Origin of the sequence: Streptomyces sp. NPDC013457 (assembly GCF_043089925.1) — a bacterium.
In the GTDB taxonomy this organism is placed as follows: Bacteria; Actinomycetota; Actinomycetes; order Streptomycetales; family Streptomycetaceae; genus Streptomyces.
This window is the reverse complement of record NZ_JBICBL010000008.1, coordinates 1-44,239: the sequence shown is the minus strand read 5'-3', so window position 1 is coordinate 44,239 and position 44,239 is coordinate 1. Positions and strand designations below refer to the sequence as shown.

At 73.2% G+C, this 44,239-nt stretch carries 31 protein-coding genes, 2 tRNA genes, 1 pseudogene and 1 riboswitch; of the genes and pseudogenes, 25 read left to right on the top strand and 9 right to left on the bottom strand.

All coding sequences use genetic code 11. The features are described from left to right. The 12 genes and pseudogenes from ACF1G2_RS21910 to ACF1G2_RS21855 all read left to right on the top strand — a co-directional run. Positions 1-325 (top strand): annotated as a pseudogene (locus ACF1G2_RS21910) (RNA helicase); the annotation flags it as partial. Positions 326-675: 350 nt separating this feature from the next. Further along, complete coding sequence (locus tag ACF1G2_RS21905) at positions 676-3,735, top strand: FG-GAP-like repeat-containing protein (protein ID WP_391799881.1); 3,060 nt, start codon at positions 676-678, stop codon at positions 3,733-3,735. Between the two features lie 115 nt (positions 3,736-3,850). After that, a tRNA-Lys gene (locus tag ACF1G2_RS21900) sits at positions 3,851-3,923 on the top strand. A gap of 709 nt (positions 3,924-4,632) precedes the next feature. Next, positions 4,633-6,003 carry a nitroreductase family protein gene (locus ACF1G2_RS21895; RefSeq protein WP_391799880.1) on the top strand — a complete coding sequence of 457 codons (1,371 nt, stop codon included), beginning with the start codon at positions 4,633-4,635 and terminating at the stop codon, positions 6,001-6,003. A 4-nt stretch (positions 6,004-6,007) separates the two neighbouring features. Next, the gene (locus ACF1G2_RS21890) at positions 6,008-7,465 is read left to right on the top strand and encodes a class I adenylate-forming enzyme family protein (RefSeq protein ID WP_391799879.1); all 1,458 of its coding nucleotides are present in this window, start codon (positions 6,008-6,010) and stop codon (positions 7,463-7,465) included. Positions 7,466-7,493: 28 nt separating this feature from the next. Next, a complete protein-coding gene (locus tag ACF1G2_RS21885) occupies positions 7,494-7,757 on the top strand; it encodes a phosphopantetheine-binding protein (protein WP_391799878.1) in 264 nt (87 codons plus the stop codon). Continuing rightward, the gene (locus tag ACF1G2_RS21880) at positions 7,750-8,466 is read left to right on the top strand and encodes a dihydrodipicolinate reductase C-terminal domain-containing protein (protein ID WP_391799877.1); all 717 of its coding nucleotides are present in this window, start codon (positions 7,750-7,752) and stop codon (positions 8,464-8,466) included. Before ACF1G2_RS21885 ends, ACF1G2_RS21880 begins: the two co-directional genes overlap by 8 nt. Further along, positions 8,463-9,212: a class II aldolase/adducin family protein gene (locus tag ACF1G2_RS21875; RefSeq protein ID WP_391799876.1), complete on the top strand. Its 750-nt coding sequence runs from the start codon at positions 8,463-8,465 to the stop codon at positions 9,210-9,212. Before ACF1G2_RS21880 ends, ACF1G2_RS21875 begins: the two co-directional genes overlap by 4 nt. A gap of 102 nt (positions 9,213-9,314) precedes the next feature. Next, positions 9,315-10,454, top strand: a complete 1,140-nt coding sequence (locus ACF1G2_RS21870; protein WP_391799875.1) for an acyl-CoA dehydrogenase family protein — start codon at positions 9,315-9,317, stop codon at positions 10,452-10,454. A 108-nt stretch (positions 10,455-10,562) separates the two neighbouring features. After that, a complete protein-coding gene (locus ACF1G2_RS21865; RefSeq protein WP_391799874.1) occupies positions 10,563-12,011 on the top strand; it encodes a condensation domain-containing protein in 1,449 nt (482 codons plus the stop codon). Next, complete coding sequence (locus ACF1G2_RS21860; RefSeq protein WP_391799873.1) at positions 12,008-13,063, top strand: polysaccharide deacetylase family protein; 1,056 nt, start codon at positions 12,008-12,010, stop codon at positions 13,061-13,063. Before ACF1G2_RS21865 ends, ACF1G2_RS21860 begins: the two co-directional genes overlap by 4 nt. A gap of 105 nt (positions 13,064-13,168) precedes the next feature. Beyond that, a complete protein-coding gene (locus ACF1G2_RS21855; RefSeq protein ID WP_391799872.1) occupies positions 13,169-14,458 on the top strand; it encodes an MFS transporter in 1,290 nt (429 codons plus the stop codon). A 31-nt stretch (positions 14,459-14,489) separates the two neighbouring features. On the opposite strand, the gene ACF1G2_RS21850 is transcribed toward ACF1G2_RS21855, so the two are convergent. Further along, the gene (locus ACF1G2_RS21850) at positions 14,490-15,158 is read right to left on the bottom strand and encodes a 4'-phosphopantetheinyl transferase (RefSeq protein ID WP_391799871.1); all 669 of its coding nucleotides are present in this window, start codon (positions 15,156-15,158) and stop codon (positions 14,490-14,492) included. A 49-nt stretch (positions 15,159-15,207) separates the two neighbouring features. Further along, positions 15,208-16,098, bottom strand: a complete 891-nt coding sequence (gene sigJ / locus ACF1G2_RS21845; RefSeq protein WP_391799870.1) for an RNA polymerase sigma factor SigJ — start codon at positions 16,096-16,098, stop codon at positions 15,208-15,210. A gap of 199 nt (positions 16,099-16,297) precedes the next feature. Here sigJ and ACF1G2_RS21840 point away from each other — a divergent pair, with 199 nt between their 5' ends. From ACF1G2_RS21840 to ACF1G2_RS21805, 8 genes are all read left to right on the top strand, one after another. After that, positions 16,298-16,777 carry a rhodanese-like domain-containing protein gene (locus ACF1G2_RS21840; RefSeq protein ID WP_391799869.1) on the top strand — a complete coding sequence of 160 codons (480 nt, stop codon included), beginning with the start codon at positions 16,298-16,300 and terminating at the stop codon, positions 16,775-16,777. Between the two features lie 73 nt (positions 16,778-16,850). Further along, positions 16,851-16,924: transfer RNA gene (locus tag ACF1G2_RS21835), tRNA-Met, on the top strand. 115 nt (positions 16,925-17,039) lie between these two features. Next, positions 17,040-17,780, top strand: coding sequence for a MerR family transcriptional regulator (locus tag ACF1G2_RS21830; RefSeq protein WP_391799868.1), 741 nt, complete (start codon positions 17,040-17,042; stop codon positions 17,778-17,780). Between the two features lie 105 nt (positions 17,781-17,885). Continuing rightward, the gene (locus tag ACF1G2_RS21825) at positions 17,886-18,287 is read left to right on the top strand and encodes a hypothetical protein (protein WP_391799867.1); all 402 of its coding nucleotides are present in this window, start codon (positions 17,886-17,888) and stop codon (positions 18,285-18,287) included. Positions 18,288-18,348: 61 nt separating this feature from the next. Beyond that, on the top strand, positions 18,349-19,425 hold the full coding sequence (locus ACF1G2_RS21820) for a PLP-dependent cysteine synthase family protein (protein ID WP_391799866.1): 1,077 nt from the start codon (positions 18,349-18,351) through the stop codon (positions 19,423-19,425). Then, positions 19,422-20,666 carry an MFS transporter gene (locus tag ACF1G2_RS21815; protein ID WP_391799865.1) on the top strand — a complete coding sequence of 415 codons (1,245 nt, stop codon included), beginning with the start codon at positions 19,422-19,424 and terminating at the stop codon, positions 20,664-20,666. The genes ACF1G2_RS21820 and ACF1G2_RS21815 overlap by 4 nt, the downstream gene beginning before the upstream one ends. A gap of 288 nt (positions 20,667-20,954) precedes the next feature. Beyond that, positions 20,955-22,070, top strand: a complete 1,116-nt coding sequence (locus tag ACF1G2_RS21810) for a PP2C family protein-serine/threonine phosphatase (protein WP_391800208.1) — start codon at positions 20,955-20,957, stop codon at positions 22,068-22,070. Between the two features lie 212 nt (positions 22,071-22,282). Further along, a riboswitch (cyclic di-AMP (ydaO/yuaA leader) is annotated at positions 22,283-22,430 on the top strand. An 11-nt stretch (positions 22,431-22,441) separates the two neighbouring features. Further along, positions 22,442-23,527, top strand: coding sequence for a M23 family metallopeptidase (locus ACF1G2_RS21805; protein ID WP_391799864.1), 1,086 nt, complete (start codon positions 22,442-22,444; stop codon positions 23,525-23,527). Between the two features lie 323 nt (positions 23,528-23,850). Here the strand turns inward: ACF1G2_RS21805 and ACF1G2_RS21800 are convergent, their stop codons facing one another. The 4 genes from ACF1G2_RS21800 to ACF1G2_RS21785 all read right to left on the bottom strand — a co-directional run bounded on the left by ACF1G2_RS21800 (position 23,851) and on the right by ACF1G2_RS21785 (position 28,828). Beyond that, a complete protein-coding gene (locus ACF1G2_RS21800) occupies positions 23,851-25,167 on the bottom strand; it encodes a PrsW family intramembrane metalloprotease (protein WP_391799863.1) in 1,317 nt (438 codons plus the stop codon). 123 nt (positions 25,168-25,290) lie between these two features. Further along, on the bottom strand, positions 25,291-26,073 hold the full coding sequence (trmB, locus tag ACF1G2_RS21795) for a tRNA (guanosine(46)-N7)-methyltransferase TrmB (protein WP_391799862.1): 783 nt from the start codon (positions 26,071-26,073) through the stop codon (positions 25,291-25,293). A 43-nt stretch (positions 26,074-26,116) separates the two neighbouring features. Beyond that, entirely contained in the window at positions 26,117-27,313 is a 1,197-nt protein-coding gene (gene lhgO, locus ACF1G2_RS21790; protein ID WP_391799861.1) for an L-2-hydroxyglutarate oxidase, read from the bottom strand. Between the two features lie 69 nt (positions 27,314-27,382). Next, complete coding sequence (locus ACF1G2_RS21785; RefSeq protein WP_391799860.1) at positions 27,383-28,828, bottom strand: MFS transporter; 1,446 nt, start codon at positions 28,826-28,828, stop codon at positions 27,383-27,385. Between the two features lie 590 nt (positions 28,829-29,418). Here ACF1G2_RS21785 and ACF1G2_RS21780 point away from each other — a divergent pair. Continuing rightward, on the top strand, positions 29,419-31,545 hold the full coding sequence (locus tag ACF1G2_RS21780; RefSeq protein WP_391799859.1) for an asparagine synthase-related protein: 2,127 nt from the start codon (positions 29,419-29,421) through the stop codon (positions 31,543-31,545). Between the two features lie 82 nt (positions 31,546-31,627). After that, positions 31,628-35,233 carry a BTAD domain-containing putative transcriptional regulator gene (locus ACF1G2_RS21775; RefSeq protein WP_391799858.1) on the top strand — a complete coding sequence of 1,202 codons (3,606 nt, stop codon included), beginning with the start codon at positions 31,628-31,630 and terminating at the stop codon, positions 35,231-35,233. 25 nt (positions 35,234-35,258) lie between these two features. Here ACF1G2_RS21775 and ACF1G2_RS21770 read toward each other — a convergent pair whose 3' ends face one another. Both ACF1G2_RS21770 and ACF1G2_RS21765 read right to left on the bottom strand, forming a co-directional pair. Next, on the bottom strand, positions 35,259-37,277 hold the full coding sequence (locus ACF1G2_RS21770; RefSeq protein WP_391799857.1) for a sigma-70 family RNA polymerase sigma factor: 2,019 nt from the start codon (positions 37,275-37,277) through the stop codon (positions 35,259-35,261). 236 nt (positions 37,278-37,513) lie between these two features. Next, the gene (locus ACF1G2_RS21765; RefSeq protein WP_391800207.1) at positions 37,514-38,323 is read right to left on the bottom strand and encodes a TetR/AcrR family transcriptional regulator; all 810 of its coding nucleotides are present in this window, start codon (positions 38,321-38,323) and stop codon (positions 37,514-37,516) included. Between the two features lie 357 nt (positions 38,324-38,680). Between ACF1G2_RS21765 and ACF1G2_RS21760 the strand changes: the two genes are divergently transcribed. Together ACF1G2_RS21760 and ACF1G2_RS21755 are read left to right on the top strand one after the other, a co-directional pair. Further along, the gene (locus ACF1G2_RS21760; RefSeq protein ID WP_391799856.1) at positions 38,681-40,045 is read left to right on the top strand and encodes an NAD(P)/FAD-dependent oxidoreductase; all 1,365 of its coding nucleotides are present in this window, start codon (positions 38,681-38,683) and stop codon (positions 40,043-40,045) included. Between the two features lie 105 nt (positions 40,046-40,150). After that, positions 40,151-41,776 carry a SpoIIE family protein phosphatase gene (locus tag ACF1G2_RS21755; RefSeq protein WP_391799855.1) on the top strand — a complete coding sequence of 542 codons (1,626 nt, stop codon included), beginning with the start codon at positions 40,151-40,153 and terminating at the stop codon, positions 41,774-41,776. A 13-nt stretch (positions 41,777-41,789) separates the two neighbouring features. Here the strand turns inward: ACF1G2_RS21755 and ACF1G2_RS21750 are convergent, their stop codons facing one another. After that, complete coding sequence (locus ACF1G2_RS21750; protein ID WP_391800206.1) at positions 41,790-43,067, bottom strand: MFS transporter; 1,278 nt, start codon at positions 43,065-43,067, stop codon at positions 41,790-41,792. Between the two features lie 150 nt (positions 43,068-43,217). Between ACF1G2_RS21750 and ACF1G2_RS21745 the strand changes: the two genes are divergently transcribed. After that, entirely contained in the window at positions 43,218-43,784 is a 567-nt protein-coding gene (locus ACF1G2_RS21745; protein ID WP_361759205.1) for a MarR family transcriptional regulator, read from the top strand. Positions 43,785-44,239: the final 455 nt, after the last annotated feature.

The following is a 44,239-nucleotide window of genomic DNA, read 5'->3' as shown; positions in this document are numbered from 1 at the left end:
CTTCCGCCGTGACGACCGTCCCTCGGGCGGCTTCAACCGTGACGACCGTCCCTCGGGCGGCTTCCGCCGGGACAACGACCGTCGTGACGACCGTGGCGGCTTCCGCCGCGACGACCGCCCCTCGGGCGGCCACCGTGGCAGCGACCGTCCGTTCAACCGCGACCGTCGTGACGACCGCCCGTCGGGCGGCTTCCGCTCGGGCGGCGACCGCCCGTTCGGCCGCCGTGACGACCACCGCGGCGGCGGCGACCACCGCGGCACCGGCTCGACGGGCGGCTCCTTCGGCCGCCGCGACGACAAGCCGCGCTGGAAGCGCAACGGCTGACCTGGCGTAGCTCGCTGAGAGAGACGCCGAGCAGGGCCCGTACGACACTTCGGTGACGTACGGGCCCTGTTTCTTTGAACGGGTTCGAACGTGCCTGCCGGCGCCCGCGAGCACGGCGACCAACGGCTGTTAGGATCCGCTCACCTGAGTGGGGGGCACCGGGCAGAAGGACAGGCAGGGGGGCCTCCGTCCGATCGCGGATTCGGCCGCGGGATCCCGAACTCGCCCTCGTCGCGCACCACGTCCGTCCGGTCGTCGTCCGCGCACGCTGTCCGCCGCATGCCGCCGTGCGCCCCCCTCCTCCGTTGCATGAGAGCCGGAAGCGGCTGACGTTTCCGATGAGGAGAAGCGTGTACGACAAGAGACCCCTGGGCGGCTTCGTCGCCGTCGCGGTCGCGTTGGGAGCGGCGTTCGCCGTCGGCCCGGAGTTCCCCACCGCACAGGCGCAGTCGCCCGCCACGGTGGTCATCCCCGGGGTGACCACCGAGGTGCCCGTCCACAGCGACGTGGTGAACGCCGGGCCTCACGGATATCTGCGCGTCGAGGAAGGGCGGGGCGCGATCTGGCGTTCGTACGGCGGCGCCGGTGAGGTCGAGGTCGACCCGACGAGCACGGTCGGCCCGTCGCACGGATGGCGCACCGGGGCGTCGGACGTGATCGCGCACCACGTGGAGTCTACGGACACCGTCTCACTGCGCGACATGGTCACGGGACGAACCGCGACCGTGAAGCTGCCGGCCGGGCACAGTTTCATGAAGGCGTTCGGCTGGAACGTGCTGACCCGGAGCGGGCCCGTGGCCGAGACCCGCCTCCATGTGCTGGACGTCCAGGACGGGCAGCTGCGTGACCGCCCTGTCGAGGGGCTGCCCGAGGGCAACGGCGGGGTCGGCGTCGGAGTCGGCGACGCCGAGGGCGCGGTGCTCGGTTGGAGGGGCGCGTATTACTGGCTGGACGTGACGCGGCAGCGGGTGTCCCCCATCGGCGTCGACACGTCGTCGATCGTCGGCGATATGTTCCTGACGCCGGACCGACTGCTGGTCGGCGGGTACGGCAAGGTGACCGTGTTCCGGCGGGGCGACCTGACGAAGCCCGAGCGCGTGCTGCCGCTCGAGGGTGACCTGGAGACCCGGGTGCTGGGCATGGTCGGCCAGGAGCTGATCGTCGCCCGGCACGACCCGGCGCTCGGAGCGCGTGCCCTGGACCTGCCCAACTGGCGTGTGGACGCCGAGCCGCTGGACGGCGGACCTGTCCGCACCGTCCTGGCCCGGTCGATGGACCCCGCGATGGCGACCCCGGACGGCGGTCTGCTGGTCCACGGCGGTTCGACCGTCTCCGAGTGGGGCGTCCAGCTGATCCGGGCGGACGGCGGGGGACGGGCCTTCGCCACGCGCGACACCCGCGTGGCGACCCGGACCGTGCCGAACACGGTGAACCAGCTGTCGTACCACCAGGGCCGGCTCACCAGCCTGGAGAGCGTCGCCGCGGTCGGCCGTACGGGCATGTACACACGCACGGCCGAGCCCGGGGGCGACACGTTCGTCCACGGCGCGCGCGAGGACCGGGGCTGGCTGCCGACCCTGCCCCCGGGGTGCAACCTCGGCTGCCCGGAGGTCGACGAGACCGGCGACGGCCGCATCGTCTACGGCGGCCCTCTGGGCAGTGGACCGAGCCCGGGCGTCCTGCCGATCCATCGGCTGGCCGAGGGTGAGCGGCTGCCCGGCACCCCGATCGACGTCGGCACCGGCTCGCAGGGCGTGATCGGAAGCTGGGGCCGCTGGACCGCTGCTTACGCGATGCTTCCCGGCGGCTCGCCGGAGACCCGGATCGTGGACACCGACACTGGTCGGGTGGTCCGGAAACTCCCCGTCCAGGCGTTGTCCCTCTCGGGTACGACGCTGTGGGCCAGGGGCGAGGGACACGGCTCGATCGTCGGCTACGACGTCCGGACAGGCGCCCGCGTCGACGAGGCGTACCTCTCGGGCTGCTTCGTCGAGGGTGCCGAGTCGGTCGGCCGCTGGTTGCACTGGATCTGTTCCGGAGCACGGGACGACGAGGGCGTGCTGGACCTGGAGACAGACGCCATCACCCCCCTCGGGATCGGCTACGGGAGGCGTGCCAAGCTCGGCGACGGACTCATCGCGTACCCGCAGGACGACAAGCTCAAGGTGAAGGACCTGCGCAACGGCGGCACGGTCCACGAGATCGACGCCGATCTGGACGCCGGCGACGCGGCGTGGGACGTCGACCCGGCGACGAACTCGATCGCCTGGGCCGGGGCGAAGGGCGCGCTCCACCTCGCGGGCAGTGGTGTCGCCACGTCCGGCATCACGGTGGCGGATGCCGTGACGGCCGCTGCCGCGAACGTCAGGAACGACTCCTGGAAACCGCGTTGGTGGCTCACCGAACCCGCTGCCTCCTGGACGCTCACTCTGCGGAGCCACACGACCGGAGCCGTGGTGCGCACGCTCTCGGGAGGCAAGGCGCGCGGCTACGTGAGCACATCGTGGGACGGCAAGGACGCGGCCGGGAAGCCGGTCGCGAACGGCGCGTACGCGTGGACGCTGTCGGCGAAGCCGGCCGACGGCCGGGCCGTCGAGGCGAAGGCCACGGGCACGGTCGGGGTGAGCGGTGCCGCGGCGGTGCGCCGGGACCTCATGGGCGACGACGGGTTCGGCGATCTGCTGGCGATGGACACGACCGGTCTGGTGTCGCTGTACAAGGGCACCGGCACGGGCGGCGTGTCGTCGCGGATGGCGGGTACCGGCGGGAAGTTCGCCTCGTCGTCAGCGCTCGTGCCCTTCGGCGATGTCAACGGCGACCGCTGCAACGACGTGCTGGTTCGCGTCGGTGACCAGTTGCGGGCGTACCGGCCGGGTTGCGGCGCGGTCGTGTCGGCGTCGTCGCCGTACACGGTGATCGGTTCGGGCTGGGGCCAGTACGACGTGCTGACGTCGTCCGGTGACGTGAACGGTGACGGCCGGACGGATCTGATCGCTCGCCAGGCGTCCACCGGCGACGTGTACTTCTACGCCGGGACGGCCGACCACCGGCTCGGTTCCCGGGTGAAGATCGGTACGAACTGGAAGCTGTACGGGAAGATCACGGGCGCCGGTGACCTGAACGGTGACGGGCGGGGCGATCTGCTCGGCCTGGACGCGTCGGGGGTGCTGTGGCGCTACTACGGCACCGCTTCGGGTGGCGTGACCGCGCGGGTGAAGGTCGGCGGCGGCTGGGGCGCGTACACCTCCCTCGTCGGCGTCGGTGATCTGACCGGCGACGGGCGGGGGGATCTCGTCGCCCGTGACACGTCCGGGAAGCTGTGGCGCTACAGCAACCAGGGCAACGGCCAGTACGCGGCGCGTGTCCTGATCGGCACGGGCGGCTGGTCCGCCTTCAAGGCCCTGTACTGACCCACCCCGTGGGGCCCGCCCGCCGTCCCGGGCGGGCCACGCGGAGACGGGGCCGTGTCGGATACCCGATCGGCTCCGGCGATCGATGCGGCTATGCTCGGGTGTGTTGTGCCGAGGGCCGTTAGCTCAATTGGCAGAGCAGCGGACTTTTAATCCGTTGGTTGTGGGTTCGAGTCCCACACGGCCTACGTACGACAGGGGAGGGGAGACCCTCCGGCCTGCAGGAAGCGCCCCGCCCGGTCTCGACCGGGCGGGGCGCTTCGTCGTGTGCGGGGGCGGCCGGGTCGGCAGCGCGGCACCCGAAGGTGTCGGACGACCCCCGCGGCGGTGTCCGCGGGGTGTGCCGGAGCTGAAGACCGGTGTCCGATCTATCGTCTTCCCCCGGGGCGCCCTGACATATTCAACAGCCTTGCTTTTCTAATGGTCTTGACCAATACCGAGCGGCTTGGCAGGCTGGAATGGCCGTAACCGATCATGCGTTCTCGTCCGCGAGGCGTTCCATCGGATACGTGTCATATTCCGAGACAGGGGGCCGGATGGGAAAGCGCTCGCCGCGGTCGGCGCAGCAGTGTGGGTGCCAGTAGGTCGCAGCACCCTTCTCGCGATCCGAGAACGCATCAGTGCCTGGTCGGAGGCGCTTCAAGTCCTGCAGGGGTTCCGTGGGGGATCTTTGCGCACCCATGAGCCGGTGCGCCCCTGCATTTCTTCGTCATGCATGAGTTCCGCATGAATTCGTTGCGGGCTGTGCTGCCTTGCCATGCATTTTTCCGTGGGCTGTCAGAGAATAGGAGGCTTGCGTCAGACGTGCAAGGAAAACAGATCTCACACAAAGCCGTCTCCGTCGCATACGCACCCGAGCCCGAATCGCCGGGCCGTATCAATGATCTATGGGCGCGGGTGGCCCTGCCGGCGGCCGCGCCCGAGCCGGCCGCCGAGCCCGTGGTGGCACCCGGTCTGCGCCTTGCCCTGTCGCTGCTGGAGGAGGGCGTGCTGACCAGTCGCGCCAACCGCTCCTGCGGCTCGTACGTGGCGCGGGCGGTCCCGTCGGCCGGAGCGGTGTACCCGTACGAGTTCGCCGTCCTCGTCCTGGAGGACGGTGTGCCGACCGCCTTCCGGATCGACACCGACCGCCGTACCTGCGCCCGGCTGGCCGTCGGCGCGCGCGTCACCACCGCGCTGGACGCCTCCCTGCTTGCCGTTCCGGAGAACGGCGGCGCGCTGGTGGTCACGCTCACCCGGCCCTGGCTCTCGATGCGCAAGTACGGTGACCGCGGCTACCTGTACACCCAGCTCGACGCGGGGCACGCGGCCGGGAACCTCTTACTCGCCGCTGCCGGCCGGGGTGCCACGGGGGCGCTTCGGCTGCGCTTCCCGAGGGAGTCCCTCTCGGAGTTGCTGGAGGCGGGAGAGAACTGCCGCGAGATCCACTCCGCGACCCTGGTGCCCGCCGGCCCGGCGGGCGAGGCATGGACCCGCTGGACCGTGCACGACCAGACCGACCGGGAGCTGCGCGGCGCCACCTGGCGGTCGTGGCTGGAGACCACCTGCTGGGACTCCGTCGCCGCATGGCCCGAACACTCCGGCTCCCCGAGCCTCCACTCCGTACCCGCACCGCTCACCCGGATCCGCACCGACCGGCAACCGTCCGACGGACAGCACGGCTTGGGTGACCCGTCCGGATGGCCGGAACTGATCGCGACCCGCTCCTCCAGCAAGGCGTTCACGGGCGAACCCGTCGCCGCCGACGCCGTCTGGCAGGCCGTCTCCGCACTCTCGACGCCGCTGGCGACCGACCTCCCCGAGGTCTCCCCGCTCTCCGCGACCCTGGTCCTGCGGTCCACCACGGACCCCGAGCGGGACGCCGTGTACCGGCTGCGGACCGGTGAGCGGCGACCGGAACGGCTCCCGTCCACCGACGAGGTGGCCCGTGCCTGCATGCAGCAGCGCGCCCTCGCCGGAGCCTCCGCCGTCCTCCTGCTCCATGTGCCGCGCACCTCGCTCGCCGGGGCCGACTCGGCCGCCGGTGCCGAGAACCTGCGGGAACTCGGCTTTCGCTGTGGCGCCTTGGGACAGCTCCTCTACCTCGGCGCGAACGGCGCGAAGCTCGGGGTGACCGCGATCGGCGGCTTCGACACACCGCTCTGGCGCACGCTGGCCGGTCTGCCGGAGGACGACGAGATCCTGTACGCCCTGCTGCTCGGCTGCCCGGACGACTCGGGCATCAAGTTCGACCGGCTTGCCATGGCGCACGCCCAGAACGAGCGGTGAGCCGATGACCGACGTACTTCCCGGCCTCTTCACCGACGTCCTGGCCCGCCACGGCGAGCGGGTCGCGGTCACCGACGCCGACGGATCGCTCGGATACGCCGAACTCGCCGACCGGGCCCGTGCCGCCGCGGACCGGCTCGCCAGGTACGAGGGGCCGGGCGACGCGCCTGGCGAGCGGCTGCGCGTGGGGCTCTACGCCACCAACTCCGTCGACTACGTGGTCGGTCTTCTCGCCACGCTGTTCGCCGGAGGCGTGCCCTTCCTGGCCGACGCCGCCTTCGGCCCGTACGACCTCCAGCGGATCGCCGAGGACTGCGGCCTCGATCTGCTGGTCCACGCCCCGGGCGCCGACGTCTCCGCCGTCGTGACGGAGAGCGTCGACGTCGACGGTGCGTTCGGCGGCCTCGCGGTCGGCCGGGTGCGCCGGTCCGACGCTTCCCGGGCCCGGCCCCGGCTCCTCGACGACACCGAGGTGTGCCGTTTCACGTCCGGCTCCACCGGGCGGCCCAACTGCATCGAGTTCTCCGGCGCGGCCGTGTCCGCCGCGGCGGCCAACTGGGTGAAGGGCACCGGCCTTTCGGCCGACGACCGGATCGCCTGCTTCGCCGCGCTCTCCAACGGTCTGGCGTTCAACACGTCCCTGCTTGCGGCCTTCATGCCGGGGGCCTCGCTGCACCTGTCGACGGGTCTGCCGACCGCCTCCCGGGTCGTACGGCTCCTGGAGAGCACCGGGGCGACGCGACTGGTGGCGTTCCCGGCCCTGTACGAGTCGATCGTGCGCCGCGCCCCCGAGGAGGGCTTCGGGGCCGTCCGTACCGCGATCTCCTCCGGAGCCCCGCTGCGCGAGACCGTACGCCAGGAGTTCACGCGGCTCACCGGCGTACCGATCCACAACTACTACGGCGTCGCCGAGACCGGTCCGCTGACCTACGCCCCCGACGGGGCGGGCAGCGGGCTCGGGGTGCCGCTGCCGGGTGTGCGGCTGCTCGCGGAGGAGCAGGGCATCCGGGTCAGGAGCGAGTCGATGGGCTCGCGGTACCTCAACGCTCCCGGCGTGTTCGAGGAGCGTGTCGACGCCGAGGGGTACTACCGCACCGGCGACCAGGGCCATCTGCTGGACGGCGCGCTGCACCTGACCGGACGGACGAGCCGGATGGTCAACGTGGGCGGGCGCAAGATCGACCCGATCGAGGTCGCCGACGTGCTGCGTACGGCCGCCGGAGTGCTGGACGCGGTCGCCTTCGAGGCCGAGAACCAGCACGGTGAGCCGACCCTGGCGGCCGTCGTCGCCGTCGAAACCGGTGTGACCGCCCAGTCCCTGCGCACCCACTGCGCGGCGACGCTCCCCTCGTTCAAGGTGCCCGGAATCCTCCGGCTGGTGGACCGCATTCCGGCGAACTCGATCGGCAAGCCGTCCGTCGAGCGCCTGCGGCGCCTGCTCGCCGAGCCCCAGAGCAACTGAATCCCTCTTCGAGACACAGGAACTCCCCATGGACAGCACCGCGCTCCGTACCAAGATCATCGACCTGGCCGTCGCCGCCGGGGACGGCAGCGTCTCCGCCGCCGAACTCGCCGCCGCGAACTACTCGCTGCGCGACGTCGGCTACTCCTCGCTCTCGTACATGCGCCTGATCGACAGCATCGAGAACGAGGTCGGTGTCTATCTGGACCCGGAGGCCGACATCGAGCACTACGAGAGCATCGACTCCGTCACGGCCCTGGTGGTCGCGAGCGGGGTGGGCGCCGATGCCTGACGCGGCGGTGAGCGGCGGGCCCACGATCGGGATCGTCGGCCTCGGGCGGCTCGGCTCGGCCCTGCGGGCGGTCTGCGAGGCCGACGGCACGAGGGTCTCCCTCACCGCCTCCCGCCGCGGCGGCTGGTCGGCCGAGGCGGTGCCCGACGTGCTCGTCGACGCCAGCGCCCCCGAGGCGCACGCCGACGTGCTGGATTTCTGCGCCGGCCATCGCGTACCGCTCGTCGCCTGCGTCTCCAACCTCACGGACACCCAGTGGAAGGCGCTGGAGGAGCTGGCGGACATGGTGCCGGTGGTCCGGGCCACCAACCTCTCCTTCGCCCACTACCTCCAGGTCCGCATCGCCGAGTTCACCGCCGGCCTCGCCACGGGCCGCTTCGCCACGACCACCACCATCCGGGAGCGGCACCCGCTCGGCAAGGCGCACCGTCCGAGCGCCACCGCGCTGGCGCTCGCGGACACCTGGGCCGGGGCGAGCGGCCGGGCGGTGGCCGACATCGCCGACGAGCGGGCCGGACTGCCCGTCGGCGAACACGAGTTGACCCACACCTGGGAAGGCGAGGCGCTGCACGTCCGGCACCACGTCGGCAGCTGGACCGTGCCGGCCCGGGGCGCGCTGGCCGCCGCCGACTGGGCGCGCGCCGCGACTCCCGGCCTGGTCACCATGCGCAACGTCTACGACGACCTGACAGCGAGGAACACGACATGACCACCGATGAACCGCGGCCGCTGAACCCGGCCGAGAGCCGGCTCGTCCTCCAGGTGGCGATCGGCGCCCGGATGCTGTCCCTCGACGGGCACGACGACTTCAACCAGGGCCAGATCTCCGCCCGGATACCGGGCCGGGACGAGTTCTTCATCAAGGGCGCGCTGGTCGGCTTCGACGAGGCCGCCCCGGCGGACGTGGTCCGCTGCTCGGTGGACCACACCCTGCCCGCGCCGCCGCTGGCGCCGCCGGAGCTGCCGCTGCACCAGGCCATCTACCGAGCCCGCCCGGACGTCAACGGCATCGTCCACAGCCACGCGCCGTACACCCTGCTGTTCGGTGCGACGGATCTGCCGATGCGGCCTGTCTCGCACGACGGCGCCTACTTCCGCGACCGGATCGGCCTCTTCACCGAGACCAGCAACACGGTCCTGGACATCGAGACCGGTGAGCACATCGCGAAGGACCTCGACGACCACCCGGCGGTCCTGCTGCGCAACCACGGCGGAGTGATCGTCGGCAAGAGCGTGCGGCACGCTTCCGTCTTCGCGCAGGTGCTGGAGCGGGCCTGCCGCCTCCAGCTGACCGCCGAGAGCACCGGCGTCCCGTACACGTGGTCCACCGAGCAGGACGTGGCCGCCAAGCAGGACTTCATCTATGCCGACCTCTCCGTCCGCTCGTACTGGGACTACGCCGTCCGCCGGGTCGGCCGGCACTGGCCGGAGACCCTCGACTGGGGCCGTCACTGACCGCCTGCCGTCACCGTCCCGCCCGCCGTCACCGTCCCGCAAGCCGTCACCGACCCGCCCGGCGACGTCGCTCACCACACCCGACATCACGGAGGTCGTCCGATGAAGGTCCAGCGCATCCTGCCCACGGAGGAGGCGGCCGATCTGCTCGGCCTGGTCAGGGAGATCGCCGCCGCCGAACTCGCGCCCAACGTGGCGGAGTTCGAGGCCGCCCACGAGTTCCCCCGGGAGATCGTGCGCACCCTGGGCAAGGCCGGGCTGCTGAGCCTGCCGTACCCCGAGGAGTACGGCGGCGGGGGACAGCCGTACGAGGTCTACCTCCAGGCGCTGGAGGAGATCGCGTACCACTGGTTCGGAGTGGCCGAGGCGGTCAACGTGCACAACCTCGCCTGCTTCGGCACCGCCACCTACGGCACCGAGGCCCAGCGCGAGGAGCTGCTGCCGGACATGCTGAGCGGCGAACTGCTCGGCGCGTACTGCCTGTCGGAGGCGGAGGCCGGTTCGGACGCGGCCTCGCTCACCACCCGTGCGGTACGGGAGGACGACACGTACCGCGTCACCGGCACCAAGGCCTGGGTCACCCACGCCGGTCACGCGGACTTCTACAACGTGTTCAGCCGCACCGGCGGTCCGGGGGCCCGGGGGCTGTCCTGCCTGGTGGTCCCCGGGGACACGCCGGGCATGGTCGTGCACGAGCCGGAGCGGAAGCTCGGCGTCTGGTCCAACCCCACGGCCCAGGTCGGCTTCGAGGGCGTGCGGGTCCCGGCCGGGCGCCTGATCGGACGTGAGGGCAAGGGCTTCCTGATCGCCATGGGCGCGCTGGACTGCGGGCGCCTCGGCATCGCGGCCTGCGCGGTCGGCATCGCCCAGGCCGCCGCCGACTACGCCGTGCGGTACGCGAAGGAGCGGCGCCAGTTCGGGCAGCGGATCGCCTCCTTCCAGGGCGTCGGCTTCCTGCTGGCCGACATGGCCACCCAGATCGCGGCGGCCCGCGCGCTGACCCTGGCGGCCGCCCGCCTCAAGGACGCGGGGCTGCCGTATTCGCTGGAGGCGGCCAAGGCCAAGCTCTTCGCCACCGACATGGCGATGAAGGTGACCACGGACGCGGTGCAGGTGCTCGGCGGCGCCGGCTACGTCTCCGACCATCCCGTGGAGCGCTGGATGCGCGAGGCCAAGCTGCTGCAGATCGTCGAGGGCACCAACCAGATCCAACGCATGGTCATTTCGCAGGGCCTGGACTAGCGGCTCCGGCGCAGGGCAGGCCGGGCCGATGCCGGCAGGCGGCAGGCGTCGTACGAGGCGACCGATACGAGTCAACCGAAGGGAAGGTCGGGAAACACGGTGACCACGGTGACCACAGGCAGCACCCGCGGTACGGGCGGTACGAGCGGCACTGGCGGTACGGGCGGCAGGAACGGCACGGGCCGTACGGCGCAGGAGCGGACCATCAGGCTGGAGTCCGCGCGCGCCGGTACCGGCCCGGCCACCTGGGGGCAGCGGGCGATCTGGGGTGTCGTCACCCGGCTCGGCGACGACGCCCCCCGGTACAACCTGCGGCTCGACCTGCCGCTCACCCCGCCCCGCCCCGCCGCCCGCGTACTCGCGGACCTCACGGAGCTGCTCCGGATGCACGACAGCCTGCGCACCAGGCTCCTGCCGGACGGGGTGGACGGTCTGGACCAGGTCGTGGACGGCTCCGGCGAGCTTCCGGTCGAGGTCAGGGAGTGCGCGCAGGCGGATGCCCCCGCGGCCGGTGAGGCCCTGATGGAGGAGCTGGCGGGGCGCGCCTTCGACCACGCGCGGGAGTGGCCCTTCCGGGTCGGTCTCGTGGAGTGCGAGGGCCTGGTCCACCGGCTGGTCCTCGCGGCCTCGCACACCGCGATGGACCTCTGGGGCGAGGGCCGGATGCTCCGTGACCTGGCGCTGATCGAGGAGGGGGAGTCCGCCGAGGCCCTGCTCCTGGCCCGCCCCGCGCTCCAGCCCCTGGAGGCGGCGGAGATCCAGGCCTCGCCGCTCGGCCGGCGCCGGGACGAGGGTGCCCGGCGCTACTGGTGCGAGCGGCTCACCGCCGGCCCGAAGCGGATCTTCCTGAACCCGGCGGATCCGGATCGGGCGGCGACCGATCCGGGCCGCATGTTCCCCAACGCGCTGCTGCGGTCGCCCGCCCTCGCGGTCGCCGTCGAGCGGGTGGCCGGGAAGCTGGGGGTGAGCGACGCCGCGGTGCTGCTCGGCGCGGCCTCCCACCAGCTCGCCCGTATGTCGGGGAGCAGCGACGTGCTGTTCCAGGTGGTGGTGAGCAACCGCTTCCAGCCGGCCGCCGCCGAGTCCGTCAGCACGATGGCGCAGGAGGCGGTCTTCCTCCTCACGGACGCGGACAAGGACTTCGAGGACGCGGTACGGCGGACCCGGTCCGTCTCGTTCAGCGCGTTCCGTCACGCCGGGTACGACAAGTGGGCGCTGGACCGGGAGGTGGCGCGGCTGGTCGAGCGGGGCGAGGCGGCCGACCACTCCTGCTGGTGGAACGACACCCGGGACCCGGCCGACGGGCCGTTCGACACCGTCGAGCGGCCGGACGCCCCGCTGGGCGAGCTGGCCGGCCGGACCGAGTTCAGCTGGCCCACGGAGTTCCTGCCGCGGGTGAACGTGTCGGTGGCGGTGGACGTGCTGACGGCCCCCGGCGCCCTGGAGCTCTGCATGACGGCCGACCCGGCGGTGCTCTCCCGTGAGGGGATGGAGCGCTTCCTGCGCGGGGTCGAGGAATCGGTGATCGCCGAGGCGACCGCTCTGGGGGACGAATGAGCAAGCGTTACGCGGGAATCGCCTGGACCGGCGCGGGCTACGAGGTCGAGGTCCTCGACACGGCCGGGCGCAGGGTGACGGAGCCGAGCAGCTGGGGCGCCGACCAGGTGGCCGCACTCGTCGAGCGGCTCCGGGAGCTGGGCGAGGAGCAGCCGCTGGCCGCGGTGTTCGAGAGCACCAACGGGCTGCTCGACGGACCGATGACGGCGGCCGGCCTGGAGGTCTACCGCGCCGATCCGTGGCTGCTGCCGCCCCGGCCGGGGTTCGGCTCCGTCCCGGCCGCGCGGCTGGCGGAGCAGGCGCGGAGCGAGCCGGACGCGCTGGCCAGGGTGACGGCCGAAGGGGGAAGCCTGTCCGGCCGTGCCGACGAGTACTTCGAGGGCGTACGGCGCAGCGAGCCGATCCAGGCCGGGCTGACGGCCGCGGGGCGCTGCATCGAGCACGGCAGCCGGGACACGCCGAGGGTGGCGCTCACCTTCGACGACGGCCCGGATCCGGTGCACACCCGCCGGATCCTGGAGATCCTGGACCGCTACGGCGTCCGGGCCACGTTCTTCTGCGTCGGCCACCATGTCGCGGCGCTGCCCGACGAGGTGCGCCGCATCGCCGCGGCCGGGCACGAGATCGGCAACCACTCCTGGTCGCACCCTTTCCTGCCCGACCTGACACCGGTTCAGCTGCACGAGCAGATCGACCGGACGACGGAGGCGGTGGCGCGGCTGACCGGCGAGGCCCCGACGCTCTTCCGGCCGCCGTACGGCGCGCTGACCCCCGAGGTGCTGGCCGCCCTGGCGGACCATCCCACCACCATGACGATGTGGGACGTCGACTCCCGCGACTGGTCGCGGCCGGGGCCCGAGCAGATCGCCGAGACCGTCCTCGGTGCCGCGGGGCCGGGCTCGGTGGTGCTCATGCACGAGGGCGCCGGCGACCGGGGCCAGACCGTTCGGGCGCTGCCCTCGATCATCGAGGGCCTGCTCGGACGCGGCCTGGAGCCGGTCACCGTGGGGGAGTTGCGCCCTGCCTCCGTCCCGGCCGAGTCCGGCCGCTGACCACATCGCCCCCCGCCCGTCCGTTCGCCGCACGCCTGGGCGCCCCGCCCGCCCCGAACCGTACGACCGCAAGCCCACCCTCACCGCTGGAGTAGTGAAGAAGACATGAACGATCACTCGGCAGACCCCTCTGCGGCGGTCACGGCCGCACCGGTCGAGGACCGGCCCGCCGAGGCGCCGTCGGCGGCGGCCGGGGAACCGGCGATCTGGACCCGTAACTTCCAGTACTACTTCACCGCCCGGAGCGCGGGCCTGCTCGGCTGGGCCATGCTGCCGGTCGCGGTCTCGGCCGGACTGCTCAGCGCCGGGTACGGCCTGAGCACCGCCGGGTACGCGATGGCCTTCCTGGTGGGCCCGTTCGCGGGGCTCGTGCTGTTCGGCGGGGTGCTCGCCGACCGGTTCACCGCCCGCCGGATGATGATCATGGCCGACCTGGCCAACCTCACCGCCCATGTGCTGCTCGCCTTCCTCTTCATCCGGGGCATCGACCAGCTCTGGCACCTGTACGGGGTGCTGATGGTGGTCGGTACCGCCAACGCGATGTTCCAGCCGGGTGCCTCCTCGACCGTCCCGCTGGTGGCCCGGGACGTACAGGGCGCCAACGGGGCGCTGCGCATATCCGAGGCGTTCACGGCGCTGGGCGGCCCGGCGCTGGCCGGTGTGCTCGTCGGTGTCGGCGCCACCGGCTGGGTGATGGTGATCTCCGCCGTCGCCTACGGCATCAGCGCGGTCTGCCTGTTCGCGCTCCGGCTCGGGGCGGTGCCCGCCCCGCCGGCCGGCGAGAGCCTGGTGCGCAACCTGGTGGTCGGCTGGTACGAGTTCCGCTCCCGGAGCTGGCTCTGGGGCGTGATCGTGATCTGGATGTTCTTCGCGATGCTCTCCTGGGGGCCACAGCTGACGCTCGCCGCCGGTGTGATCGTGCCCACGCACGGTGCCACCGCGTTCGGCCTGCTCAACTGCGCGTTCGGCGCGGGCACGGTGGCCGGCGGGGTGCTGGCGATGCGCTACAAGCCCGCACGGCCGCTGGCCGCGGGCGCGGTGGCGCTGCTGGCCTTCCCGCTCTACCCGCTCGGCATCGTCCTCGACTGGCCGGTCTGGCTGCTTGCCGTCGCCCAGGTCGTGGTCGGCGTCGGCATCACCTTCTGGGGTGTCATGTGGGCCACCAGCGTGCAGACCCAGGTGCCGGGCGAGGTCCTCAACCGCGTCCACGCCTACGAGGTCGCGGGCTCCGTCGGCATGTTCCCCATCGGCAGCGCGCTGGCCGGTCCCGCGGTCGGTGCGGTCGGCACGGACAAGGTGCTCCTGGTGGGCGTCCTGGTCGCGCTCCTCACCGCCGTCGCCCTGCTGTCGGCCCGGCCCATCCGGACCCTGGGCCGGGTCCCGGACCGCGTCTGACCGGCCCTTCCACCCCGTCTGACCGGGCCTCCTAGGAGGCGGCCGCCCGGCGGACGGTGACGGCGGAGAAGACCAGGCCGCCGTGGACGTACCAGCGCCCGGCCATCCGGGTGAGCGGATGCCCCGCCTCCGCCGGTCCCGGCCGGCGGAGCGCGGCGGTGAAGACGTCGGACGCGGGATCGAAGTCCAGTTCCGTCTCCTGGAAGCCGAGCGTGCCGCCGGCCAGCGGATACCAGGCCTTGTAGACGGCCTCCTTGGCGCTGAAGAGCAGGGTGTCCCAGTGCACTTCGGGGTACGCGGCCGTGAGTTCCGCCAACCGGGGCACCTCGGCGGGGTGGGCGATCTTGGCGAGCACGCCCCGGGGGAGCGGGGCGTGCCGCTCGGCGTCGATGCCGAGCGAGGCGTGCCGGTCGTCGAGGCTCAGCGCGGCGGCCCGGTACCCGAGGCAGTGGGTCATGCTCCCCACCACCCCCGAGGGCCACAGCGGCTCGTGCCGGGCACCGGACAGGACGGCGACGGCCGGCAGCCCCAGATCCGCCATCGCGCGCCGGGCCAGGTGCCGCACGGTGGTGTACTCGCGACGGCGTTCGTCGACGGCGTTGCGGACCGCCGCCTCCTCCCCCGGGAACAGCCGGGCATCCGGGAGATCGCCGAAGGCCTCGGCGACGGCGACCCCCTCCGGCATGAGCGCAGCGATCATGCACCCAGCCTAGGGGCCGTCCCGGGGATCAGGCCGCCTCCGCGGGGGTTCAGTCCTCCAGGGCCGGCACGCCCAGGGCCGCCATGCGGTCCGGGTCCGCGATGATCTGGATCTGCACGATGCGCTCGTCCACGACCGTGAAGGCCATGAGCCCGAACAGCCGGCCGTCCGTGTACGAGACGATGCCCGGCGCGCCGTTGACCAGCACCTTGCGGTAGTCGCGGCGGAAGCGGGCGTACGTGAGCGCCTGGCTGACGACCGCCTCGGCGCCACGGACCAGGCCGGAGACCGCCGCGAGCGCCCTGCCGCCGTCCACCCGCAGGACCACGTCCGGGTCGAGGACCGCGAGCAGCCCCTCGAAGTCACCGCCGTGCGAGGCCGCCATGAAGGCGTCGACGACCTGCCGCTGCCGGGCGATGTCGGGCGCCGGGGCCGGGGCGGCGCCCTGGACGCGGCGGCGGGCGCGGCTCGCGAGCTGGCGGGTCGCGGCCGGGGTGCGGTCCACGATCGGGGCGATCTCGTCGAACGAGACGGCGAACATGTCGTGCAGGACGAAGGCGAGCCGTTCGGCCGGACCCAGCGTCTCCAGGACCACGAGCAGCGCCAGCCCCACCGAGTCGGCGAGCAGCGCCTCCTCCTCGGGGTCGCGGGTGGTGCCCTCCGCGCCCCGGACCAGCGGATCGGGGACGAAGTACTCCAGCGGGTCCTCCCGGCGGGAGGCGCGCGAGCGCAGCATGTCGAGGCAGACCCGTCCGACGACCGTCGTCAGCCAGCCGCTCAGGTTCCGCACGTCGTCGACGTCGGAGCGGCTGAGCTTGATCCATGCTTCCTGGACGGCGTCCTCGGCCTCGCTCAGCGACCCCAGCATCCGGTACGCGACCGCCTTCAGGTGCGTGCGGTCGGCCTGGAAGCGCTCGGCCAGGAGGTCCTTCTCGTCCATCGGTGTCTCCCTCGTTGATGACCGTCATCGGGATGACGGACGGCACCGGCGAAACGTGACGGGTCCGAGCCCTCGAACCGTCCGTTGCGTGAGATCCCCTGTCGTCCCTTGCCGAACGCCCGGAAATCCCCGGCCGATCGGCCTCAGTGCCGGGGATCGCCACTTCAGTGTCGTGATCTTCGACCGTAGATTTTCACGCATGACGACAACCGCGCAGGTCAACGCCGTACTTCGTACCCCGCCCGCCTCCGCCGCGGCCGCGGCCGCGTACTTCTCCGCCGGCCTCGCCTTCCACGCCGACGTCTCCGACGTCGCGGGCGCCCTCGCCGCCGACGGCGACCCGGGCTTCGTGGTCCTCGACTCCCGCTCCACCGCCTCCTGGGACCAGGGCCACGTCCCCGGCGCGGTCCACCTGCCGACCGCGCTCATCCCCGAGCAGGCCGAGCAGCTGCTCGACCGGTCGGTGCCGGTGGTCACGTACTGCTGGGGTCCCGGCTGCAACGGCGCCACGCGCGCCGCGCTCGCCCTGGCGCAGCTGGGCTACCAGGTGAAGGAGATGCTCGGCGGCTTCGAGTACTGGGTTCGCGAGGGCTTCCCCTACGAGACGTGGGAGGGCCCCGGCAGGAAGGACGCGGACCCGCTGACGGCCCCGGTCGACGCAGAGGACTGCGGCTGCTGAGAGCGCCGCAGGGGAGGCCGCCGGAAACCGATTAGGGGATCGGCGCCCCATGCCGTAAGGTCATATTCACCGACGCGGGGTGGAGCAGCTCGGTAGCTCGCTGGGCTCATAACCCAGAGGTCGCAGGTTCAAATCCTGTCCCCGCTACTCAGTAGCAACGAAGGCCCGGATCCAGTCACTGGATCCGGGCCTTCGTCGTGTCCCGGGCGGTGCGCGAGCCGGGCTTGACCTTTACGCGACGTCAAGATTTAGCGTCTTCCCCATGGAGTGGTCGATCCAGGAGATCGCCAGGAAGGCCGGCACCACCAGCCGCACTCTCCGGCACTACGGAGAGCGCGGACTGCTGGAACCGAGCCGGATCGGCGCCAACGGTTACCGGTACTACGACCAGGCGGCGCTCGTGCGGCTGCAGCGCATCCTGCTGCTGCGCGAGCTCGGGCTCTCGCTGCCCGCGATCGCCGAGGTCCTGGAGGGTCAGCGGGACACGCCCGCCGCCCTGCGCACCCACCTGCTGCTGCTCGAACAGGAGCGGGAACGGATCGGGCGGCAGATCGAGGCGGTGCGGACCACTCTCCGGAAGACGGAGAAAGGAGAGGAACTCATGGCGGAAGAAGTGTTCGACGGATTCGATCACACGCAGTACGAGGCGGAGGTCACCGAGCGCTGGGGTCGCGACGCGTACGAGAAGGGCGACCGCTGGTGGCGCTCCCTCGGCGCCGAGGAGAAGCAGGCGTTCATGGACGAGCAGGCCGGCATCGCCCGTGACTTCGGGAAGGCGGCCCGGGACGGCCTCGCCGCCGACAGCGACGAGGTCCAGGCGATCGCGCGGCGCCACGTCGCGTGGCTGTCGACGACCACGACGCCGACGAAGGAGTACGTGATCGGCCTCGGCCAGATGTACGTCGACGATCCGCGCTTCGGCCGGAACTACGACAAGCACGGCGAGGGCACCGTCCTCCTCGTCCGCGACGCGATGACGGTCTACGCGGAGCGCAACCTCTAGGAGCGCACGCGCCCGAGGGGCCCGACCGCCCGAAGTAAACGGTGTCCGAAAGCGGGCACGCCTCTTTGCGGCCGCGCGCTGCCGCAACGTAACGTCACGCGCACCATGCGTGAGGACGTGACAGCGATCGACGTACGACGGCGGGCGCCCGCCGTCCTCGTCCTGTTCGCTCTTCTCGCCCTGCTCATGAGCGTCTGCCACGGCTCGCACGGACATCACCTGCTCACCGCCCCCGCCGCCATGGCCGCCCTCGCCGACCCCGACCCCGCCCTCGCCGACGAACTGCCGCACGGCTGCGGACGGTCCGGCGAGACGTGGTCCTTCGATGTCCATCTGCCCGCCCAGACGGTGCCGCAGCCCGCGGCGCCCGACGCCGGCGGAGCCGTACTCCTCGCAGCCGACGAGGCCTTCCCCGCCGATCCGCACGCGCACCGCGCCCGCGACCGGGCGGGGCCCGGCCCCGAACCGGGCCGGCTGCTGACCGCCCTCGGAGTGAACCGGAACTGAGCCGGTCGTACGACACGACCAGGCTCCCTTTCGGCGTACCCACTTCGAGGACGTACTTCTGATGACCGATCTGCTGCCCGGCACCCCGCTGTCCGGCACACCCCTGCCCGGCACACCCCTGCCCGGCGCCTCCCTCTCCGTCGCCGCCCAGACCGTCGGCAACACACCCGTGCTGTGGATGGACGACGGCTACTGGGCCAAGCTCGAAGGCTTCAACTTCGGCGGCATCAAGGACCGCGCCGCTCTCCATATGCTCGGACAGGCCCGCCGCCGCGGAGAGCTGCGGCCCGGCGCGCCCGTCGTCGAGTCGACCTCCGGCACCCTCGGCCTCGGCCTCGCGCTCGCCGGGGTGCTCCACGGCCACCCCGTCCACGTCGTCACCGACCCCGGTCTCGAACCGATCGTCGAGCGGATGCTCGTCGCCCACGGCGCCACGGTCCACGTCGTGCCGGAGCCGAGCCCGCGCGGCGGGTGGCAGCAGGCCCGGATGGACCGGGTGACGGAGCTGCTGGCCGGCCTCGACGGGGCCTGGTGGCCCGATCAGTACGGCAACCCCGACAACCCCGAGGCGTACGGCGGGCTCGCGGCCGAACTCTCCGCGCAGCTCGACCGGATCGACGTCCTGGTCTGCGCGGTCGGGACCGGCGGGCACTCCGCCGGGATCTCCCGCGCCCTGCGGGCCACGTCCAGCCCCGCCCTGGAACTGGTCGGCGTCGACAGCGTCCACTCCACCGTCTTCGGCCTCCCGGCCGGCGAGCGGCTGATGCGCGGGCTCGGCTCCTCCATCCACCCCGGCAACGTCGACCACGCCGCTTTCGACGAGATCCACTGGGTCGGCCCGGCGGACGCGGTCCGCACCGCCCGGCGCCTGGCCTCGCGTCAGTTCGCCACGGGCGGCTGGAGCGTGGGCGCGGTCGCGCTCGTCGCCGGGTGGCTGGCCCGCACCCGGCCGCGCGGCACGAGGATCGCGGCCGTCTTCCCGGACGGGCCGCAGCGGTACTTCGACACGGTCTTCAGCGACGAGTACTGCGCGGCCCACGGGCTGCTCGACGCGCCGCCGCGCGAGGAGCCGGCGGTGTACGAGGCCGGTGCCCGGGTCGACGTCTGGACGCGCCGGGTCCTGGAGCGGGTCCGATGAGCGCCCAGGTCGCGGCCCCCGCCAAGGGCGGGATCTGGCGGCGGAGCCGTACCTTCGAACCGGCGGTACGGCTGCTCTTCCTCAACCAGCTGACCATCAACCTCGGCTTCTACATGCTGATGCCGTACCTCGCCGCCCATCTCGCGGACGGGCTGGGGATGGCGGCCTGGGCCGTGGGACTCGTCCTCGGTGTCCGGAACCTCTCCCAGCAGGGCATGTTCCTGGCCGGCGGGGCGCTCGCCGACCGCCTCGGGTTCAAGCCGCTGATCGTCGCGGGCTGCGCGCTGCGGACGGCGGGGTTCGGGGCGCTCGCGTTCGCCCAGTCGCTGCCGGTGCTGATCGTCGCCTCGGTGGCGACGGGCCTGGCGGGGGCGCTGTTCAACCCGGCCGTGCGGGCGTACCTCGCGGCGGAGGCGGGGGAGCGGCGCGTGGAGGCGTTCGCCCTCTTCAACACGTACTACCAGGCGGGCATCCTGCTCGGGCCGCTCGTGGGGGTGGCGCTGACGGGGGTGTCGTTCCGGCTGACGTGCGTGGTGGCGGCGGTGCTGTTCGCCGTGCTGACACTGGTGCAGCTGCGGCACCTGCCCGTCCGCGGGAAGGCGGCGGCGGAGACGGGAACCGCCGAGGGGGAGGCGGCGGCCGAGGAGCGGGGTCAGTTCCGCACGGTGCTGACCAACCGCACCTTCTGGCTCTTCTCACTGGCGATGACCGGCTCGTACGTCCTGTCCTTCCAGGTCTATCTGGCGCTGCCGCTCGCGGCGGACGGCACGGCGGCGACGACCGCGCTCTTCGTCGTCTCCGCGCTCGTGGCGCTCGCCGGTCAGCTGCGGATCACGGCCTGGTGCGGGCGGCGGCTGAGCCGTGAGCGGTGTCTGGTCCTCGGCCTGGTGCTGATGGGGGCCGCGTTCCTGCTGCCGCCCTTCGTGCCCGGGCTCGGGGGCCTGCTGCTGTGCGCGGCGGTGCTCGCGGCGGCGAACGCGGTGCTGTACCCGTACGAGATGGACACGGTCGTCGCGCTCTCGGGCGGACGGTGGGTGGCCACGCACTACGGGCTCTACAACACCGTCTGCGGGGTCGGGATCACGCTCGGGAACCTGGGGACGGGCGCACTGCTCGACGTGACCGGGTGGTCGCTGACGCCCTGGCTGGTGCTGTGCGGGGTCGGGCTGGCGTGCGCGGGCGCGGTGGGGGCGCTCGGACGGGGCGGGCGGCTGGGCGCGGGCGCGGGGGTGGGGAGTTGAGGTAACCCACTTGGGCGAGCGGAGCTCGCCGCACGGCGCGGCGCCCGGCACCCTGGGGAGGGCGCGGTACCGTCCGTCGCCGTGTACGGACCGGGCAGGAGACCACAGGTGGGGCAGGGGCAGGGGAACGGGACCGACGGAAAAGGGACCGGCCGCGGGCAGGGAACCGGGAACGGAACCGCGCACGGGAAAGGGACCGGACACGGGACGGGAGGCGGGAACGGGACGGGAGGCGGGAACGGACACGGGAACGGGAACGCGAGCGGGAACGGGAACGGGCGGCCTGGGCTGCGGGCCGAGCGGACCCGCCGGTTCCTCCGCGCACTGCCCCCGCTGCTGATCCTCGGCGGTGTCGTCTTCGACCTCTCCACCCCGCCCGCCTATACGGCCGCGCCGATGTTCTCGGCCGCGCCGCTGCTCGCCGCCCCGTTCTTCTCCATGCTCACGACGCTGCTCACGGGCATCACCGCGGTCATCGCCAGCATCGGGCTGCACATCTACAACGGCACCGCCGGCGAGGTCCCCTCCCTCACGGAGACGCTGACCGTCGTCACCGTCTCCGCCCTCGCCCTGCTGGTGAACCGGGTCGTGCTGCGCAGCGGTGAGCGGCTGGCCTCGGCGCGCGTGATCGCGGAGACCGCGCAGAAGGCCGTCCTGCCGACGCCCGCCGACCGGATCGGCGGGCTCCAGGTCGCCGCCCGGTACGAGGCGGCGCAGGCGGACGCGTTCATCGGCGGCGACCTCTTCGCCGTCCAGGACACGCCGTACGGGGTACGGCTCGTGGTCGGTGACGTCCGGGGCAAGGGGCTCGACGCCGTCGAGGCGGTCGCCGTCGTGATCGGGGCCTTCCGGGAGGCGGCCGAGCAGGAGGCCACCCTGGAAGGGGTCGCCCAGCGGCTGGAGCGGGCGCTGGCCCGGGAGGGCACGCGCCGGTCCAGCCTCGACGCCTTCGAGGGGTTCACCACCGCCGTCCTCGCCGAGATCCCGCGTGGCGACGGGCGCGTACGGATGGTGAACCGCGGCCACCCCGAGCCGCTGCTGCTGTACGCGGACGGCGGCCTGGCCCACCTCGAACCGACGGAGCCCGCGCTGCCGCTCGGCATGGGCGAACTGGCCGCCTGGCCGGACCGGGCCGACGAGGCCCCCTATCCGCCGGGTGCCACGCTGCTCCTCTACACCGACGGGCTCTCCGAGGCGCGCGACGCCTCGGGGGCCTTCTATGATCCGGCCGAGCGGCTGGCCGGGCGGATCTTCCCGGGGCCGGACGAGCTGCTCGACGCGCTGGTCGACGACGTCCGCCGGTACACGGGCGGCGGCTCCACGGACGACATGGCGCTGCTCGCGGTGAGCCGTCCCGCGGCGGGACAGCCGGAGCGGCGCAGGACGATGCCCGTGGTGCCGTGACCATCCGTAGTGGCGAGGTACCACTGCGATAACAATTGACGAACCGTCAGTTCACGGGGTCCGGCAATGGTCCGTACTGAAGCGGGATCAAATCGGTCTGTACCAGCTTAATCTCGCTAATGATCAACGGGAACAGCTTGGAATCCGGCCCTCGTGTCTATTAACGTTCGATAACGCAGCGCGGTCGTCCCAGCCGTCGCCAGAGACGGCACCGTGCGCACGCGCCGAATCCTGAAAGGGAACCGGGGAACCACTACTTGGGGTGAATCGGGCACCGTCGCACCCGTGCGACACCGTCCGTAGGAGACCTTCCTGCTCCGAACCCGTCAGCTAACCCGGTAGGCGAGAAGGAAGGAAAGGAGTACGCCTCCGTGGCGTCCAACACCCCTGCTCCCGAGGGTCTTTCTGACGGGTTCAACGCGTTCGGCGCCCCGGGCGCCGCCGGGACGGACGACGACACGACCACGTGGGGGGAGTGGAACCCCACCGAGGACTCCCTTCGCCAGCAGGCCCGTTCGGGCGGCCGTCACCGTGTCGTGAAGCAGCGCTCCGGCTTCGCCCGCTCCTCCACCGTCCTCGGCGTCGGTGTCATCGCGGCCGTCGGCGCGGGTGGCATGGCGACCGCCAAGGACAGGCCGCCGGTCTCGATATCCCTCCCCGACCTCAACCTGCCGGACGCCTCCGAGCTGCCCGGTGTCGGCGAGCTCATCTCGGGCGAGGACGGCACGGACTCCGGGACGAACAACCCGCAGCCGCTCACGGCCACCCTCGCCCTCCCGGCCGACAGCGCCGAGAAGGCCGCCGGCTCGCCCGCCGCCTCGACGGCGGACGCCGGTGAGGCGCTGCGCGCCCGCATCATGCAGCAGGCCGAGCAGCAGCAGGCCTCCGCCGACGCCGACAAGAAGGCCGCGGCGGAGAAGGCGGCGGCCGAGAAGGCGGCGGCCGAGGCGGCGGCGAAGGCCGACGCGGCGGAGAAGGCCGCGGCGGAGGAGAAGCGGAAGGCCGAGGCGGCCGCCGCCGCGAAGGCCGAGGCGGAGCGGCTGGCCAAGCTCGCCGCGAGCTACGCGCTGCCCACGTCGTCGTACACCCTCACCTCCACGTACGGCCAGTCCGGCTCCATGTGGTCCTCCGGCTACCACACCGGTCTCGACTTCGCGGCGCCCACCGGTACCCCGGTCAAGGCGGTGCACGGCGGCACGATCAAGTCGGCGGGCTGGTCCGGCTCGTACGGCTACCGGATCGTCCTGGAGCTGGAGGACGGTACGGAGGTCTGGTACGCGCACCTGTCCTCGATGACGGTCAGCGCCGGCCAGACCGTGGGCACCGGCGACACCATCGGCCGCGTCGGCGCGACCGGCAACGTGACCGGCCCGCACCTGCACCTGGAGGTCCACACCCCGGGCGGCGCGGGCGTCGACCCGGCGGCCTGGCTGGCGGGCAAGGGCATCTCCGTCTGACCCCGGACGTCCCCACGGCTCCGGCGGTCCTGGCGACGTCCCCCCGACGCCAGGGCTGCCGGGACCCCCGGGCCCCCCGGGCCCCTGGCCCCCCGGCCCCCCGGGCCCCTGGCCCCCCGGGCCCCTGGCCCCCCGGGCCCCTGGCCCCCCGGCCCCGGGCCCCCTGGACCCCGGCCCCTGGCACCTCCGGGCCCCTGGACCTCCGGCCCCTCCGGGCCCCTGGACCCCCGGCCCGTCGCCGCAGGGTCCGTCCCCGTGTGCTCGTCGCCGGATCCTTCTGAGAGGTCGGCGCCGCTTCCGTCCGGTACTCGGCGCCGCCCGCCCTAGCTCCGGTACGGGTTGTAGCCGCTGTAGTCGAGGTACTGCGGCGGGGCCCACACCCGGCCCGTCGCCCGCGCCGCGTAGGTCAGGGCGGGGGAGGCGACCGCCTTGCGCTGCCAGAGGTGGTGGAGCAGCTCCTGCTCGCGCGCGCTGAACTCCGGCCCCGCCGCGCCGCGCTGGGCGCGATGGCGCAGGAAGGCGAGGGTCGTCGCGAACGCCTCGTACTCCCCGACGACCGCCGCGGCCGGCTTGCCGTACGTACGGCGGGCGAAGTCGCGGGCCACGGAGCGGGCCCGCATCGAGGAGAGCGCGAGCGGTTCGGCGGGCGAGAGCCACCCGGCCGCCGCGTACGCCGGGAGCTGCCCGGATATCGTGCGCAGCTCGCGCTGCCTGCTCCATATCGCCAGCCAGGTGAGCAGGGCGAGCGTGGGCACCATGAACATGCCGTAGACCAGGATGAAGCCCAGCGGCCCGAGGATCGTCGCGGAGCCGTTCCACAGGGCGTGCATGCCCATGGCGAGGACAAGGCCCGCGAGCGGCAGCAGGATCCGGCGCAGCCGCAGGAACCTGCGCCGGGAGGTGGCGAGGGCGGCGAAGGCGAAGCCGAGGCCGGTGAAGACGGTGAAGAGCGGATGCGCGAACGGCGACATCACGACCCGTACGAAGAACGTGCCCGCGGTCGTGGCGCCGAGGCCGCCGGAGCCGATGTCCTGGTCCTCGCCGAAGGCGTTGCCGAGATAGAGGATGTTCTCGGTGAAGGCGAAGCCGGTGGCGGTGAAGCCGGCGACCACCACGCCGTCGACGAGGCCGGTGAAGTGCCGTCTGCGGAAGAGGAAGATCAGCAGGATCGCCGCCGCCTTGGCGCTCTCCTCGACGACCGGCGCGACGACCGTGGCGCCGAGGGACTCGGCGGAGGCGGGGTCGGCGGTGGCGGTCGCGATCCAGCGGACCGCGAAGGAGTTGGCGAGGATCGCGACGAGCGTCGCGGCGAAGGCTCCCCAGACGAAGGCGAAGATCAGGTTGCGCCATGGGCCCGGTTCGACCCGGTCCAGCCAGCGGAACGCGGCCAGCAGCAGCGGAACGGGCAGGACGGCCAGCGCGAGCCCGACGAGGAAGCCCTCCGTCCCGGTCTGCTCCCGCACGATGGCCAGGATCACCAGCGCGCAGAGCGCGAGCACGGTGATCACGGCGACCGCCCGGACCACCCTGCTGCGCCAGAAGGCGCGACGGGGCCTGTAGCGCCACTGGGCGCGGTCCGGGACGGCCGGGAAGTCCGGCTCTTCGGTGTCCCGAGTGGGGACGGGGACGCGGTTCGACACGTCAGCGACCCTAACCAGCGGGACCGACACTCGCGACGGGGTTCTCCGTCTTCGGCCGCTTCCTGTGGAAAAGCGCCGCTCCTTCCCGTGGAGGAGCGGCACTCCTGCCTGTGGAAAGAGGCCCTACGTCCTGCGGAACAGCAGGTCGTGCACGACGTGGCCCTTGTCCAGGCCCTGCCCCTCGAAGCGGGTGAGGGGGCGGAAGGCCGGGCGGGGCGCGTAGCCGCCGTCCGGCTGGGTGTTCTCGAAGTCGGGGTGGGCGGAGAGCACCTCGAGCATCTGCTCGGCGTACTCCTCCCAGTCCGTCGCGCAGTGCAGGACGGCGCCGGGCTTCATCCGCGTCGCGAGCAGCGTGAGGAACTCGGGCTGGATCAGCCGCCGCTTGTGGTGGCGCTTCTTGGGCCAGGGGTCCGGGAAGTAGACGCGGCAGCCGTCGAGCGCGTCGGCGCCGAGCATCTCGCGGAGCAGGATGATCGCGTCGCCGTTGGCGACCCGGACGTTCTCCATGCCGCCCCGGTCGGCGAGACCGAGGAGGTTGCCCTGGCCGGGGGTGTGGACGTCCACGGCGAGGATGCCGGTGCCGGGGTCGGCGGCGGCCATCTTCGCCGTCGCCTCGCCCATGCCGAAGCCGATCTCCAGGACGACGGGCAGGCCCCCGAACATGTCGTCCAGGTCCAGGGTCCGCTTGCCGTCGATGTCGAGACCCCAGTCGGGCCAGCGCTTCAGCAGCGCCTCGGCCTGACCGGCGGTGACGCGGCTGCGGCGGGGCTGGAAGCTGCGGATCCGCCGCTCGTGGTGGGACCCGGCGGGATCGGGCAGCGGCCCTTCCCCGGCGGCGAACCTCTGACTGCCCCGCTGGAAGACGACGGGCTCGGTACGGGTGGCGGTTTCACGGGTCTCAGACACAATGCGCCCAATTCTACGGGGCGCGGTCCGGAAGGCCGTCCGGCTACAGCAGTGCCAGGGCCCGGCGGGCCACCTCGCGGCCGATCGGCAGGGACGCCGTCGCCGCGGGCGACGGCGCGTTCAGGACGTGGACCGTCCGCGGCGCCTCGCGGATCAGGAAGTCGTCCACCAGCGTCCCGTCCCGCAGCACCGCCTGCGCCCGCACGCCCGCCGGAGCACGGCGCAGATCCGTTTCCTCCACCGAGGGGAGAAGCCGGCGCACCGCCTCCGTGAAGGCCCGCTTCGACAGCGACCGGCGCAGCTCACCCGCTCCGTACCGCCAGTGGTCCCGCGCGATCTGCCACGACCCGGGCCACGCCAGCGTCCCCGCCAGGTCACCGGGGCGTACGACCGACCAGTCGTATCCCTCCCTGGCGAGCGCCGGCACCGCGTTCGGCCCCACGTGCACACCGCCGTCGACACCGCGGGTGAGATGCACCCCGAGGAAGGGGAAGGCCGGGTCGGGGACCGGATAGACCAGGCCCCGGATCAGGGAGGGGTCCGCCAGCTCGTAGTACTCGCCCCGGAAGGGCACGATCCGCATGCCCGGCTCGTCGCCGGCGAGCAGCGCCACCCGGTCGCAGTGCAGCCCCGCGCAGTTCACCATCACCCGGCCGCGCACGACCGTCCCGGCCGCCGTGCGGACGGCGACGCCCCAGGGCCGCCGGTCGACGGCGGTGACCTCGGAGCCGTACAGGATCCGGGCGCCGGAGGCCTCGGCGAGCTGGGCCGCCACCGCCCCGTAGTCACAGATGCCGGTCGTGCCGACATGGATCGCGGCGAGGCCCCGCACGCTCGGTTCGTACGCGGTGATCTGTGCCGGGCCCAGCTCCCGCACCGGGATGCCGTTCTCCCGGCCGCGCTGCACGAGCGCGTGGAGGCGGGGCAGCTCGTCCCGCCCGGTGGCGACGATCAGCTTTCCGGTGACCTCGTGGGGCAGGCCGTACTCCGCGCAGAACTTGACCATCTCGGCCGCGCCCGCGACGGCGAACCGCGCCTTCAAAGAGCCCGGCCGGTAGTAGATCCCGCTGTGGATCACTCCGCTGTTCCGCCCGGTCTGGTGGCGGGCCGGGCCGTGCTCCTTCTCCAGGACCGTGACGCGGGTGCCCGGCGCGGCGCGGGTCAGGGCGTACGCCGTCGACAGACCGACGATCCCGCCGCCGATCACGAGCACGTCGCAGTCGACGTCGTGCGTGGACACCTGCACCACCTCCCACCCCGATAGTGCACTGGCCCACTGACAAAGCCGCTAAACCCCGTGGGACACGCCTCACGCCGGGGCCATCAGGAGGGGCCGGGCCCGCTCCCGCAGTTCCATGACCCTCGGCTCGTCCCCGTACGGCTCGAGGCGGTGCAGTAGATCCCGTACGTACTCGGTGGTGCGGGCGGACGAGATGCGGCCCGCCACCTCCACCGCGCGCGTGCCCGCCGCGCAGGCCGCGTCCAGATTGCCCGACTCCAGCTCCGCGACGGCCGAGACCACGAGCCGCAGCCCGTGCGAGCGGACGAACTCCTCCGTCGGCCGGGACAGCGCCTGCTCCGTGAAGCGGCGGACCTCACGCGGCGCCTTCAGGTCCCGGTAGCACTCGGCGGCGTCCGCGCAGAACCGGTCGTACGAGTAGAAGCCCAGCCACGACGGATCGGCGTCGCCCTCCCGTGAGCGCTCCAGCCAGCCCTCGGCCGCCTTGAGCGCGGCCGCGGCGGCCGTCCCGTCGTTGGCCTTCGCGTGGGCCCGGGCCTCGACCAGCCGGAAGAAGGACATGGTGCGGGCGGTGGCGAGCCCGCGATTGCGCTCCAGGGCGGCCTGGGCGAGGTCCACGCCCTCGTCGGCGAATCCCCGATAGGTGGCCTGGAGCGACATGGAGGCGAGGACGTAGCCGCCCAAGGGCACGTCGGCGGCGGCGCGGGCGAGGCGCAGCGCCTGGATGTAGTAGCGCTGGGCGGCCTCCTGCTGGCCGGTGTCGAAGGCCATCCAGCCGGCCAGCCGGGTCAGCTCGGAGGTCGCCCCGAACAGGGCCCGGCCGACCTCGTCCGAGTACGAGCCGAGCAGCAGTGGCGCCGCGTCGACGCGTAAGCACTCGGGGACCATCGAGGAACGCCAGTCCCCGCCGCCGTACTTGGAGTCCCAGCGGCGCGCGTCCTCGGCCGCCTCGCGGAGCTTGGCGACGTCGCTGTGGCCCACGCGCGCGTGGGCGCCGGCCTCGGGCCCCTCGGCCGCCGGCCCTTCGACGGGCCCGACCATCCGCTCCACGGAGGAGTCGGCGGGCGTGATGAGCCAGCGGGAGGCCGGCGTCGCGTAGGCGCTCACCGCGAACGAGCCGGCCAGGGACTGCCAGATGCCGCCTCCGCCGGCCCGGCGGCCGGCGAGATCGAGTCGGTACAGCTCGGTCGCCGAGCGGACCGCCTCTCCGACGTCACGCGGGAAGGCGAGACCCACCTCGGGCGCGGGATCGGCGTCCGCGAGCCCGATCTCGTGCAGCGGCACGGGACGGCCGAGCTTCTGGCCGATCGCGGCGGCGATCAGATGCGGCGCCGCCCCCTGCGGCACCATGCCCTTCGACACCCACCGGGCCACCGACGTCTTGTCGTAGCGAAGCGTCAGACCGCGCTGCGCGCCGAGGTCGTTGACCCGCCGGGCGAGGCCGGCGTTGCTGATTCCCGCGAGGGCGAGAACCGTGCCGAGCTTTTCGTTCGGCCCGCGTTGCTCCCTGGACATGACGCCACCCCTCGACCCCAGACGGCCGCCACGACGCCGGGCATAGGCGTGCGGCATTCGTAAACACAGCGTAGTTCGCCGCATCCCTACCGTTAAGGGGCGGAGTTCCGTATGGCGGGATTGTTGTGGGAACAGACGGATGGCCGACAGATGGCGTAGTGGCGTCGGCCAGGTCCGGTACCCGGCGGCGGTCGCGGGGGCGCTCGCGGAGCGCCTCGGGGCGCGTGCCCCGGTCGTGTGGCCGTGCGCCCGGCCGTGCGCTCTCGCCCGGTCGGGTGGGGGAGCGCTTCCATGAGTCCTGCGTGGGTCGGCCCACTCGGCTGTGGACCGGTGGGCTGGGGGATACCGTCGCCCCATTCCCCGCGGGCGGCGGACGGCTCCGGGAGGCGAAGAGCGCCTCCCGGACTGCCGGAGATCCGCGGCGCCGCCTCCGCGCCATCGAGAATGGCCGAATGACGACGGTCGGTGAATCGGTCACAACTGGCTCATGCCAGGGGCGCATTCACGTTTGCGCGCGCGACCCCGGAGCCCCCTCCACGCGCGGTTGTCGTGGCAGCATGTTCCTCCACTGAACCGACGTGGAGGCGCCGATGCGATGGCTGGTGGGCTGGAGCAGTGTCGCCGCGAGCTTCGGACCGACGGGCACGGCCGGCGCCGTGGGCGGCCTGACCGCCGAGGGGCGCACCGTGCACCCGGTGGGCGCACAACTGCTCTGGGGTGACCCCGATCCGCTCTGGGCGGTCGGCGACTGGCGCCCCGACGAGGTCCGCGTGATCGGCATCGACGCGCACACCCGCCTCGCCGTACTGGGGTGTTGCGCCGCGAGCGACGAGGAGCTGAGAGTCGGGCTGCTCACCGCGCGCGGGGGCGCGCTGCGCCATCTCACCTCCTGGGCCGGCAGCTACACGGCCGTGGTCCAGGTCGGCCGCCGGATCACCGTGACCGGCGATCTGGCGGGCGCACGGCCGGTGTTCCACACCCCGTGGGCGGGCGGCACGGCGTACGCGACGGCCGCCCTGCCGCTCGCGGACCTCATCGAGGCCCAGCTCGACATCGGACACCTGGCGGCCCTGCTCGCCTGCCCGGAGACCCCCGAGGCGCTGCGCGACTCCACTCCGTACGAAGGGGTGAAGCGGGTGCCGCCCGGGCACGCCCTGATCCTGCGCGAGGGTTCACGCGAGATCACCGGGTACGAAGCGGTGGCCTCGCTCGCCGTCGCCGCGGCGGAGATCGAGCCGCGCCGGGCGGTGGAGGGAGTACGGGACGCGCTGATCGACGCCGTACGGGCCCGGCTCACCGCGCCCCGGCACGCACCGGAGTCGCCCCTTCCGGACCCGGGGCCCGTGCCCGGCATGGGACCGGCCGAGCGGCGGGCGGCCCGGGGCGGCGGCCCGGCACCCGGCATCGGGGCGGACCTGTCGGGCGGCAGCGCCTCGGGAACGCTCGCGCTGCTCGCGGCCGGTCTGCCGGGTGTGCCCGGGACGATCCTCGGGCACGGCACGGGCGCGGGCGAGCGGCTGCTCGCCGTCACCTTCAACGACCTCACCGCGCCGGGAGGGCCGGACCGGGAGGACGAACTGGAACGGGCCCGGACCATCGCGTCCAACCCGCGGCTGCACCACGTGGTCGTGGCGGCGGGCGAGGAGGCGCTGCCGTACGCGGAGCTGGACGGGCCGCTGACCGACGAGCCCGGCCCCTCTCTGGTCGTCGCCGACCGCCACCGGCGGCGGCTCGCGGGCGGCAGCGCCGACCACTTCACGGGCCTGGGAGCCCGGCAGGTCCTGGACGCGCACCCGGCGCGCCTCGCCGACCTGCTGATGGACCGGCGGCGCAGATCGCTGCTCCGCCCGGTCACGGCGCTCGCCAAGGCCACGGGCCCGTCCGCGGGTTCGCTGCTCGTCCCGCTGACCATGTACCGCGCGGCGCGCCGGCTCGCCCGCACCCCGTACCGCGCCGGCATCGAGGAGGCCGCGACACGGCTCCTGGAGGCGAACCGGCCCGGACCGGGCTCCTTCGTCGGCCCGGTGGAGGCGTCCCTGTCCGCGCTGACCTGGTCGCGTCCGGGCCCGGCGGCGCGATGGCTGACGGGAGAGGCGCTGGCCGAAGTATCGGTTCGCCTGACCCGGGCGGCGACCCTGCCGACGTCGGTGCAGCGACCGGGAGAGGCACGCGCGCGTGCGGCGCTCGCCCGGGCGGCGGCCGACCACCGGGTCCTGGAACAGGCGGCCGAGATCCGCGGCCAGCGGCTGCACGCCCCGTTCCTCGACAACCAGGTCGTACGGGCCTCCCGCGACCTCCCCGAATCGCTCCGGGTCCAGCCCGGCGCCCGGGCGTCGGTCCTGCGCACGGTCCTCGCGGGCGCGGGCGTCCACGACCTCCCGCCCGGCTGGGGCACTCCGAACCCGGCGGTCCCCGCCGCGGCCACCCGCGCGGGCCTGCGCGCCGCGCTCCCGCACCTGATGGCCCTCTTCGACGCCCCGCTCCTCGCCGACGCGGGCCTGATCGAGGCCCGCGTGGTCCGCAAGGCCCTCCACGCGGCCGCCGACGGCGACCCGGTCCCGCTGGACGGCCTCGCCGACCTGGTCTCCACCGAACTCTGGCTCCACCGCCTCCTCGCCCGCCGCGGCACCTGCTGGACGGGCACGGCGGCCCCCCGCCGCCGCCAGGCCGTGGTCGGACCACTGGTCCCGGAGAGCAGGCGATCCCTGCCGGCGTGAGCGGGCGGGGCACGGGACTCCTCGCGCCGCGCCCGGAGAAACCCCGAGGCGCACCGCACCGCCCCCGGGGACAATGGCGCGCGTGCGGTATCTGATCCTCGGCTCCACCCTCGCGCTCGACGCCCACGGAACGCCCCTCCCCCTGGGCGGAGCCCGGCTGCGCGCCCTGCTCGCTGCGCTCGCGTCACGGGCCGGGCGTGCCGCCACCGTCCCCGAGCTCGTCGACGACGTCTACGGCGACGAGCCCCCGCACGACGCACCCGCCGCGCTCCAGGCCCTCGTCGGCCGACTGCGCCGGGTCCTGGGCAAGGAAGCCGTCGAGTCCATGCCCGGCCCCGGTTACCGCCTCGCCGCGAGACCGGACGACATCGACCTGTACGTCTTCGAGCAGCACGTCCGGGACGCGGGCGCCCGCCTCGACGCCGGCGACCCCGAGAGCGCCGCCGAACTCCTCCGTACCGCCCTCGCCCTCTTCCGCGGGCCCGCCCTCGCCGACCTGCCCGCCCCCGCACGCGTGCGCCCCGAGGCGCAGCGGCTCGCCGCCGTACGGCAGCGCGTGGAGGCCGACCTGAGGCGCGGCGCCGTCGAGGGACTCGTACCGGAGCTGTCCGAACTCACCGGCGTGTACCCGTACGACGAGGGCTTCCGCGCCCAACTCGTGCGCGCCCTGCGGGCCGAGGGCCGCCAGGCCGACGCCCTCGCCGCGTACGAGGACGCCCGCCGCACGCTCGCCGAGGGTCTCGGCGCCGACCCGGGCGCCGAACTCGCCGCGCTCCACCGGGAGCTGCTCCGGCCGGCCGCACCTCCGCCACCCGCTTATGAGACCGGGAACATCCGCCGCCGCCTGACCTCCTTCGTCGGCCGGGAACCCGAACTCGCCGCCCTCCGCGCCGACCTCGCCCGCTCCCGCCTCGTCACGCTCACCGGACCGGGCGGTTCCGGCAAGACCCGCCTGGCCGAGGAGGTCGCACTCACCCTGCGGGACGGGACGCCCACGCCGACACCGGACGTGCAGGCCCGGACGGCGCCGGGGGCACAGGCCTCGACGGCGCCGGCCGTGCATGCCTCCACGGGGCCGGGTGCACCGGCCGGGACGGCACCGGGCGGGCAGGCCCCGACGACGCCGGGTGCCCCTGCCGGGACCGTCGCCCCGGATCCGACGGCCCCACGCCGTCCGCCGCCGACGGCTGCTCCGGCCCCGCCGGGCCCGGCGACCCTGGCCCCCGCGACCCCGGCCCCCGCGGCCCCGGCCCCCGCGGCCCCGACGGCCCCCGGGGGGCCGCCGGGGCCGGCGGAGGCCGCCGGCACCCCCCGCGCCGCATGGCTCGTCGAACTCGCGCCGCTCGACGATCCCACCGCCGTGCCCGGAGCCGTCCTCTCCGCCCTCCGGCTCCGCGAGACCCACCTGATCACCCGTGAGGGACAGCCCCTCCACGACGACCCCACCGACCGTCTCGTCGAACACCTCGCGCCCCGCTCCCTCCTCCTCGTCCTCGACAACTGCGAGCACGTCGTCGACGCCGCCGCCACCCTCGCCGAGACCCTCCTCACCCACTGCCCCCACCTGCGCGTCCTCGCCACCAGCCGCGAGCCCCTCGGCGTCCCCGGTGAAACGGTCCGCCCGGTCGAACCCCTGCCGCCCGACCCGGCCCACCGCCTCTTCGCCGAGCGCGCCCGCGCCGTACGCCCCGACTTCGCCCTCACCGGCACCAACACCGGCACCAACACCGGCACCAACACCGGCACCAACACCGACACCACCGGCACCGACACCGGCACCTCCGGCGAAGGCCTGCGCGCCGTGGACGAGATCTGCCGCCGCCTCGACGGCCTCCCTCTCGCCATCGAACTGGCCGCCGCCCGGCTGCGGCTGCTGACCCCGCGCCAGATCGCCGACCGGCTCGACGACCGCTTCCGTCTCCTCACCTCCGGCAGCCGCACCGTCCTGCCCCGCCAGCAGACCCTCCGCGCCGTCGTCGACTGGTCCTGGGACCTGCTCGACCCCGACGAGCGCACCCTGCTGCGCCAGGTCTCCGTCTTCGCCGGCGGCTGGGATCTCGCCGCAGTCGAGGCCGTCGCCGTCGCCCCGAACGCCGCCGACGTGCTCGGCGCGCTCGTCGACAAGTCCCTGGTCGTCGCCACCCCCACCGACGAGGGGGAGATGCGCTACCGGCTCCTGGAGACCATCCACGAGTACGCCGCCGAGCGAGCCGCCGAGCGCCCCGAGCTGCGTGCCGCCGCCGAGGCCGCCCACACCGCGTACGTCACGGACCTCGCCGAACGGGCCGAGCCCCTGCTCCGCTCCGGCGAGCAACTCCCCTGGATCCGGCGGATCGAGACCGACCTCGACAACATCCGCGCCGCCCTCCACCGCACGATCGTCACGACCCCCGACGAGGCCGCCGCCCACCGTCTCGTCTTCGCCATGGGCTGGTTCTGGTGGCTGCGCAACTACCGCCCCGAGGGTCAGGCCTGGGTCGAGCGTGCCCTCCTCCTCGGCGACGACCCGGAGCCCCCGGCCGACCCGGACCGCCCGGCCGACCCCCGCTACTGGCCGCGCATGCAGCTGCGCATGCTGTCGTTCTTCCTCGCCGTGGAGAGCCGCAGCGCCGCCGACCTGCGCGACGACCCCGAGGCGACCGCGCTCGTAGGGCGGGTGCGCACCGCCTTCGGAGAGCGGCCCGGACCTCAGTCGGCCCGCTTCCCCGGGCTTCTCTGGCCCTTCACCGGCTACCTCACCGAGAACCCCGCCACCATCCGCGCGATGCTCGACACCGCCGTGGAGACCTGCCGGCGGCACGGCGGCGAGTGGGAGATCGGCGTCACCCTGATGTTCCGTACGCACCTGGTGATCGACATGCCCGGGGACATGCCCGGCGTGGACGAGGACCTCGTCGAGCTGCGCGCCCTGTCACGCCGGGTCGGCGACCGCTGGATGCGCGCCCAGGTCGCGAGCGCCGCGGCCGAGACGCACATGATGCGCGGCCGTCACGAGCAGGCGAGGGAGGCGTACGAGGAGGCGCTCGGTCTGGCGCGCGAGGTCGGCGCGCACGCCGAGTCCCCGTTCCTGCTCGCCCGCCTCGCCGAACTCCGCTACCGCGCCGGTGACATGGCGGCGGCCGAGAAGGGCCTGGACGAGGCCACGGCGGAGGCCGCCCGCCACCACGTCAACGACACGGCGGCGTTCGTCCTGTTCATGAGGGCGGCGATCGCCCTCCAGCGCGACGAGGTGCGGGCCGCCCGCGCGCTCATGGACGAGGCGGGCCGACTGGCCCTCACCGGCACCCCGCCGCCGCACTTCACAGCCGTCCTCGTCGGGCTCTCCGCGCGCGTCTCGGCGGCCGAGGGCCGGGGCCCGGCCGCCGTGGCGGAGGCGGTCGAGGCCCTGGGCCTCGCCCACCACGGAGAGTGCGGCGACTACGTCACGGCCTCGCTCGCGGAGGGCGTGGCGGCCACGCTCGGCGCGAACGGCGCCCTCTCGCTCGCGGTACGGGTCCTGGCCGCCGTCGACACCTGGCGCGCCGAACTCCCGCGCTCGGTCCCCGAGCACCGTGAGTGGGAGACCCTGATGTCCCGGGCCCGTACGGAGCTGGGCGGGGCCGCGAGCGAGGCGGTGTACGCCGAGGGCGCCCGGATGACACCGGCCCAGGTCATCGCCCTGGCGTCCGCCTACGCGACGGGCGCCTGAGCGGCGGTGGCTCGTCGGGCGCCGCTCACGCGCAGCTGATGCGGGACTGCGCCCAGTCCGCGACCGCGGCCCGGCCGAACGGGGTGTGCTCCTCCACCACCAGTCGGATCGACCTCAGCCCGGCGAGGTCCGCATGGACCGGTACGGCGGGGTCGCCGGGCCGGACGACCTCCGAGCGCCAGAGCCGCTCACCGTCTCCGTACACGGCGAAGCGCACGCCGCCGACCCGGATCGGTGCGCTCAGGTCGTCGATGCCCACGAGCGCGTCGTAGCCGGTGCACTGCCGGTTGAGGTCGATCACGAGCGCGGACGGCGCGTGCACGCTCACGCCGTGCGCGTACCGGGTGCCGCCGATCGACAGACCGTCGCGCTGCCACATCCAGCTGCTGTCGCCGATCCGTACCTCGGGCCTGGTGCCGTCGCCGAAGACGCCGTACTCGAGCTGGTTGACCTGGTAGACGGCCGGTGAGGCGGGCGGCGGCGTGGGCGTCGGCGCCGGCTTCGGCGGGGTCGGCTTCGGCGTGGGGCTCGGTCGGGGCGGCGGGGCGGGGCTCGGCTCGACCGGCGGCTTCGGCTTCGGCGCCGGGCTGGGCGGCGAGGTCGGCTCGGGCGTCTCGACGACCGGCGGCGCGGGTGGCGGCGGAGGCTTGGGAGTCGGCTTCGGGGGCGGTGTCGGTGCCGGTTCCGGCGGTACGACGGGGGCGACGGCCGGCGGCGAGGGTTCGGGCCGCGCGACCGGCTGGGGGTCTCCGGAGAGCGCCCACACCAGCCCGGCGGTCGCGGCGACGGCCACCGCGGCCGCGAGGCCCGCCTTCGCGGGGGCCCCCAGCCCCTCGGCGGCGGCGGCGGAGGAGGCCCCGGCCGAACCCGACGAACCGGCGCCCGTCGCGGCGGCGGCCGCACCGGCACCGGCCGCGCCCGCGACCCCTCCGGCCACCACACCCGCGGCCTTGAGCGAGTACCCGGCGGCGAACCAGCCGATGACGGCGATCGGCAGCAGCGCGGGGATCCCGGCGTTCACGTGCTCCAGCTCACCGGCGGCGATCCGGCACTTGACGCACTCCTCCAGGTGCTTGCGCAGCCCGCGTTCGGCCCGCATCCGCAGCCCCCCGCGCGCGTACGCGCCGAGCCGGTCGGCGTAGCGGGCGCAGTCGCCTCCCGCGGTGAGCGACTGGCTGACGTGCGCTTGGAGGTAGGCCTGCTTGAGGCCCTCGCGGGCCCTGCTGGCGAGCACGGCCGTGGCGTTGGCGGTCAGACCGAACAGCGGCGCGACGTCGCTCGGGGACTCCTCCTCGACGGTGGTGTGCCACAGCACCGCCTGCCACCGCTCGGGCAGCGAACGGAACGCCTGCATCGCCAGCGACTGTTCGGCCTCGTGCATGGCCAGCACGTCGGCGCCGAGGTCGAGGCCGGCTCCGAAGGACACCGTGGGGTCGGCGGCCTCGGCCGCGTGGCCCGCCTGCGCCGCGAAGACGGCGAAGTCCTCGACCAGATGCTCCCGCCGCTGCGTACGCGTCCAGTTCGCGGCCACCCGCCGGACCGTGGTCAACAGGTACGCGCGGACAGCCTGTTCGGGCCCCGCTCCGCCCCGTACGGCCTGGAGCGTGCGGGCGAAGACCTCCGCCGTCAGATCGTCGGCGGTGTGCGCGTCGCGGCAGCACGTCCGGGCATAGCGGCGCACGGCCTCGGAGTGGCGCCGGAACAGCTCCTCGTACGCGCTGTCCTCGCCGTCCCGCATCAGCTGGATGAGATCGGCGTCCGAGGGCGGCAGTTCGACCGGCGGCGGCAGGACGGTGTCGTGCGCGTCGGTCCCGGACTTGAGGTTCCGCGGCGCCCCGTGCTCACGCTGCTGAGGCACGCTGGGCTCGCTGGGGCCGGCGGGTGCTGCGGCGGGTGCTGCGGAGGGTCCGGCCGCGGGTCCCGGGACGGGCGCGGCGGAGGAGCCTCCTGGCCCGCCCTGGTGCGGCACCTGCCGGGGCGGAAGGTTCCCGGTCTCCGTGGCTCCGCCGTTGCCCACCGGCTCGTCGCGACCGTCACCGCTCATCGCGGAAGCCCCCGTATGCACGCTCAGACCCGAACACCGGCCAAGCGTGCCACAGCGCGATGACGCGCTGAACTCTCGCGTCCACTTACCACTCGTCCGGGGCGACTTCCTGTATCCGGGCGTAACCGCTCATGCGTTCGTGCCATGCTCGAAGGTCCGCCCGGACCGGTCGGTCATCACAGGACGCGATCGATGACGCGATCAATGCCGCTCGACGACGCGCTCGACGACGCGAACTACCGGGAGCGCAGGCCCTCCAGAAGGATGTCCAGGAGTCGCGCCGAGGCCGCCGCCTGCTGCGCCGCGTCCGGCAGCGCGGGCGCCGCCGTCGCGATGACGAGCAGAACGTCCGCCACGGTCACGTCCGTCCGCAGCTCGCCCGCCTCACGGGCCCGGTCCACCAGCTGACCGACGACCTCCAGGAGCGCCGCCGCACCGGCGTCGTCCTGCTCCGCGCCCGGCACGGCACGCGGCGCGACCACGCGCGGCTCGGTCTGGTCCGAGAAGCCCCGCTGATGCGGCACCCGGGCCGCGTCGCCTCCGGCCTGCGCGGGCAGCAGCAGGTCCTCGACGTCCACGCCCACCCGCAGGATCTGCGGCGGCAGCAGCCGCCCCGCACCCGAGGCCACCGAGGTCCGCAGGAACCGGGAGAGCGCCGACCAGGGCTCCTCCTCCTGCCCCAGGGCCGTACGCGCCTGCTCGGTCAGCCGGGCGGTCTCCTCCTCGGCTATCCGGCGCACCAGCACGTCCTTGCTGGGGAAGCGGCGGTAGACCGTGCCCACGCCGACCCGGGCGCGCCGCGCCACGTCCTCCATGGGCGCCCCGTAGCCGAGTTCGCCGAAGACCTCGCGCGCCGCGCGCAACACGTGCTCCAGGTTCCGCTGCGCGTCCACGCGCAGCGGCGCCGAGCGGCCTATCGCCGTCGACGGCCCCGGGCCCGTGTCCGTCGCTGTACCTGTACCCGTACTCACACCCGTACCACGACCGTCGAGCGAGCCGTCCGTGGTCCCGACGACGGCCTGCCACCGTGAATCCTGCATGTGCATAAGCGTTCCCCCGCTCATGATGTCTCCCCCCGGAGACTCCCCGCCCTGACACGGGGCCCATGGACCTGGCTGCGGCGCTCTGGTCCATGCGCCGCGATCCGATACCCCGTCGAGGTACGAACATAGTTGAGTCGAGGTCAATTCAGAAGGGGGAGTTCCGTACGGTGCGCCCCCCGATCGGAGCAAGGGCCTGAACTCTCCCGATTCCGGTCCGCCACGCCACCCCCCACGCCCACCCTGACCTGCGTGGTTCCCCCTGTACGCACCCTGTGCGCCACCCCATGCCCCCGCGCACCTCCGGTCACACAATTTGCCGGGGCTGTGGACAAACCCCGAACGGCGTTGCGTCATGGGACAGTGACCGAACCTGCGCGCATTCTCGTTGTCGGCGGTGGCTACGTCGGGATGTACACCGCGCTGCGTCTGCAGCGGCAGCTCAAGGCCGAGCTCAGAAGCGGTTCCGTCGAGATCGTGGTGGTCACGCCCGACCCGTACATGACGTACCAGCCGTTCCTGCCCGAGGCCGCCGCCGGCTCGATCTCCCCACGCCATGTCGTCGTCCCGCTCCGCCGCGTCCTGGACAAGTGCCGGATCACCATCGGCGAGGTCCACGCCGTCGACCACGCGAAGCGGACCGTGACGCTCTCCACCCTCGCCACCGAGGAGGAGGGCAGCGGAAACGTCGAGCTCACCTACGACGAACTGGTCATCGCGCCCGGCTCGATCTCCCGCACGCTCCCCGTCCCCGGCCTCGCCGACTACGCGATCGGCTTCAAGACCGTCGAGGAGGCCATCGGGCTGCGCAACCACGTCATCGAGCAGATGGACATCGCCTCCTCCACCCGCGACCCCGGCCTGCGCGACGCCGCCCTCACCTTCGTCTTCGTCGGCGGCGGCTACGCGGGCGTGGAGGCGCTCGCCGAGCTGGAGGACATGGCCCGCTACACCGCGCGGTACTACCACAACATCAAGCCGGAGGACCTGAAGTGGGTCCTGGTGGAGGCGTCGAACCGGATCCTCCCCGAGGTCGGCGAGAAGATGGGCACGTACGCGATCCGCGAGCTGCGCGGCCGCAACATCGACGTACGTCTGGAGACCCGGCTCGACTCCTGCGAGGACCGGGTGGCCGTCCTCAGCGACGGCAGCCGCTTCCCGACCCGGACCGTCGTCTGGACCGCGGGCGTGAAGCCCGCGCCGGTCCTCGCCGCGACCGACCTGCCGCTCGACGAGCGCGGCCGCATCAGGTGCACCGCACAGCTGACCGTCGAGGGCGTCGAACACGCCTGGGCCGCCGGCGACGCCGCGGCCGTCCCCGACATCACGGCGGACGAACCCGGAGCCGAGTGCGCGCCGAACGCACAGCACGCCGTGCGCCAGACCAAGGTGCTGGCCGAGAACGTCGCCGCGTCCCTGCGCGGACAGCCGCTCAAGGAGTACGCGCACTCCTACGCGGGTTCCGTCGCCTCCCTCGGCCTGCACAAGGGCGTGGCACACGTCTACGGGCGCAAGCTCAAGGGCTACCCCGCCTGGTTCATGCACCGCGCCTACCACCTCAGCCGCGTTCCGACCTTCAACCGGAAGGCCCGCGTCCTGGCCGAATGGACCCTCTCCGGACTCTTCAAGCGGGAGATCGTCTCGCTCGGCTCGCTGGAGCATCCGCGCGCCGAGTTCGAACTCGCCGCCGCGCCCCCGCCCCCCAAGAACGGCCCCAAGCCCGGCTGACACCGATGTCAGTGCGGTCAGTCACACTGGACGTGTGACCATAGGTGGGCTCACACCTGCACAGAGTGACTCAGCACGGCCAACAGACCACGAGGCATCAGATCCGTGAACTTCACCCGTTGGAGCGCCCGACTCCCCGGCACGCAGCGCCGTACCGCGGCGCGGGGGACCGAAGGCTCCGTGCCCGCGGCCCGCGGTGAGTACGAGCGGCAGCCTGAGCCCCTCCCCGACGAGGTCCCCGCCCTGGAGGACTTCTCCGCGCGGGAGATCATCGGCCGCCTGCCCGGCCTCGTCGCGCTCGCGCACGGCCCCGAACATCGCATCGCGTACGTCAACGACGCCTACGCCGCCGCCTTCGGCCCCCGCCCGGCCGGGGCCACCGTCGCCGACGCCTGCCCCGAGGCCGAGGAGCTGGGCCTGCTGCCGCTGATGGACCAGGTCCTGCGCAGCGGCAAGCCCCGGACGGTCAAGTCCCGCAAGACCAGGGAGGGCGGCTCGTACACGGTCACCTGCCTGCCGGTGGAGTCCCCGCGCTTCGAGGGCGGCGGCGTCCTCGTCCACGCCTCCGACGTCACCGACCACGCCGAGGCCGCCGAGCGGCTGCGCGCCAGCGAGCGCCGGCACCGCGAGACCGCCGTCACCCTCCAGCGCTCGCTGCTCCCGCAGGAGCTGGAGCAGCCCGACGACCTGCGCATCGCCGCCACGTACCAGCCCGGCGGCACGGACGCGGCCGTCGGCGGCGACTGGTACGACGTGATCACGCTGGGCGCGGGACGCACCGCGCTGGTGATCGGCGACGTGATGGGCCGCGGCGTGCGCGCCGCCGCCGTCATGGGCCAGCTCCGCACCGCCGTGCGGGCCTACGCCCGGCTCGACCTGCCCCCGCACGAAGTGCTCCAGCTCCTCGACGGCCTCGCCGCCGAGATCGACGCCAGCCAGATCGCCACCTGCGTCTACGCGGTCCACGACCCCAACGAGGGCAAGCTCGTCTACGCCTCCGCCGGCCACCTCCCGATCCTCGTCAGGGACGAGGACGGCACGGTCCGCCGTGCCGAGGACCCCACCGGACCCCCGCTCGGCACCGGCGGCTGGCTCCACACCTCCGGCTCGATCGCCCTGCCGCCGGGCTCGACGGCCGTCCTCTATACGGACGGCCTGGTCGAACGCCGTCGTGAGGACATCGACGAGGGCGTCGCCGCCCTGGAGCGCGCGCTCTCCGGTGCCCTCGGCACCCCGCAGGTCGTCTGCGACCGGCTGCTGCGCTCGCTCGGCGTCACCGCCGAGCACGACGACGACGTCGCCGTCCTGGTCGTCCAGCACCCGTCCCGCAAGGGACCGGACGCGGAGCTGTTCCACAACGCGGCCCTGGAGCTCCTCGGGGGAGTGGAGGCGGCCCCGCGCGCGCGTGCCTTCGCCTCGGGCGTCCTCTCCAGCTGGCGCTTCCCGGTCGAGCTGCGCGACCTCGGGGTCCTCGCCACCAGCGAGCTGGTGGCGAACTCCCTCAAGCACGGCACCCCGCCCATGCGCCTGCGGCTGCGCCGTACGGACCGGCGGCTGATCATCGAGGTCACCGACGGGGACGACCACCTGCCGCGCCGCCGCCGGGCGGAGACGGAGGACGAGGCGGGCCGCGGGATCTCGATCATCGCGACGATCGCCTCGTCCTGGGGGAGCCGCCGCACGCCGGGGGGCGGCAAGGCGGTCTGGTGCGAGTTCGCCCTGCCCGACTAGGACCCGGCCGGGCTCAGGCGGAGACGCTGTCCCTCTCGGGCAGGTGCTGGGCCACCACCCGGGAGGGCTTCGTCGCCAGGTACGGCTGGTCCTGCACCGGGGTGAGCCGCCTGCCCAGCCGCAGCGCCAGGAACGTGATCCCGAGCGAGAAGAGCACGAAGGTCACGATGTACGGGCCGTGCAGGGCGGCCCCCATGGGCCCGCCCACGGCCGGACCGACGGCCAGCGCGAGCTGCTTGACCAGTGCGAACGCCGAGTTGTACTGACCGACCGCCGATTCCGGCGCGAGGTCCGCGACCAGCGGCGCCACGGTCGGCGACAGCATCGCCTCGCCGAGCCCGAAGAGGGCGTACGTCGAGACGAAGGCGGCGGTCGCCATCGCCTGGCTGCCGTGCCCGAGCCCCGCGTACCCGGCGATCACCCACGCCACGGCCCAGATCAGACCGACGGCCGCGATCACGCGGGACCGACGGCGGCGCTCGACGAAGCGCAGCACCACGAACTGGGCGACGACGATGACGGCCGTGTTGGCGGCCAGTGCGATCCCCAGCGTCGACGGCTGGATGCCCGCGGCCTCGGTGCCGTACGCCGCGAGACCCGACTCGAACTGTCCGTAGCAGGCGAAGAACAGCACGAAGCCCAGGACGCACAGCTGCACCATGGCCTTGTGCCCGAGGAGCGCCCGGACGCCGCCGCCCCTGGAGTCGGCCGGCCGGGTGGACTGCAGGGCGGGGGAGCCCGGCATCCGGACGGTCAGCACGATCCCGGCGAGCACGAGGAACATGACCGCTTCGATCGAGAAGAGGAGAAGGAAGCTGCCCGGCCGGCTCTCGTCGACGAGCTGGCCGCCGATCAGACCGCCGACACCGAGTCCGAGGTTCTGCAGGAAGAACTGCATGGCGAAGGACCGGGTCCGGGAGGCCGGGTCGGAGCACCAGACGATCATCGTCGCGAGCGCCGGCTGCATCACGGCCGTACCGGCACCGAGCAGCGCGGCCGACCCCACGACGGCGGGCACGCTGCCCGAGAGCCCCATGCCCAGCGCGCCGAGCGACGCGAGGACGGCGGCGACGAGAAGGACGGGGACGGGTCCGCGCCGGTCGATGGCGCGTCCGCTGAAGGGCAGGACGACGAGTGCGGCCATGGCGAAGACGGCGAGCACGATGCCCGCCGTGGTCGCGCCCAGGTCCCGCACCTGAGCCACGTACACATAGAGGTACGGAACGGTGAAGCCGAGTCCGAACGCGCTCAGCGCGCTGCCTGCCTGGATCCGGCGCATCGCTGCACCCATCGCCTTGGTCACGCTCACCCACTTCGATCGCAGCCCCAGACCTTCAGACCTGTAGGCCTGAACCCTGAAGACTTCAACACTAAAATTAGATCCTTAACAATACACATGGAAGGACTTCAACGCCAACGGCGAGCGTGGGATACTCCCCGCATGTCCGACAACCCCGAGCAGTCCGGCCCGCGCCCCCCGCAGGAACCGACCCTCGACGAGCAGATCGCGGCCTATCAGCGCGAGTACCGCGACCTGGACCCCCAGGTCGAGAAGGTCGTCTCCGCCCTCGGCCGGCTGAACCGCCGGATGAACGTGGCCTACGGCCGCCAGCTGGCAGACCTGGGCATCAGCAACGCCGAGTGGGAGGTCCTCAAGACCCTCGTGCTCGCCGGAGCCCCCTACCGCCTGGGACCGGGCGAGCTGGCCAAGCGCCTCGGCCTCACCCCGGCGGCCATGACCCACCGCATCGACCGCATGGCGGGCGAGGGACTGGTGACCCGCGACCGCGACGAGAACAACCGCGTCCGCGTGATCGTGGAGCTGACCGACGAAGGCCGCTCGAAGTGGCTCGAGGCGATGCGCATGGCGACGGACTTCGAGGAGGAGCTCCTCCAGGACCTCACCGGCGAGGAGCGCACGGGCCTCGGCGACATGCTGATCCGCCTCCTCCGCAGGGTCGAGCACACCCAGCCGGACGCGGGCGGCCGGCTCACCGACCTGGACTGAGAGCGCCACCGGACCGGGGTTGACACGCCCCCGCCGTATCCGTAGTGTTCTCCGAGTTGTCACGGGGCCGGAACGGTTCTGCGACAACCACTCCCGCCGCTGATGCGGCACCTCTACTCAGCACGATCTCCCAGACGGGACGAATTTCGGCATGCCGAAATTCATTTCGAATGGCTCGATTATGAGCCGCCCGGGAAATCCGCTAGAGTTTGAGCGTCGGAACGGCCCAACAGCCGCGAAGACAACTCCCGCTGACTGGGAATCAGGCCCGAAAGGATCTGATAGAGTCGGAACCGCCGGAAAGGGAAACGCGAAAGCGAAGAACAGCCCGGCAGCCCGCTCCAGCGGGTGGCAGAAACGGAAAACGGATCTGCTAAGCTGGAAACACGAAAGACCGAAGGGAAAAGCCCGGAGGAAAGCCCGAGAGGGTGAGTACGAAGGAAGCGTCCGTTCCT

Excerpts from the sequence above, each read along its gene's own strand:
- ACF1G2_RS21890 (WP_391799879.1), top strand. The coding sequence starts at position 6,008 with ATGACCGACGTACTTCCCGGCCTCTTCACCGACGTCCTGGCCCGCCAC.
- ACF1G2_RS21885 (WP_391799878.1), top strand. The coding sequence starts at position 7,494 with ATGGACAGCACCGCGCTCCGTACCAAGATCATCGACCTGGCCGTCGCC.
- ACF1G2_RS21880 (WP_391799877.1), top strand. The coding sequence starts at position 7,750 with ATGCCTGACGCGGCGGTGAGCGGCGGGCCCACGATCGGGATCGTCGGC.
- ACF1G2_RS21875 (WP_391799876.1), top strand. The coding sequence starts at position 8,463 with ATGACCACCGATGAACCGCGGCCGCTGAACCCGGCCGAGAGCCGGCTC.
- ACF1G2_RS21870 (WP_391799875.1), top strand. The coding sequence starts at position 9,315 with ATGAAGGTCCAGCGCATCCTGCCCACGGAGGAGGCGGCCGATCTGCTC.
- ACF1G2_RS21860 (WP_391799873.1), top strand. The coding sequence starts at position 12,008 with ATGAGCAAGCGTTACGCGGGAATCGCCTGGACCGGCGCGGGCTACGAG.
- ACF1G2_RS21855 (WP_391799872.1), top strand. The coding sequence starts at position 13,169 with ATGAACGATCACTCGGCAGACCCCTCTGCGGCGGTCACGGCCGCACCG.
- ACF1G2_RS21850 (WP_391799871.1), bottom strand. The coding sequence starts at position 15,158 with ATGATCGCTGCGCTCATGCCGGAGGGGGTCGCCGTCGCCGAGGCCTTC.
- sigJ (WP_391799870.1), bottom strand. The coding sequence starts at position 16,098 with ATGGACGAGAAGGACCTCCTGGCCGAGCGCTTCCAGGCCGACCGCACG.
- ACF1G2_RS21840 (WP_391799869.1), top strand. The coding sequence starts at position 16,298 with ATGACGACAACCGCGCAGGTCAACGCCGTACTTCGTACCCCGCCCGCC.
- ACF1G2_RS21830 (WP_391799868.1), top strand. The coding sequence starts at position 17,040 with ATGGAGTGGTCGATCCAGGAGATCGCCAGGAAGGCCGGCACCACCAGC.
- ACF1G2_RS21825 (WP_391799867.1), top strand. The coding sequence starts at position 17,886 with ATGCGTGAGGACGTGACAGCGATCGACGTACGACGGCGGGCGCCCGCC.
- ACF1G2_RS21820 (WP_391799866.1), top strand. The coding sequence starts at position 18,349 with ATGACCGATCTGCTGCCCGGCACCCCGCTGTCCGGCACACCCCTGCCC.
- ACF1G2_RS21815 (WP_391799865.1), top strand. The coding sequence starts at position 19,422 with ATGAGCGCCCAGGTCGCGGCCCCCGCCAAGGGCGGGATCTGGCGGCGG.
- ACF1G2_RS21785 (WP_391799860.1), bottom strand. The coding sequence starts at position 28,828 with ATGTCCAGGGAGCAACGCGGGCCGAACGAAAAGCTCGGCACGGTTCTC.
- ACF1G2_RS21780 (WP_391799859.1), top strand. The coding sequence starts at position 29,419 with ATGCGATGGCTGGTGGGCTGGAGCAGTGTCGCCGCGAGCTTCGGACCG.
- ACF1G2_RS21770 (WP_391799857.1), bottom strand. The coding sequence starts at position 37,277 with ATGAGCGGTGACGGTCGCGACGAGCCGGTGGGCAACGGCGGAGCCACG.
- ACF1G2_RS21765 (WP_391800207.1), bottom strand. The coding sequence starts at position 38,323 with ATGCACATGCAGGATTCACGGTGGCAGGCCGTCGTCGGGACCACGGAC.
- ACF1G2_RS21750 (WP_391800206.1), bottom strand. The coding sequence starts at position 43,067 with ATGGGTGCAGCGATGCGCCGGATCCAGGCAGGCAGCGCGCTGAGCGCG.
- ACF1G2_RS21745 (WP_361759205.1), top strand. The coding sequence starts at position 43,218 with ATGTCCGACAACCCCGAGCAGTCCGGCCCGCGCCCCCCGCAGGAACCG.